Consider the following 57,671-nt stretch of genomic DNA (forward strand, 5'->3'; position numbering starts at 1 on the left):
ACAACATAAGTAAAAAATAGAGAGGAGAATCTCCTCTCTATTTTTTTTGCATAATAATTGAAAGGGATAGATTATACATTTAGCTTCCCTATTAAGGTGAAATCATATAATATAGTACGTAGGTGTAAAGTAAGCAAGGGGAGTGATCTTGGATGATTGAATGGTATTTTGAATATGAAATACATAAAAACCGACCTGGCTTGCTTGGTGACGTTTCTTCGTTAATCGGTATGCTTGGCATTAATATTGTCACAATTAATGGTGTAGATAATGCACGACGTGGATTACTCCTTATGTGTGATAATCAAGAGCAAATCTCTAGACTTGAATCAATTTTAAATACGATGGATAACATAACGGTAACGAAATATCGTCCGCCAAAGCTAAGAGATAAGCTAGCGGTTAGACATGGTAGGTACATACAACGAGATGCAGATGATAAGAAGACATTTCGGTTTGTGCGTGATGAATTAGGGTTACTTGTAGACTTTATGGCTGAAATAATGAAAAAAGAAGGTCATAAACTAATTGGTATACGAGGAATGCCTCGTGTCGGAAAAACAGAATCCATTGTTGCTGCAAGTGTTTGTGCAAATAAAAGGTGGTTATTTGTATCATCTACTCTTATTAAGCAAACTGTTCGTAGTCAATTAATTGAAGATGAGTATAGCGATGACAATATTTTCATCCTAGATGGAATTGTGTCAACGAAGCGTGCTAACGAAAGACATTGGCAGCTCGTTCGTGAAATTATGAGATTGCCTGCAACGAAAGTTGTAGAACATCCTGATGTATTTGTGAGTCAGTCAGAATACACATTGGATGATTTTGATTATATTATCGAGTTGCGTAACGATTATGATGAAGAAATTCAATATAATTTAGTAGATGAAATTGAGCAAGGTACGCAAAATAATTTCTCTATGTTTGACTTTTAAAGAAATATTGAGGTGTTAGTAGTGACGGAATTGGGACAAAAGCTGAAAGAAGCAAGAGAAGCGAAAGGCTTGTCTATTGATCAGCTGCATGAGATTACAAAAATTCAAAAACGCCATTTAGTGGCAATTGAAGAAGGCAATTATGATGTATTGCCAGGAGCTTTTTATGCGCGTGCATTCATTAAACAATACGCAGATGCGGTTGGATTAAATGGAGAGGAACTGCTTGTAGAACATCAGAGTACGATACCACAATCTGAAAGGCGTGAAGTTCCACAAGTATCAACGGGACAAAAAACACAAGAAACAATGCAAAAATCTTCATCATGGCCAATTGCAGATCACATGCCGAAAATCTTAGTTGCGCTGTTAGTAATCGCAGTTGGAGTGGTAATCTGGTTTGTGTTTCAAGCGTTAACTGGAAAAGATGATGAAAAAGTTCCAAGCGCTCAAAGTGAGAAAATTGAAGTTCAAAAAGCGAAAGATTCTCCGTTAGATACGAAGAAAGATGAAGCGAAAGCGGAAGAGCCAAAAAAAGAGGAACCAAAAAAAGAAGAACCAAAGAAAGAGGAGCAACCAGCACAACCAACTGGACAGCAAGAAGTGAAAGTAGTTGGAACAACTGGAAAGGTATCTACTTTGGAAATTCATAATAATAAAACATTAGAACTGGAATTATCGGGTAAAGGTGCGAGTTATGTAGATGTTAAAGATGATGCTGGGAATGTGATTCTAAACGCTACAGTACAAGAGGGCCAAATAGAAAAACGTGATGTATCAACATTAAAAGAAGTGCGACTTAATATTGGAAATGCAACGAATGTTGAAGTTAAACTGAATGGCCAAGTGGTCGCTTATCCATTGGATCCAGAAAAAGAACTTCACCAAAGATTGGTGATAAAAAACCAAGGGATAGAGCAACCTGCACAATAACAGTCATCGCTTCGATGACTTTTTTTCGATGAACAAATGTTTTTGATATGATGGAGGAATAGCTGTGAATTTACCAAATAAAATTACAATATCTAGAATCTTCTTAATTCCAATTTTTATGGTAATTATGTTAGCACCCTTTGATTGGGGTTCATATAAAATTGGTGATGTTAATTTGCCAATTCAACATTTAGTGGGGGCGCTTATCTTTATCATTGCTTCAGCTACAGATTGGATTGATGGACATTATGCAAGAAAGTATAATCTTGTAACGAATTTAGGGAAGTTTCTTGACCCGTTAGCTGATAAATTACTTGTTTCGGCAGCACTTATTACATTGGTAGAGATGCAATATGTACCGGCTTGGATTGTTATTGTAATTATCAGTCGTGAGTTTGCAGTAACTGGTTTACGTCTTGTACTTGCTGGAACAGGGGAAGTAGTTGCAGCAAACCAGCTAGGGAAAATTAAGACATGGACACAAATTATTGCGATTGCAGCATATTTATTACACGATGTACCTTTAAATTTAATCCATATTCCAGTTGCGGATATCTTCATATGGATTGCATTAATCTTTACTGTTATTTCAGGATGGGATTATTTCTGGAAAAATAGAGCTGCTTTTGTAAACTCAAAATAGAAGTTTATGGGGGAATTGGGATGAATGCTGAGATTATTGCGGTTGGAACTGAATTATTACTTGGACAAATTGCAAATACAAACGCCCAGTTTTTATCTGAAAAGTTAGCTTCAATCGGAATTAACGTGTACTATCATACTGTTGTTGGTGATAATAATAAGCGACTGCAAAAGGCGATTGAAGCTGCGGAAGAACGTGCTGATATACTTATTTTTACAGGTGGATTAGGACCGACAAAAGATGATTTAACGAAAGAAACGATAGCTACTAGTTTAGATGAAGAGCTTGTGTATGATGAAAAGGCATTAGCCTTAATAAGTAATTACTTTAAGCGTACAGGCCGTGAATTTACGGAGAATAATAAAAAGCAAGCGCTCGTTTTAAATGGAGCAACAGTATTTGCAAATGACCACGGTATGGCGCCAGGTATGGGGGTAAATAAGAACGGAAAAGTTTATATTTTATTACCAGGGCCGCCAAAAGAAATGAAACCAATGTATGTAAGTTACGTAGAGCCTTTTTTACGTAATTTTACAACAGGAGAAAACATTTATTCTCGTGTGCTTCGTTTCTTTGGTATTGGGGAGTCCCAATTAGAGGTGAAAGTTCAAGATTTAATTGATGGACAAACAAACCCAACAATTGCCCCGTTAGCAAATGATGGAGAAGTGACATTACGTTTAACCGCTAAGCATCAAAATGTTAGCGAAGCGGAGAAACTAATTCAACATGTGGAAGATTTGATTTTAGAAAGAGTAGGAGAATTTTTCTACGGATATGACCAAGAATTTTTGCATTATAAGGCAATCGAGTTATTGAAGAGAAAAGGGTTAACTTTAGCGTGTGCAGAAAGTTTAACAGGTGGTTTTTTTGGAAATCAAGTAACTGAAAACGCTGGTGTTTCTTCTGTATTTAAAGGCGGTGTCATTTGTTATCATAATGATGTGAAGCAACATGTTTTACGTGTGCCTGAAGAAGTATTGCATACTGATGGTGCAGTTAGTAAAGAATGTGCTCGTTATCTTGCTGAAAATGTTAAGGATGTATTAAAAGCGGATATCGGAATTAGTTTCACTGGGGTAGCAGGGCCAGATGCTTCAGAACAGAAAGAACCAGGAACAGTATTTGTTGGGCTTTCGATTAAGGATGAACCAACTGTAGTCTTTCCTCTTAATTTAAGCGGAAGTCGTCAACAAATTAGAGAACGAACAGCAAAATATGGATTTTATCATTTATATAAAAAGCTAGAAGAGATATAAGTTTCTTCTAGCTTTTTTTACGTTTAAATTTAGATATTATTTGATAGAAAATAAAAAAATCGAATAAATGTTCGATTTTGTTGGCAAATTGAATTGAAAATAGGTATAATAAGATTAGCAATTCAGTTAAGGAGGAATTTTGAATGAGTGATCGTCAAGCAGCGTTAGATATGGCGTTAAAACAAATAGAGAAGCAATTCGGTAAAGGTTCAATTATGAAATTAGGAGAACAAGCAGAGCGTAGAGTTTCTACGGTTTCTAGTGGTTCTTTAGCACTTGATGTGGCACTAGGAGTAGGCGGATATCCACGTGGCCGTATTATCGAAATTTACGGACCTGAAAGTTCAGGTAAAACGACAGTTTCATTACATGCAATTGCAGAAGTACAACGTCAAGGTGGACAAGCAGCATTCATCGATGCGGAGCACGCAATGGATCCTGTATATGCACAAAAATTAGGCGTTAACATAGATGAATTACTATTATCACAGCCTGATACAGGGGAGCAAGGATTAGAAATCGCGGAAGCACTTGTACGAAGTGGTGCGGTTGACATTATCGTAATTGACTCTGTAGCAGCTCTTGTACCGAAAGCAGAGATTGAAGGCGACATGGGTGACTCACATGTAGGCTTACAAGCACGTTTAATGTCACAAGCACTGCGTAAGCTTTCAGGAGCAATCAACAAATCAAAAACAATTGCAATCTTTATTAACCAAATTCGTGAAAAAGTTGGGGTTATGTTCGGAAACCCAGAAACAACTCCAGGTGGTCGTGCGTTGAAATTCTATTCAACTGTACGTCTTGAAGTGCGTCGTGCGGAGCAATTAAAGCAAGGTAACGACATCGTTGGTAATAAAACAAAAGTAAAAGTAGTGAAAAATAAAGTAGCACCACCATTCCGTGTTGCGGAAGTTGATATTATGTACGGAGAAGGTATTTCAAGAGAAGGTGAAATCTTGGATATGGCTTCTGAGCTTGATATCGTTCAAAAGAGCGGTGCTTGGTATTCTTATAATGAAGAACGCCTAGGACAAGGTCGTGAAAATTCGAAGCAGTTCTTAAAAGAAAATACAGATTTAAGAGAAGAAATTGCCTTCTTTATTCGTGAGCATCACGGAATTAGTGAAGATTCTGGTGCTGAGGGCGCAGAAGATTCAACTCTTCTTGATTAAAAAATAAAAGACACGGCCTCGTGTCTTTTATTTTTTTATCTACTATTAAGGAGCATAATACTATTGATAAAAATATTTTTTTACTTCAAATGGGTTGTGTAAAGAGGGATATTTAAATATTTTAAGGAAAAGAATTGGGAATTACTAAGGTTTTCCAGTATAGTAGGCTCCTTACTTTTTAAATTTACATCACATTCAAGGCTGAAGGTAAAGAAAGTAAAAGTAGACAACGCTTGACAATGAAAATTACGATAGATACAATGAGAATGTATATTTTTTCTTATATACGATATACTCTTCTCAAGAAGAGAAGTAATATTCGGAGTAAGGTTTAAATCTTACCGAAATAATAATATGACATTTTAATTGTGAAATGAAGAAAGTCCCTTAAAAAAGCGGGACGACGGTCTTTGCTGTATGTTGTAATTTAATGTACATGCCGACAGTCTTTTTTCATTCATAGCAAGGGGAGGTGAAATCATGAGTAGTACAGTTTGGATACTCATCTCCATTTTGCTTGCAACAACAGTCGGTGCAGTTGTTGGCTTTTTTGTTCGAAAGTCTATTGCTGAAGCGAAGATTAATGGTGCGGCTAATGAAGCGAAACGTATTCTAGACGAAGCGAATCGTGAGGCTGAAGCACTTAAGAAAGAAGCGCTTTTAGAAGCAAAGGATGAAATTCATACACTTCGTACAGAAGCTGAATTAGAAATTCGTGACCGTAGAAGCGAATTACAAAAACAAGAAAATCGTTTAATGCAAAAAGAAGAGAACCTTGATCGTAAAGACGAAACGCTCGATAAACGCGAGCAGCAGTTAGAGAAGAAAGAGGATTCTCTTGTAGCGAGACAACAACAGATTGAAGAGTTGGAAAGCAAAGTGGGAGAGTTAGTTCAAAAGCAACAAACGGAATTAGAGCGCATTTCCAATCTGACACGCGAACAAGCGAAAGCAATTATTCTTGGTAAAGTAGAAAATGAAGTTTCTCATGAAATCGCTGTTATGGTAAAAGAAAGTGAAGTTCGCGCGAAAGAAGAAGCGGATAAGAAAGCAAAAGAGATTTTATCTCTTGCAATGCAAAGATGTGCAGCTGATCATGTTGCTGAAACAACCGTTTCGGTTGTAAATCTTCCAAATGACGAAATGAAGGGACGTATTATCGGGCGTGAAGGTCGTAATATTCGTACGTTAGAAACGTTAACGGGTATTGACTTAATTATCGATGATACACCAGAGGCGGTAATCCTTTCTGGATTCGACCCAATTCGTCGTGAAACAGCTCGTATCGCTCTTGATAAACTAGTACAGGACGGACGTATTCACCCAGCGCGTATTGAAGAGATGGTCGAAAAATCAAGACGTGAAGTGGACGAGTATATTCGCGAAGTCGGAGAGCAAACAACGTTTGAAGTGGGTGTTCACGGATTACATCCAGATTTAATTAAAATTTTAGGCCGTTTAAAATACCGTACAAGTTATGGTCAAAACGTCTTAAAACACTCTATGGAAGTTGCATATTTAACTGGACTTATGGCGGCAGAGCTTGGCGAGGATGAAAAACTAGCAAGACGTGCTGGTCTATTACATGATATCGGAAAAGCGATTGACCATGAAGTAGAAGGTAGCCACGTTGAAATTGGTGTTGAACTCGCAACGAAATACAAAGAGCATCCTGTAGTTATAAACAGTATCGCATCTCACCATGGTGACACAGAACCAACTTCTATCATTGCAGTTTTAGTTGCAGCAGCAGATGCTTTATCAGCTGCAAGACCGGGAGCTCGTAGTGAAACACTTGAAAACTATATTCGTCGTCTTGAAAAGTTAGAAGAGATTTCAGAGTCTTATGAAGGCGTTGAAAAATCATTTGCAATTCAAGCAGGACGTGAAGTTCGTATTTTGGTAAAACCAGATACAATCGATGACTTAGAAGCTCATCGTTTAGCTCGTGATATCCGAAAACGTATTGAAAATGAACTGGATTACCCAGGACATATTAAAGTAACTGTTATTCGTGAAACGCGTGCAGTGGAATACGCAAAATAAAGTGGTGAAACACCACTTTATTTTTTTGTGTTGGAATTGGATAAAATAAAGACAGTTAGTTATATAGCATAAAAGTGAAACAAACTTATAATAAAGATATTATAAGGAATTTACTTGATGCTATAGCAATAAAAAATGCAGTACATAGAAAGGGTAAGACATATGAGAATATTATTTGTTGGGGATGTAGTAGGATCTCCTGGTAGAGGTATGATTCAACAATACGTACCGGCATTAAAGAAAAAATATACACCTACAGTAACAATCATTAATGGAGAAAACGCAGCAGGTGGCCGTGGGATTACAGAAAAAATATATCGAAACTTTTTAGAGTGTGGGGCGCAGGCAGTTACACTTGGAAACCACGCTTGGGATAATCGTGAAGTATTTGAATTCATCGATGATGCAAAATATCTTGCAAGACCAGCAAACTTCCCAGAAGGAACTCCAGGAAAAGGACTTATATTTGTGAACTGTAATGGAACAGAAGTTGCAGTTATTAACTTACAAGGACGTACTTTCCTTCCTCCAATTGATTGTCCATTCCGTAAAGTGGATGAATTAATTAATATTGCGAAAAAGCGTACGAATATTATATTTGTTGATTTCCATGCGGAGACTACAAGTGAAAAACAAGCGCTAGGTTGGTATGTAGATGGACGTGCTACAGCAGTAGTAGGTACGCATACGCATGTCCCTACAGCGGATAACCGTATTTTACCAAGCGGAACGGCATACATTACAGATGTTGGGATGACAGGGCCGTATGACGGAATATTAGGTATGGACAGAGAAGCAGTATTGAAGAAGTTTTTAACAAACTTACCAGTACGATTTGAAGTAACAAATGGTAGAACGCAATTAAGTGCAGTGTTAATTGATGTGGATCCAAATACAGGAAAAGCAAAGAAAATTGAACGTATTTTAATTAATGACGATCAACCATTTTTTGAGTAAATTTTCGTTAAATTTTAGATAAGTTATTATATTTTAATTTTTTAGAAAAATTACGAAAATTTAGCAGGAATACGCGCCATTCCTCGTGAATATAAGTTAAAGTGAAATAATTGCTAATACTTTTTAAAGAAACGAGGAGGAAACGCGGAATGGAAATATTAAAAGTTAAAGCAACGTCGGTCCCTAATTCTGTAGCTGGTGCACTTGCAGGTGTTATTCGCGAACGCGGAACAGCAGAAATTCAAGCTATTGGTGCAGGTGCATTGAACCAAGCTGTAAAGGCAGTAGCAATCGCAAGAGGATTTGTAGCGCCTAGTGGTTTGGACCTGATTTGTATCCCAGCGTTTACAGATATTATGATTGATGGCGAAGAGCGTACAGCAATAAAATTAATTGTAGAACCTCGTTAAGTTTAAACAACCTGTTTGCAGTATGCAAACAGGTTGTTTTTATAATGGAGGAATGAAAATGAAAATTTTTGATGCTCATTGTGACGTGCTTCTTCAGTTATGGAGTGCACAAGGGAAAAGGAATTTTAAAGATGATTCAAAATTACATATTACATTTGAACAGTTAAAGAGAAGAAAAGGAAGTATACAATGTTTTGCTATATATGTGCCAGAAACAGTGGCATATGAAAACCGATTTGAAGTAGCATTACAAATGGTGGATATTTTTTATAATGAAATTTTATCCCTACCAGGTGTAAAGTTTATTCAGACAAAAGATGATATTAACGGGTTAAAACAGGACGAGGTTGGAGCGATATTAACACTAGAAGGATGCGAAGCAATTGGAAAAGATGCAATGAAATTACGGTTGTTGTATCGCCTAGGAGTACGTTCTTTTGGACTGACATGGAACTATGCCAATTTCTTAGCTGATGGTGCGCTAGAGACGCGTGGGGCGGGTTTAACGACTTTTGGTAAACAAGTTGTACAAGAACTTAATACGTTACATGTATGGACTGATGTGTCTCATCTGAATGAAAGAAGCTTTTGGGATGTGATAGAAATTGTAAAAAATCCTATTGCCTCCCACTCAAATTGTATGAAACTTTGTGAGCACCCACGTAATTTGAATGATGAACAACTTAAAGCTCTTATAAAGAAAAATGGCATGATCGGTGTCACTTTTGTACCACAGTTCCTAACGAATGAAAATGAAGCAAATATAACAGATATAATAAAACATATCGAATATATTTGCTCGCTAGGTGGAGAAAACAATATAGGGTTTGGTTCAGATTTTGATGGGATTGTAGATACAGTTGTAAATGTATCAGCGTATCGAGATTATGAAAATGTAATGAACGAGCTTTGCAAACACTATGCTGCATCTACTGTAGAACGATTTTTATATGATAATTTTGTAGAACATATGAGTTTCTGAATTTTGACTTAAAATTCAGAAAAATTAAAATTAATTCATTTGATTTTATTGCTTTTTTTAAGACCTAATACTAGAATGAAAAACAAAATAGCTTTATACTAAAGATTCAGGGAAATCAGAAGAGGCATAATTTGCGTCCGTTGTAGTTTATTTGCATAAAAAATGCTAAACTATTACTGTAAAAAAATACACTACAATGAATGCAGCCAAAAGGGGTGTAGGAGATGATTAGTCAACTTTCATGGAAAGTTGGAGGCCAACAAGGTGAAGGAATTGAAAGTACAGGAGAAATCTTCTGTATTGCATTAAACCGATTAGGATATTACCTATACGGTTACCGCCACTTCTCATCACGTATAAAAGGCGGCCATACAAATAATAAAATTCGTGTAAGTACAACAGAAGTACGAGCGATCTCAGATGATTTAGATATTTTAATTGCTTTTGACCAAGAAACAATTGATTTTAATTTCCACGAACTACGTCCAGGTGGAATTGTAGTTGCGGATGCGAAATTTAATCCAACAATACCTGACAATACAGATGTAAATCTATATGTGATACCGTTTACAGATATTGCTTCGGAATTAGGCACATCATTAATGAAAAACATGGTTGCTGTTGGAGCATCAAGTGCAGTATTAGGATTAGATGAAACAGCTTATTTAGATGTTGTTGAAGAAATCTTTGGTCGTAAAGGAGAGCAAGTCGTTCAAAAGAATATGAACGCAATTAAACGTGGCTCTCAATATATGAAAGAATTACTAGGTGAGAAAGTAAACATGATGCAGCTTGAAAAAGCTGATGGTAAAAAACGCATGTTTATGATTGGAAACGATGCAATTGCATTTGGTGCGGTAGCTGGTGGTGCTCGTTTTATGTCAGCATACCCAATCACACCTGCATCAGAAATTATGGAATATTTAATTAAAAAATTACCGAAAGTCGGCGGAACAGTAATCCAAACTGAGGATGAAATCGCAGCTTGTACAATGGCAATCGGTGCAAACTATGCTGGTGTTCGTACATTAACGGCATCTGCTGGTCCTGGTCTTTCATTAATGATGGAAGCAATCGGTTTAGCAGGTATTACAGAAACCCCATTAGTAATTGTTGATACACAACGTGGCGGCCCAAGTACAGGATTACCAACGAAGCAAGAACAGTCTGACTTAATGGCGATGATTTACGGTACGCATGGTGAAATTCCAAAAATCGTAATGGCGCCAAGTACAGTTGAAGAAGCTTTCTATGACATTGTAGAAGCATTTAACTTATCTGAAGAATATCAAGTTCCTGTTATTTTCTTAACAGATTTACAGCTTTCGTTAGGAAAACAAACAGTAGAACCACTTAAATTAGATAAAGTGGAAATTCGTCGTGGTAAGCTTGATTTAGAAGCAGAATTACCAGAACGTGAAAATAAAGCATACTTCAAGCGTTATGAAGTAACAGAAGACGGCGTTTCACCGCGTGTTTTACCTGGTATGAAAAATGGTGTTCACCATGTTACAGGTGTAGAACATGATGAAACTGGAAAACCATCGGAATCAGCAATAAACCGTAAAGATCAAATGGACAAACGTTTCCGTAAAATGGAGAACTTGAAGTTTAATACCCCTGTTTATAAAAATGTTAAGCATGAAGAAGCAGACGTATTGCTTGTTGGATTTAACTCAACTCGTGGTGCAATCGAAGAGGCAATGACGCGTTTAGAACAAGAGGGTATGAAAGTAAACCATGCTCATGTGCGTTTAATTCACCCGTTCCCAACAGCTGAAATCGATCCACTTGTGAAAAAGGCGAAGCGTGTTGTAGTAGTAGAAAACAATGCAACAGGTCAGCTTGCTAACATTATGAAAATGAATCTTGGTAATGGTGAGAAAATTTCTAGTCTTTTAAAATATGATGGAAACCCATTCTTGCCGAAAGAGATTTACAACGAATGCAAAAAAGGGGTTGTATTAAATGGCAACATTTAAGGACTTTCGTAACAGTGTAAAGCCAAACTGGTGCCCAGGTTGCGGAGACTTCTCAGTGCAAGCTGCAATTCAACGTGCAGCAGCTAACGTTGGCTTAAATCCAGATGAACTTGCTGTTATTTCTGGTATCGGCTGTTCAGGCCGTATTTCAGGTTATATTAATTCATATGGTGTGCATAGTATTCATGGTCGTGCCCTTCCGATTGCACAAGGTGTGAAAATGGCAAATCGTGATTTAACAGTTATCGCTTCAGGTGGTGACGGTGATGGATTTGCGATTGGTATGGGACATACAATCCATTCTATTCGTCGTAATATCGACATTACGTACATCGTAATGGATAACCAAATTTACGGATTAACAAAAGGGCAAACTTCACCACGTAGTGAAGCTGGATTTAAAACGAAAAGCACACCACAAGGTTCAATTGAACCATCACTAAATGTAATGGAAATGGCTTTAACAGCTGGTGCGACATTTGTGGCGCAAAGCTTTTCGAGTGATTTAAAAGAATTAACACAAATTATTGAAGCTGGTATTAACCATAAAGGATTCTCATTAATTAACGTATTTAGCCCATGTGTTACTTACAATAAAGTAAATACTTACGATTGGTTTAAAGAGAACTTAACGAAACTAAGCACGGTAGAGGGATATGATCCATCTAATCGTATGATGGCTATGCAAACGTTAATGGAAAATAACGGTTTAGTAACAGGTTTAATTTATCAAAATACTAAGCAACCATCATATCAAGAACTTGTTAAAGGGTATAGTGAAGAGCCTTTAGTGAAATCTGATTTAAATATGGATCAGAAAATGTTTGATGAGCTTGTTGCTGAATTTATGTAATGTAAGAAGAGGAGGTTGCCAATTTGGCAACCTTTTTTATGCGCAAAAATATAGGATAGTCTTGTTTACTTAGAAAATTCAGAATGGTAAAATAATATATAAATCGTTGTATGAAAATAGCAAGTTCATTGCTTATGAAATGTAAGATAATAAAGGACCTCTTTATTGTTAAAATTGGCGAAATACATCATACTATGGTAATGTTTATAGGGATAAAGCAATATGCTTTGGGTAGGACAACAAGAAATGATAAAAAGGGAATGTCTATTTGCGTGGGGAAGACTTCATTCTTATGAATGATTAGATTGATTACTCAAGTTTCAAAGGACAAGTTATCTCTCAAGCTATCTAACCATTTTTGAGGTGAGTCTAGGCGCATTAAAATGGACTATAGAGTATGTATAGTTAAGGGTGAAAGGAGATTACCGATGAACGAGCAACAACGATTAGCAAGTCAACAAGCAAATTCCTCTACGAAAAAAGAAGAGAAAGATTATAGTAAATACTTTGAAAGTGTATATCAACCACCTTCCTTAAAGGATGCGAAAAAGCGGGGGAAAGAAGAAGTTAAAATTGAACGGGATTTTGGCTTACCTGAAGAGTTTCGCAATTTTGGTACAGGAAGAAAATTCTATATTCGTACATATGGTTGTCAAATGAATGAGCATGATACGGAAGTAATGGCAGGTATTTTCACAACGCTTGGATATGAACCAACTTTTTCAACTGAGGATGCAGATGTAGTTTTATTAAATACTTGTGCGATTCGTGAAAATGCTGAAAATAAAGTGTTTGGTGAACTAGGCCATTTAAAGTCACTCAAACGAAGAAATCCGGACCTTTTAATTGGTGTATGTGGTTGTATGTCTCAAGAAGAATCTGTTGTAAATAAAATTATGCAAAAAAATCAGCATGTAGATATGGTATTTGGAACGCATAATATTCATAGATTACCGTACATTCTAAAAGATGCGATGTTCTCGAAAGAGACGGTAGTTGAAGTATGGTCAAAAGAAGGTGACGTAATTGAAAACCTTCCGAAAGTACGTCGTGGTGACATTAAAGCTTGGGTAAATATTATGTATGGCTGTGATAAGTTCTGTACGTATTGTATTGTACCGTATACACGAGGAAAAGAGCGAAGCAGACGTCCAGAAGATATTATCCAAGAGATTCGTCATTTAGCTGCAAATGGTTATAAAGAAATTACGTTACTTGGACAAAACGTAAATGCATATGGTAAAGACTTTGAAGATATAGAATACGGTCTTGGCGATTTAATGGACGAGCTCCGTAAAGTTGATATTGCCCGTATTCGTTTTACAACGAGTCATCCACGTGATTTCGATGATCACTTAATTGAAGTGCTTGGCAAAGGTGGCAACCTAGTAGAACATATCCATTTACCAGTTCAATCTGGAAGTACAGATATGCTGAAAATTATGGCGCGTAAATATTCGCGTGAGCATTATTTAGAACTTGTAAGAAAAATTAAAGAAGCAATTCCAGATGCAGTATTAACGACAGATATTATCGTTGGTTTCCCAAATGAAACAGATGAGCAATTTGAAGAAACGATGTCGTTATATCGTGAAGTAGGATTTGATACTGCCTTTACATTTATTTATTCTCCTCGCGAAGGTACACCAGCTGCAAAAATGAAAGATAATGTACCGATGGAAGTGAAGAAAGAACGTCTTCAACGCTTAAATACACTAGTAAATACGTTGGCAATTGAAAAGAATAGTCGTTATAAAGGTCAAATTGTAGAAGTGTTAGTTGATGGGGAAAGTAAAAATAATCCGGAAGTACTTGCAGGTTATACTCGTACGAATAAACTTGTAAACTTCGTCGCTTCAAAATCTTTAATTGGTCAGCTTGTGAAAGTAAAAGTAACGGAAGCAAAAACTTGGTCTCTTAACGGGGAATTAGTTGAAGAGCCGATTGAGGTGAAATAATAGATGAAAGTATATTCGAAAGATGACATTGTTGAACAAGCGAAAGAATTAGCAAAAATGATTTCTGAAACAGAAGAAGTTGATTTTTTTAAGAAAGCAGAGGCGCAAATTCATAAAAATGAAAATGTAAAGCGCGCAATCGATGAAATTAAAGCACTGCAAAAACAAGCTGTAAACTTGCAACATTACGGGAAATGGGAAGCTTTAAAAAAGGTAGAAGCTGAAATTGATGCATTGCAAGATAAGTTAGACAGTATTCCAGTCGTACAACAATTTAAATCTTCACAAACATACGTAAATGACTTATTACAGTTAGTTGCTAGTACAATTTCTAACAACGTAACAGATGAAATATTAATTTCAACTGGTGGCGATGTACTAAAGGGTGAAACTGGCGCAGCGGTAGAAAGTAAAAAAGGAAATTGTGGTTGTTAAAGAGATGTCATATTGACATCTCTTTTTTTTGTGGATTAAACGTAAGTTCTTCTCAAAAAAAGAATGACACATTCCGCTATTGTCACGCATATGATTAAGTGAATAGTGATTGAGGAGGGTTACGAATGTCCGAATTTAGAGAGATTATTACAAAAGCAGTGGTTGGAAAAGGACGTAAGTATACAAAGTCAACGCATACATGTGAATCGAATAATGAACCAACAAGTATTTTAGGGTGCTGGGTAATTAACCACTCGTACGAAGCAAGAAAGAATGGAAAGCATGTGGAAATTGAAGGTTTCTATGATGTGAACACTTGGTATTCATTTGATGGAAATACAAAGACTGAAGTTGTAACAGAACGTGTGAACTACACGGACGAAGTAAGTATTGGTTATCGTGATAAAAACTTTTCTGGTGACGATTTAGAAATTATTGCTCGTGTTATTCAGCCGCCAAATTGTTTAGAAGCACTTGTATCACCAAATGGTAATAAAATTGTTGTAACTGTAGAACGTGAATTTGTAACAGAAGTAGTTGGAGAAACGAAAATTTGTGTAAGTGTAAATCCTGAAGGCTGCGTAGAATCAGATGATGATTTCCAAATTGCTGATGATGAATTTGAAGAATTAGATCCAAACTTTATCGTTGATGCAGAAGAAGAGTAATAGAAAGCTAGGGAGAAGTTCTTCCTAGCTTTTTACTTTACATAAGTGGCGCTGAATGAACATGATTCTTTATGAAATATGTTATAATGAAGAAAGACTCCTGAAATAGGAGATAAGAGTGTCCGTGAAATGCGACATATATGAAAATAGATTATCATGTAAGAATTATGGAGGAAAAGTATGACTCAATATACGCCTATGATACAGCAATATTTAAAGGTTAAGGCAGATTATCAAGATGCCTTTTTATTTTTTCGCTTAGGCGATTTTTATGAAATGTTCTTTGAGGATGCTGTAAAAGCAGCTCATGAACTTGAAATTACATTAACGAGCCGAGATGGCGGTAGTAGTGAACGTATACCAATGTGCGGTGTACCGTATCATGCGGCTAAAAACTATATTGAACAACTTGTTGAAAAAGGATATAAAGTAGCTGTTTGTGAGCAAGTAGAAGATCCGAAAACAGCTAAAGGTGTAGTACGTCGTGAAGTAGTACAATTAATTACGCCAGGAACGATGATGGAAGGGCGTACAATTGATGAGAAAGAAAACAACTTCTTAGCTGCATTAACACATTTTGAAGATGGATCATATGCATTAGCTTGTAACGACTTAACGACTGGACAAAATACAGTAACGTTATTGACTGGTTCAGTAGAAGATATTTTATTAGAAGTGTATGCAACTGGTTCGAAAGAAATTGTTGTTGATTCTTCATTTTCTAAAGATGAACTAAACAAGTTAACTGAAACATTGAAAATGACGATTTCGTATGAAGATGCAACGGCAATTCCGGAAGGATTAGAACATCTTGTGAAAAATGTTTCACAAGCAAAATTAATTAAAGCAGTTGGACGTTTATTTAACTATGTAATAAGAACGCAAAAACGTTCTTTAGATCATTTGCAACCAGTAGAAATTTATTATACGAATCAATTTATGAAAATTGATGTACATTCAAAGCGAAATTTAGAACTGACAGAAACACTTCGAACGAAAGAAAAAACAGGATCACTATTATGGTTATTGGATAAGACGAAAACAGCTATGGGTGGTCGTATGTTAAAACAGTGGATGGAACGTCCACTTATACAGAAAGAAAGAATTGAAGAGCGTTTAGAAATGGTTGAAACGTTTGTAAATGATTACTTCTTACGTGAAGATTTAAAAGAAAAGTTAAAAGAAGTATATGATTTAGAACGTTTAGCAGGAAAAGTTGCATTTGGTAACGTAAATGCAAGAGACTTATTACAATTAAGACGTTCATTACTTCAAGTACCAGCTATTTTAGAAGCAATTAGTTTGTTAGATAACGCTTATGCATCGAGATTAATTCAAGGTGCAGATCCATGTGAAAGCTTAACAGAATTACTAGGAAGAAGTATTCAAGAAAACCCACCGCTTTCGATTAAAGATGGAGATATTATTAAAGATGGTTATAATGACAAGCTTGATCAATATCGTTACGTTAGTAAAAACGGGAAAACGTGGATTGCCGAGCTTGAAAAAAGAGAACGTGATATTACTGGAATTAAATCGTTAAAAATCGGATACAACCGTATTTTCGGTTACTACATTGAAGTAACGAAAGCGAATCTTGCAGCACTTCCAGAAGGTCGCTATGAGCGTAAACAGACGCTTGCTAATGCTGAACGTTTCATTACAGATGAACTGAAAGAAAAAGAAACGTTAATTTTAGAAGCTGAAGAAAAGATTGTACAGCTAGAATACGATTTATTTACAGCACTTCGTGAAGAAGTAAAAGTATTTATTCCGAAATTACAACATTTAGCGAAAGTAATTAGTGAATTAGACGTACTGCAAAGTTTTGCGACAGTTAGTGAAGAAGAACAGTTTGTAAAACCTGTACTGACAACAAAGCGCGAAATCTTTATTAAAGATGGTCGTCATCCTGTCGTTGAAAAAGTATTGAACGGGAAATTGTATGTACCGAATGATTGTATTATGCCAGAGAATATGGATGTCTTTTTAATTACAGGGCCGAACATGTCTGGTAAAAGTACGTATATGAGACAATTAGCACTTGTAACGGTTATGTCGCAAATCGGTTGTTTCGTACCAGCAACAGAAGCAGTATTACCTGTATTTGACCAAATCTTTACGAGAATTGGTGCAGCAGATGATTTAATTTCAGGTCAAAGTACATTTATGGTCGAAATGTTAGAAGCGAAAAATGCAATTGCAAACGCATCTGAAAGAAGCTTAATTTTATTCGATGAAATTGGACGCGGTACATCTACGTATGATGGTATGGCACTTGCACAAGCGATTATTGAACATATTCATGACCAAATTGGTGCAAAAACGTTATTCTCTACGCATTATCACGAATTGACGGTGTTAGAAGAGAGTTTAGATCAACTGAAAAATGTACACGTTTCAGCAATTGAAGAGAATGGAAAAGTAGTATTCCTTCATAAAATTCAAGATGGAGCAGCTGATAAGAGTTACGGTATTCACGTTGCGCAACTTGCGGAGCTTCCAGATAGCTTAATCGCTCGTGCGAAAGAAGTGTTAGCACAACTAGAAGGACAGGAAGAAATTATTATTCCAAAGCGTACAGAAGTGAAAGTACAAGAAGTTACTCCAGATGCTGTAGTTGTAAAAGAAGAACCAGTAGAAATACAAGAGACGAAAGTAGAGGCTGAAGAAGAATCACAACTATCGTTCTTTGGCGCAGAGCAGTCTTCGAAAAAACAAGACAAGCCAGTTCTAGATGCAAAAGAAACGGCAGTACTTGCGCAAATTAAAAAAATTGATTTACTTGATATGACACCTTTAGAAGCGATGAACGAATTGTATCGCTTACAGAAAAAGTTAAAGAAAGGATGAGTAAGTAGATGGGGAAAATTCGCAAACTCGATGATCAACTCTCTAACCTAATTGCGGCAGGGGAAGTAGTAGAGCGCCCTGCTTCAGTCGTAAAAGAACTTGTGGAAAATTCTATCGATGCGAATAGTACATCTATTGAAATCCACTTAGAAGAAGCTGGGTTATCGAAAATTCGTATCATTGATAACGGTGATGGTATTGCAGAAGAAGACTGTATCGTCGCTTTTGAACGTCATGCAACGAGTAAAATTAAAGATGAAAACGATTTGTTCCGCATAAGAACACTCGGTTTCCGCGGTGAGGCATTGCCGAGTATTGCTTCAGTTAGTGAATTAGAATTAATTACTAGCACAGGTGATGCGCCTGGTACACACCTTATTATTAAAGGTGGAGACATTATAAAGCAAGAGAAGACTGCGAGCCGAAAAGGAACAGATATTACAGTACAAAACTTATTCTTTAATACTCCAGCACGTCTTAAATATATGAAAACCATTCATACAGAGCTCGGAAATATTACAGATATCGTGTATCGTATTGCAATGTCACATCCAGAAGTATCGTTAAAACTGTTTCATAATGAAAAGAAATTGCTTCATACGTCAGGTAACGGTGATGTAAGACAAGTACTTGCATCGATTTACAGTATTCAAGTTGCGAAGAAGCTTGTTCCAATTGAAGCCGAATCTTTAGACTTTACAATTAAAGGCTATGTAACATTACCAGAAGTAACGAGAGCATCTCGTAATTATATGTCAACAATTGTAAATGGTCGTTACGTTCGAAACTTTGTATTAATGAAAGCAATTCAGCAAGGGTACCATACATTACTGCCAGTTGGCCGGTATCCAATTGGCTTCTTATCGATTGAAATGGATCCAATGCTAGTTGATGTTAACGTACATCCAGCGAAATTAGAAGTTCGTTTTAGTAAAGAACAGGAATTACTAAAGCTGATCGAAGAAACATTGCAAGCGGCATTTAAAAAAATACAGCTTATTCCAGATGCAGGTGTAACAACGAAGAAAAAAGAAAAAGACGAAAGTGTGCAAGAACAGTTCCAGTTTGAGCATGCGAAGCCGAAAGAACCATCTATGCCGGACATCGTTTTACCGACTGGCATGGATGCAAAACAAGAAGAACCAGAGGCTGTAAAACAGCCAGCGCAGCTTTGGCAACCACCGAAGCAAGAATGGCAACCACCACAGTCACTCGTGAGAGAAGAACAAAGTTGGCAACCATCCACTAAACCGATAATTGAAGAGCCAATTCAAGAAAAGAAATCGTGGGACAGTAACGAAGAGGACTTTGAACTAGAGGAATTAGAAGAAGAAGTTCGGGAAATAAAAGAGATTGAAATGAACGGGAATGACTTACCACCGCTTTATCCAATTGGACAAATGCATGGAACATATATTTTCGCTCAAAATGATAAAGGCTTATATATGATTGACCAGCATGCCGCGCAGGAACGTATTAATTATGAATACTTTCGTGATAAAGTAGGAAGGGTAGCGCAAGAAGTACAAGAATTACTTGTACCGTACCGCATCGATTTATCTCTTACTGAATTTTTACGTGTCGAAGAGCAACTAGAAGAACTAAAAAAAGTTGGTCTATTCTTGGAGCAATTTGGCCATCAATCCTTTATCGTCCGCTCGCATCCAACGTGGTTCCCGAAAGGACAAGAAACAGAAATTATCGATGAAATGATGGAGCAAGTTGTTAAACTAAAAAAAGTTGATATTAAGAAGTTACGTGAAGAAGCAGCTATCATGATGAGCTGTAAAGCATCCATTAAAGCGAATCAATATTTAACGAACGATCAAATATTTGCTTTACTGGAAGAACTACGTACAACAACAAACCCGTACACATGCCCGCACGGAAGACCAATTCTTGTGCATCATTCTACTTATGAGTTGGAGAAGATGTTTAAGAGGGTTATGTAGAGTGAATAAAATTATATTTCAAAAGGGAGCAACATTTACTGTTGCTCCCTTTTCATATGTAGATTTAATTGTTAAACGAAAATATGGTGGAGTAATTTTACAGTTTATTTCTTGGTTGCGTTAGCTTAAATTTATCTATGTATAAAAAAGCGCTGTATACAGCACTTTTTAAAAGGTGCATGAATTGTCTAATAAAGATTTCTACATTACTAACCAAATAACTATGCATGGTTAAATGTTGCTTCTTATTTGGCTAATTGTTATAAGGGTCTATACAATTATTTATTTTTATTATTATTGATTTTTTCAGTGTATAGAACTTGCTCTTTATAATGCTTCTTAATTGGGAAAGTATGTGTACCAGAGCCGTTCTTGAATTTTTTATCAATGGGGTTCTTTAGAGGAACTGTTGTAGTTTCAGTAAATTCATATGGGTAGTTTATTTTAGATTTATCTTCAAACATGAAAATGCCTCCTTTTAGGATTTCCTAAATTCTTTACTATAACATGATATGCATATAGATTTTTTTTGGACTAGTTATTTATATAGGTTAATGGAATTTAATTACATAACTACTGAAACATTTTAAAGGAAAACAATTTGAGAAAGAAATGGTATGAATAGATGTTGGCTCCTATTGTTGTTTTTTTGTTTGACAGCACAGTGAATTATGCATATAAATTCGTTATAGATTGTTTTTATAATATGGTTTATATGGGGTTTTCCTGATAATATAATGTGGAATATTATAGTGTTATTAGGTTATTAGGAACATTTAATGCTGTTTCATAACTGAAAGGGAATTGAAAAAAAACTGAAATTTTTCTCATAAAAATTCAATCTAACTTGAAAAATGAAAGGAAAATGAAATTTTCCAAAAGATATTCTTTGTTAAGATAAAAAGCATACATACAAAAAGTACTGATATATCTTAAAAATGTATTTTCAAGATATAGTGGGGGAAAAGATGAGATTAGAAAAACAATTAATAAAAAAGATGTATTATGAGACATTCCTAATGGAGAATGAAACAAAGCCAACTCTTGACGTACTTGGACAAGCTTATGTAAACGAAGAAAAAAATGAGATTTCTGATGGGTCTTATATTCGTTTTGCGCAAGGTGAATTTTATTATCGTCATCAAGATTTTGAAGCAGCTATTTTTAAATGGGAGAAGGTTAGTAATGAATTAGCACCATGGGCACAAAAAAATATTGCGGATGCTTATTTTGAACTTAATCAGTTATCATTTGCTGAAAACATTTATACTTCTATTACTACTGATAATAAAATATTGATGACCGAAATTAGGCTACAATTACTTTCTCTTTACATTGAGCAAAATAATTTTGACTCAGCTTTCGGTGTTATTAAAGAAGCAGTTTCTTTAAATCCTGATTATCCGAATGTAACAAAAATTGCCCGTTCCTTTTATGAGGAACAACAAGATTTTGATAGTGCAGTAGAGCTTGCTGTGAATGAGTTAATTCGAATAGAATCGTATCCGTGGTTTGAGGTGTTAAAAGGATATATCGATAAAGGATTTACTAAACATATTTCACCAGATTATTTTTATGATGCATTAGTTACATTAAATAATGTAGATCAAGTACAATTTACGCAAATGGTTTCATCACTTTGGAACAGTTATAGAAATGAACAAAATTACTTATTATGGCTTAATACAATAAATGAATTTTTCTTACATATTGAAATACAATCGTCTGATATATGGAACAAAGTTTCTGCACTTTACGAAGAAACGTACTTTGCATTAATTCAAGGTCAATATACGCTTAGACAATTAAACGATATCATACCAAATCTGTTAGCAAACTGGTTAAAGGTAGTCAATCCATCTTATGCTGTATTTCCATCTGCAGCTGTATTGGCATGGGATGAGATTTTCCCTTCCAAAATAGATTCAGCAAATATAGAACATGCGGAAAACTTACTGTCACATTCTATTAATCATGTAAATGGCTTAGAGTACAGCTTACACCTTTTTGAATCTATTACACAGTGGGCACAAAAGCAGAATATAGAAATAGGTCACCGATTTAAATGGTTAGTTGACGAGCTCGCAGATTTAAGAACAAATCGTATTTTAGTAACAGGAACTTCAGGGAACGGAAAAACTACATTTATTAACTCTATATTAGGAGAAAATATATTAGAAAAATCAATTTCAAATGTAGTAGTTTTAAAAAATGATGCTCATACAGAAATTAATGCCATAACAGACTCTGCAATTACAACAACGGAAGATGTCTCTGATTACTATAATATGATGTCTCAACACCATCAAACATATAGAGATAGAGCATGTGTTGAATTTAAATTACCATGCAGATTTTTAAATGAAAATAAACTTACATTTGTAGTGACACCTGGCTTTAATAGGAATAACGACACTAGAGATGAAATATTCGAATATTTGAATTCTGTAGACGAATTACTATTCGTATTGAATGCGGATTCACCTTTTACTGACAAAGAACGTGACATTCTATTAAGCATTCAAGAACATACACCAAATTTACAAATTCATTTCTTATTAAATAAAATCGATAACATATACAGTGAAGCAGAAGTGAAAAGAGTATTATATGATACGCAAGCGAGAATAAACACATATTTCCCGCAAGCGAGAATTTTCCCTTACTCTTCGCTATATACAAGTAGTCAACAATTAAATGATTTAACTGAGTTTATTCATTTTAACTTTAATCATAAAAATATGGATGCAGAACGTACTGAAAAGCTATTGTTCTTCATTCGAAAAACAATTACATATCTTTTGGATAAACGCGTTGAGAAAGAAAATAATTTAGTGGATGCGATTAATTGGAATGAAGATATGCTAGTGAAACTAAACGGTAGCATTAATAACCTTACTACATTTGAGAGGGAAAAAATTCATTTCATTACACAATCATATCGTTCAATGAAGACTGAAATTACAAATGATCTTACCGAAAATATTCCGAAGATATTAAAGAGCTGTTCTAATTTAATTAGTGAAGAAAGTGATTTCGGACACATGGATACGGAACTAAATAAAGCAATGAATGAAAGAGTGCATAAATATTTAGAACAAACTGTATTACCTAATCTTGCTCTTTCTATGCAAAATTGGATTGCAACTTCTAATAATGAGCTTCTTCAAAGTCAAACGTATTTAGAAGAACTTAGTGAAGGGCTTAATTCACTATTTGGAGAAAATAAAATACAGTTAGAATGTGACTTTAAAGTGCTTGATGACTGGCGCAGAGATACTGACAGGATGACGACTAGAATACAAATGGATGAAGTAAATATTTTACGTCGATTTACGCCAGCACAATTTTTACTAAAAAGTGCCGGTAAATTATTTGGAGTTCTTCCTAAAAATAAATCTATGCTATATAACAAATATAAACAGTATGTAGAAAATGAAGATTATACTGAAGTAACGGCTTCTATTATGAAGAAATTTTTCTTGCAATTTGAGCTGTTTGAAAACACACAAGAGCGAGATATTAATATATTCTTTAGGAATTCATTTAACTCCTTAAAGCAAGCTGTAGAAAATACGCAATTAGAAATACAAGAAAAACAAGAGATGTTACATAAAATGAAATCAAATCCTGAAGTTTATCATGATTCTATCATGCTCTTTGAATTGAGATTGCGTCAATGTGAAGTAATTTTAAATATAGGTAATGATAATACCTATACAGATGTAGCTTTAGAAACAAGTGTAGAATAAAAGTAAAAGGGAGCAACTGTAATAAGTTGCTCCTTTTTCATATAGATTATTTTTCTGTTTCTTTAATTTTAGTTTGTACTTCGCCAGTTTTAATTTTATTGCTTTCTGAGAAACGTAATAAATCGCCTTCAATAATTTTGTCAGACATTCGTAATTCATTTTGTGCACGTTTAATGAGGGCTTGAGCTTCTTTTTTTGGTAAATCCACAATTTCACCCGTTATACGGTCGTAGAAAGTGTTGTTTTTGTATGCATACTTATCTGTAACGAAGCTACCATCACGTAAAACAACAAAGCCAGTATATTCATCTGAAAACATATCATGGCCAAAACGGATATCATTCGTAAAATCAACACCTAATAAATTTAGAATAGTAGGCTTCATATCGATTTGTCCCGTAGGCTTTGAAATAGTTTGACCTTCTGTTTGTCCAGGAATATGAATATATAAAGGTGTACGTTGTAAATTTAAAGTGTCAAATTCTGTTATTTGATCTTTTTCTAAAAACTGTGCCATTGCACGATTATGTTTTTCGGAAATGCCATAATGATCACCGTATAACACAATAATAGAATTATCGTAAAGCCCCTCGGCCTTTAGACGTTCAATAAATTTTTTTATGGATTCGTCTAAGTAACGTGCTGTTACGATGTAACGATCAAATACGCCATTACCAGAGTTGTATGGTTCAATGAATTTTGTATCTTCATCATACGTAAATGGATAATGGTTTGTTAAAGTAAGGAAACGAGCATAGAATGGTTGATTAACAGTTTTTAATATATCTACTGATTGATCAAAGTATTCGATATCTTTTAATCCCCAATTTAAATTTGTTTCTGGCGTGATTTTGTAATCAAGTTCATTATAGTAACGGTCATAACCAAGAGCGGAGTACATAATATTACGATTCCAAAATGTTGCGTTATTCGCATGAAATACAGAAGTGAAATAACCTTGCTGACGTAAAATTTCTGGAGTTGCAGTATAATCATTGTTACCGTGTGTAAAGAATACAGCTCCTCGATTTAATGGATACAACGACGTATCGATTAGAAATTCAGAATCAGATGTTTTCCCTTGACCAGTTTGATGGAAAAAGTTATCAAAGTAATAACTTTCATTTATGAATTCATTTAGGAATGGTGTAACTTCTTGCCCGTTCACTGATGCGCCTATTAAGAAGGTCTGCAAGGATTCAAGAGTGACGACAATTACGTTTTTTCCTTTCGCTGCACCAAACATATTAGGGTTTGGCTCGCTTTGGTTTGCTTTTACGTAGTTTTCAGTTTCTTGTAATTTACTACTATCAGCAAGTGCTTTTTGTGACCCAGCTTTTACTTGCAGTGTTAAGTCGTATACTTGGTGAGTATATAAGCCTAAATTTTTGACAAGCATGACTCGGTCGAATGATCTTGTTAATAATTCAGGGCGCTCTTTTTCTGCAAGATGTAGATTTGCAAAGAATACACCAATCGTTAAAAGAAAGTATAACAAGCGCGTAGAATGAGTTACACGTTCTGTTTTAAAGACCAATGATTTCTTTTTTAATAGAATAAAGAAGAAAACAATGTCTACGAATGCGAGTATAATTTTGTAGTTTAATATTTCTATAATACTGGCGCCTAATTGGCCAAAGTTTGAGGTTTGTCCAAGTACTGGTAATGTAACGAAATCACTATAAAAATCATAGAACATTACATTTCCAACAAGCACGATTGTTAATAAGAAATTAATACAGAGCGCTATATAATTTCGCTTTTCACCAGTTGCAAATAATGCTAATCCAATAAATGCTAATGATGCGGCTAGAGGGCTAATAAACAAAATGAGCTCTTGCGTTGAAGACTCGATTTTTAAATCAAAACTGAATCGCGTAATAAGATATGTTTTTAACCATACTGCTAAAGCCATTATTATAACAAAACTTATATTTTGCATTTGTAAATTTATTTTGTTATTCATTTTTACACCTTCTTTATATAATTTATTTAACTAAAGTTATATATTATGTTTTTATAACTATTAGAGTGTAATGAACCATTTAGACTTTGTTTTCTAAAGGGAATAATTTGAAGTATTCATATATATACAATGGGGATTTTTAAAGCGTAGTAGCATAAATATAACTCTTTTTGAGAAACGGGCAGAACAAGTCATAGTTGTAGTGAAATTGACTTATAGACATCCTACCATATTAAACACTATGATGATGTTACAAAATATCGAACAAATAAAGGTGAAAATGGATAGAGACTTTTAAAACTGTTGACATTCAATTTATTAGAATTGAATGCCAATCGTTTTAATTATACAGTTATATTACACATGTATTTTGTAAAATCCCGATTTTTTGTCGGTTAATCATTAGCCGGGAAGGATAGGGGGCTTATTAATATACTTTTACTATATGTAAGTAAAGTGTTTTGAAATTGAAAATATTTGACTGACATTTTAATGATAGAAATTAAATGTCAGATAAGTACTTTCCAACATACAGACCACTTGCAGCTGCTTGAGATAATGAATGCGTAACGCCTGAACAATCTCCAATTAAAAATAGCCCATGTATACTAGTTTCAAAATGATTATTAATTCTTATCGTAGGAGCATAGAACTTTCCATCAATTCCATATAGTAAAGTATGTTGATCGATAGGCTCTTGTATAAATTGTTCTAAACGGAATAAAAATTCTTTGAGCCCTTCAATATATAATTGAGGGATTTCTTGATTCAAATCTCCATAATCCCCCTGTAGTGTAGGCTGTATACGATTATGTTCCATGCTGTTTTCCACCGTAGGTTGTTTCTTTAGTAAGTCCTCTAAGCGCTGTATAACAATCCGATCTCGTCCTTGGTTAATGCCTTTAATAATTGAACTTGCGTATACATTTGCTTCTTTGAGAGTTGGAAAATAGCGAGGAATAAATAAAGTGAAATTTAGGTTAGAAGTGCCAGTTCCGTGTTCTCGAAAATTTTGACCGTCAGGCATAACTAAACCTTCTTCGTACTTTCGAATGATGCGTCCCTTTGGATTCATACAGTAAGTAGTTGCTGTGAAATGCTCACCTTGATAAGAAAGTTTTGTTTCAAAAGTATCTTTTAATATAGAACGTAATTGATGTTCTTTCATTTCTACTCTAATTCCTAAATCTACACGTGTTTGCTTCTGAGAAATATTTAGGGAACTGCACATTTCTTTTAACCAATCGGCCCCAGAGCGCCCAGTTGCAAATACTAGTTGCTTAGTTTGAACTGTTCCTTGATTTGTCTCTATTGTAAAATAATCTTCCTGTTTCAGAATATGTTGTACATCTATATGAAATTGGATCTTTATTTTCGTAAGTAAAAAGTCATAGAGCTGCTGAAAAATATTACTGGAAAGTGTAGTACCAAGATGTCTTACTTCTGTTGTTAGTATTTGTAAACCACACGCTTCAGCTCTCTTAGTGAGACTTGAATTTTCAGTAGAATATTTTGAAACCGAACTTCCACCAAACTGACATAGAATTTCATCTACTTCAGCCATGAGTTGTATAAAGCCCTCTTTACCGACTTTTTGCTCAAGTTCTCCGCCAAATCCGTTTGTATAATTAAATTTCCCTTCAGATTTTCCTAAACCACCAAACCCGAAATATTTATCACATGTAGTACAATTACACGCCTTTCCTTCGTCTAACGGACAATGGCGTTCTTCTAGCGCTTTACCTTTATCAAGAATTAAAACTTTTTTGTTACTTTTAGCTAGTGAATAAGCCATAAAAATGCTACTTACTCCAGCGCCGATAATCGTAACATCATACATATTCTTCCACCTGCTAACGAATAGTTTGTTTTTTATTTTTCTAGTGTATAACAATTTTATGAAGTTAAGAAATAGCTTTTATTAATAAAGTGAGAGTTTTTGAACTTGATGCTTTATTAATTTCTACGAGTGGTGGAGTAAATACAAAAATTTTTATTTGAAAGAAGAAACAGTTTAAAAAATAACTATGTCATATGATTAATAACATTTTACATAGAAAAAAACAGACCTTTTAAGTGAAGAGGTCTGTTAATGATTTTAAATCTTATTTAGCAAAAACATGGTTACCGATTACTGCTACTGTTTGACGTGTCGTAATCCACTTGTCTGTTGATGTTTTTGGATTGTAGAAATAAAGCCAGTCAGAATGTACTCCATTTGTGGAGATAGCCTCTTCTACAGCCATTTTTGCTTCTGCGCTTGCAGGCTGATTAATTCTTCCATCTGTAACAGGAGTAAATGCATATCCGTATTTAATAGGTTCATAAATAACGCCTGTTATTGTATTTGGAAAACCTTTTGCATTCACACGATTTAGTATAACTTTCGCTACTGCTACTTTTCCTTTATAGGATTCGCCACCTGCTTCAGCGGTAACTAAGCGTGCCATTAAGTCTTTTTCTTTTTGTGAAATGCTTGAGTTGATTTTTAAATGTTGTCCTGTATAAAGCTTATTTCCGACTGTATTGTTAATTTGTTTTATAGATTGGACAGTGACATTGTAACGCTTTGCTATCGATTCTAATGAATCTCCCGGTTGTACTTGATAAATAATTTGTCCAGAAATGTTCGCAGGCTTGGCGTTTTGAGGAACAGTGATTTCATTTGATTTCACGGACCCTGGAATATGTAACTGTTCGCCAATAAATGTTTGATCGTTTCCTTTATTATTAGCCTGTTTAATGGATTGTATTGAAACTCCGTATTGTTTGCTAATGCCCCAAAGTGTATCGTTCTTTTTTACTGTATGAATGGTAGAAGCTTCAGCTGTACTTTGACTACATACGAATGTAATTGCAGCCGCAGATAAAGGGATTATATGTTTGATTTTTAGTAATTTCATTGTAAATCCTCCTAAGAAAAAATTAAGGTGAAACTATTAAGTAATGTAGTTTGGAATGTATATATGCGTAATATATTAATGTAAGTATATTAGCACATATAAAATAAATAATCACTATAAGTTTCATATGCGTGTAGTGTAGAGTCCGAATATGAAATATTGCATATGAAAATACATTGAAGTTCATATTTCTGATTACTATAATCTATTTAGTAGAAAAGAAATACGTTATAGAAATAAAATCATTATATATTAATATAATGATTAATTATTATTAATAGGAGGATTAATGTAATGAAGATATTTCAAAAAGTGTGTGCGTCAACTGTAATCATTACAACACTTTTAGGAACAGGAGGTACTATCAATAGTGTACATGCTGATTCTATAGAACAGCAGATTAAATCAGGGATAGAACAAGAAACAGATAAGCAAATCATTGTGAAATTTAAAGCGGATTTGGATTTGCCATATGAAGATAGTATTGAAAAACAAATACAATCTCAAACGAATGATAAAGTAATAAAAGATCTTTTGACAGAATATCCAGATGTAACATTTACTCGTTTATTCACATCTGTAAGCCCGGAACAAATACAAAACCTTGAAGTGAAAGCACCTAATCATGTATCTACAAGTTTATTAAACTACTATATTCTTCAAAATCAAAATAGTGGGTATGAAGAAGAAATAGTAGATAAGTTAAAGGCATCTTCTTTAATAGAAGATGCGTATATGAAGAAACAAGAGAAAATAATGCCACCTGAAGTGCAATCATCAAGTGTAGCTCTTAATCCTAATAACAATCCTAGATTTAAAAAACAAGGTTATCTTGAAGCGGCCCCATACGGTATTAATGCGCCTTTCGCCTGGGGAATTCAAGGTGGTAATGGAAATGGTATCACTTTTGTTGATATGGAATACGGATGGTTATTAAATCATGAGGATTTATTACATCAAAAAATTGAATTAATGTCTGGAAGAAATATAGATCAGCATGTCGGTCATGGGACGTCTGTACTAGGAATTGTATCCTCTGAGGACAATGAAGTTGGGAATATTGGTATTGCGCCAAAAGCGAAAGCAAAGGTTATCTCTCAAATAAGAGATAACGGACAGTATAATACGGCTGATGGAATATTAAGCGCTGTAAATCAGTTAGAAGCTGGGGATGTTTTATTGTTAGAGGCGCAAGCATCTTTCGATGGATATGGTGATAAATATTTACCTGTTGAAGTACAGCCAGATATCTTTGATGCAATTCGTGCTGGTACAGATAAGGGGATTGTAATTATAGAGGCTGGAGCAAATGGGTGGAATGATTTAGACCAGTTCAAAGATAGAAAAGGTAAGCAAGTCTTAAATCGTAATAGTAAAGATTTTAAAGATTCGGGTGCAATTATGGTAGGAGCTGGCTCTTCATCTTTCCCTCATGAACGTATGTGGTTTTCGAATTATGGAAGCCGTATTGATGTGTACGGATGGGGAGAAAATGTAGATACAACTACAGCCGAGCAAAGTAGAAGTGCTGTAAATCTTTATACTTCAAGCTTTAGCGGAACATCTAGTGCTTCGCCAATTATTGCTGGGGCAGCGACTTTAGTACAAAGTATTGCTAAAGAAAATTTAGGACAACCATATAGACCTAGTGAACTAAGAGCAATATTAAGCAACCAGAGCACTGGAACAAAATCTAAAGATCCATATGCAGATAAAATTGGTGTTTTACCAGATTTGAAGTCTATACTAGTAAACTTAGGCTATGAACAAAGAAAACCAAACGGTGGGAATGAATTACAAGTAACAGAAAATGAACCAAATAATGAGCCTAGACAGGCAAATAAAGTTAACTTTCATACACCGGTGAAAGGAACGCTACATAATAGTGATAGAGTAGATGTTTTTACTTTCCAAATTGAATCGCCGGAAAATATTAATATTTCTCTACTAAATGAACAAAATATCGGAATGACATGGGTACTTCATCATGAATCAGATTTAAATAACTATGTAGCATATGGTGAAAATGAAGGAAATGTAGTTAAAGGAACTTATAATGCAAAGCCAGGTAAATATTATTTATACGTCTATAAATATGAGAATAAAGATGGTTCATACGTATTGAACATAAAATAAGTAAAAGGAACTTCAGATGAAGTTCCTTTAAATTTTTCTAATTTAGTATATGTGAATGATTTTTTAACTTTACTTCTATGCAATATTTCATATTGATGAAATGTTATTTATTTTTTATGAACTAGCTTATATTATATTCAATAAGTTTGATATAAAAACAGAAAAAGAGAGGGATAATAATGAGCAATAAAAAGTTAATTTTGAAATTATTCATATGTAGTACAATATTTATCACATTTGTATTTGTTTTACATGATAAGAGAGTAGTTGCAGCTAGCTCTGTTAATGAGCTTGAAAATTGGTCAAAATGGATGCAACCTATACCTGATAATATCCCGTTATCACGAATTTCAATTCCAGGAACACACGATAGTGGAACGTTCAAGTTGCAAAATCCGATTAAGCAAGTATGGGGAATGACGCAAGAATATGATTTTCGCTATCAAATGGACCATGGAGCTCGCATTTTTGATATAAGAGGACGTTTAACAGATGATAATACGATAGTTCTTCATCATGGGCCATTATATCTTTATGTAACACTGCATGAATTCATAAACGAAGCGAAACAATTTTTAAAAGATAACCCGAGTGAAACGATTATTATGTCTTTAAAAAAAGAGTATGAGGATATGAAAGGGGCAGAAGGTCCATTTAGTAGTACGTTTGAAAAAAATTATTTTGTTGATCCTATCTTTTTAAAAACAGAAGGAAATATAAAACTTGGAGATGCTCGTGGGAAAATTGTACTACTAAAAAGATATAGTGGTAGTAATGAATCTGGAGGATATAATAATTTTTATTGGCCAGATAATGAGACGTTTACCACAACTGTAAATCAAAATGTAAATGTAACAGTACAAGATAAATATAAAGTGAGTTATGATGAGAAAGTAAAATCTATTAAAGATACGATGAATGAAACGATGAATAATAGCGAGGATTCAAATCATCTATATATTAATTTTACAAGCTTGTCTTCTGGTGGTACAGCATGGAACAGTCCATATTATTATGCGTCTTATATAAATCCCGAGATCGCGGCATATATTAAACAAGAGAATCCAAAAAGAGTTGGTTGGGTTATCCAAGATTATGTTAGTGATAAGTGGTCACCGATTCTCTATCAAGAAGTTATAAGAACTAATAAGTCGCTTTAATTTTTATCATAATTTCATAGAAACAATATAACTCTATTAAAAGTCTTGTGGGATTCCTATAAGACTTTTTAGTATTTGATAGTATGAGAATCAAGTTCTTCGAATATAATTATAAGATTAATAAAAAAATGTCGATAAATGTCGATTGTTGTTGTAATATAAAACAAGTAAAATATAATATATAGATGGAGTGATTTTGTTGTCTTTTATTAAAAATAGTAAAATTGGAACGAAATTAAATGTGTTAGTCATTATATCGAGTTTGGCTTGTATTATGTTATCTTCACTCGGGTTTTTAGGGCTTCAAAAAGGTGAAAATGCATCTTCTAGTATGTATGAAGAAAGACTATTACCAATTGAATGGATAGGAATTGTAGAATCAAATTTTTACCATGTTAATATGAATTTTATGGAGATTATGATATCGAAAGATGAAAAAAGAATGAAAGAACTCATAATAGAAATGGATAAGACTAGAAAAGAAAATGATGAGCTGTTAAAACAATTTGAAACTAGAATTAGTTCTCATAAAGAAAAAGATTTGTATAATGCGTTTCAAAGTCAATTTAAAGATTTAAGAGTACAAATGAAAAAAGCACAGGATTTGGGACTGACTAATAATGAAGAAGCCTATAGCTATTATTTAAAAGAAATTGACCCTAATATGGAAAAAACAATTCAGTCTATTCGCGAACTTATTTTATATAATAATAATGCTGCTGAACAGCTACAAAAAGAGAATGTTAATAGTGTGAAAAATACAATCATAACATTTGTAATTATTTCATTTGTTGGAATCATAATAATCATTTTTATTGGTTTTATAACAAAAAATGCTATAAAAAAACCAATTGTATTATTACAAAAAGATATGGAACGAGTATCTGCTGGAGATTTAACAATTCGAACTTCTTATAAATCCGAGAACGAATTAGGCCATATTGTACAATCCTTTAATAGTATGTTAGATAACTTGCAACAATTAGTCGGTCAGGTGAAGGTTACGGCGAAAGAAGTGATTGTTTCAACTGAAAATATGCTACAAGAGACGAAAACGGCAGCACATATATCAAACGAGGTTGTTCGAACTACTTCTGAAATAAATAAAGAAATAGAGGGACAAGTGACTAGTATTCAAGAAAGTTCAACTTCAATGGAAGAAATTGCAACTGGTGTTCAAACAGTAGCTGAATCTTCAGCGATGGTTGCTGAAGTTGCTGTTGCAACAATAGACCAAGCAAATTCTGGTAGTGAAGTTATAAAACAATCTATTCATCAAATGAATAGCGTGAATGAAGTTGTCGAAGAAACTTCTAAGGTCATTGATAGACTTGTTACGCGTACACAACAAATTGAAGAAGCGTTAGATGTTATTACTAATATTGCGGAACAAACGAATTTACTTGCTTTAAATGCTGCAATTGAGGCAGCACGTGCTGGAGAAAATGGAAAAGGATTTGCAGTAGTTGCAGCTGAAGTAAGAGGTCTAGCTGAGAAATCTAAAACATCTGTAAATGATATAAATAATTTAATACGTTTTATACATCAAGATACAGAGGATACAGTTCATGTAATGAAAAAAGGTCAACAACAGGCTAGTGGTGGTAAAGAAGCAGCGCATAAGGCAGAACTCGCATTTTCATCTATTATGCAAGATATTAATAGAATAACGACCCAAATTCAAGAAGTGTCTGCTGCCACAGAAGAAATGTCTGCTGGGACAGAAGAAGTAAATGCCTCTTTGTCAATAGTTTCTGAAACTGCAACACAAGTCGCACAAGAAACGAATCGAACGGTACAATCAATTCAAGCACAAGCCACATTGATTCAAGAAATAACGACGAAATCTAATGAAATGAAAAAGAAAGTTGAAAATTTAGAAATGCTAATTTCACAATTCATTATTGAAGAATAAGTCTATTAACATTTATCCCGCTATTTGCCGGGCAGTAAGACCCCTACCTCAAAATTCAGAGGAAGCAAAGAAGTTAGGTAGGAGCCTGCTGCCCGTAAAAGCCCGATTGGTGAGGGCTGATTAAAGTTTCACTTTATCATTAGTATAAAATTTAAGATACTCAACATAGTGCTGTGTTGTACAATTCAAAAAAGGACCTTCATAGGTTCTTTTTTGTAAATGGTGTGAACGATACTTTTCATTATGAAAAAATCAAACTTTTAAATCGGATTAATTTCAAGTGAAAAATGAATATAATTAACCTTGCGAAAAAGCAATTGGTCTTAAGTGATCAGTTGCTTTTTATTTTTAAAGTGGATGAGCAAAAAAACGCGAAAGTGGTTGGTCCGATTTTTACAAACATCTATTATGATAAGAGAAGAAAGGTAGTATGTTATCAACGTTTTAAAGAGGAAGGTTTTTATGTAAGTTCTTTAATTAAAATAGATGGGTCTTAGAGAGGTGAAAAGACAATGAGTTTTGCAATTTCACTAGTCGTTATTATTGTAATTGTATCGCTATTTGGGACTGTACTAGTTGCAAGAAACGTGGAGGATAATTATGGAAAGTCTACAAAGAGAAATGTGAAAAACTTATCTGCAATCTATATTCTTCTTCTTTTTGTTCTACTGGTTGGGGTAACATGGTATGTGGTAATGATTTGATAGTTTGTGAAAGAACTGAAATGAGAGTATGAAGTTGGAATTTCAGAAGCTATCGAGTAATCAGAAAGAGAACTATTTTGGATATATCCATTTACGGATAAGAAAATGTGACTAATTAATACTATTTTTACGGTGAATACTGTTAGTAAAAAATGAGGATAGTTCGTTTTGAAAGGAGGGAACTAGATGGAATGGAAACCAAATCGTGCAGATAAGACACCTGTATATAAACAAATTGCTGATTATATTGAAAGAGGCATTTCTTCAGGTGAATTTCCTTCTGATAGTAAGTTACCTTCTGAGCGTATGTTAGCAAAGGAATTACAGGTGAACCGGAGTACAATAGTAGCTGCGTATGAAGAATTAAAATCACTTGGAGTAGTAGAACGGCAAAAGGGAAGCGGAACACGGGTCAATACAGACATATGGGGTGTCTCACATAAACGAATACCGAACTGGGGTAGGTACGTGGAGGACGGATCATTCTTACCTAACGTACCACTCGTTCAACAAATTCGAACGGAAACACAAAAAGATGATTTAATTAATTTAGCAAGTGGTGAACTGTCACCAGAATTAATTCCAAGTGATAGATTTCGAACAATTTTGTCAGAGAAAACATTTATGGAAAACCTCGGTTATGACCATCCACTTGGAAATGAGATGTTGAGAAAAACAATTTCAGCACATGTTCAGCAATATAAACAAATTGAAGCAGATTCAAGCTCTATTCTTATTACGTCTGGAGCACAACAGGCGCTTAATCTTATCGTTCAATGTTTATTAAAACCTGGCGATGCGATCGCGATTGAAGATCCTTCGTATTGTTTTTCGCTTCCAATGTTTAAATCGGCCGGTTTAAACATATTTCATTTACCTGTTGATGAGCATGGAATGAATCCAGATGACTTAATCGATTTGCACAAAAAGCATCGCATTCGTATGGTGTTTTTGAATCCAGATTATCAAAATCCAACTGGAACTGTGCTTTCATTAGCGAGACGTAAAAAGATTTTAGAACTGTCTTCTGAATTTGGTATACCTATTGTAGAAGATGATCCGTATAGTTTAACTTCATTTAATGGAGAAGTGAATCCGACATTAAAATCAATGGATCAAAATGGGAATGTTCTTTATATAAGTTCATTATCAAAAATTGTTGCATCAGGATTACGTATTGGCTGGGTAATTGGTCCTACGCGCGTAATTGAGCGTTTAGCAGATGCAAAGCAACAAGTTGATTTTGGCCATAGTGTATTTACGCAGTGGGTAGCAAATCAGTTTTTAGAATCAAAGGATTTCCATACACACATTACGATACTTCGTGGACAATTGAAGCAAAGAAGAGATGAATTAATTGCAGAGCTTGAAGGAACATTGGGAGACCGAGTTGAATGTTTCGTGCCAGAGGGTGGAATACATGTATGGTGTAAAGTGAAAGGAAAGTTTGATGAATATAACTTATTAGGTAAATTTATACGGAATGGTGTCGCATTTGTTCCGGGCAGTGTTTTAGGTTCGAAAAATGAATATATACGATTTACGTTTGGTAGAGCGAATATAGAACAAATTCAAATTGGAATTAAACGGTTTGCCGACACGCTAAATGAGATTTCATAATATGGATATGTGATTGTAACTGGCATACTCATTAGTATACTAATACCGTATGGAACGAAATTTATTTTTTAAATGTAATGGAGATGATAACAATGACAACATGGTTTATAGTTACATTATTTGTTTTTGGAGCTATTAAAGTATTAGTTTCTAGCATGCCCACTTCTGTTGTAGAATCAATTATTAGTAAATTTGAATTGCATCAAAAGCTTGAGGCGGAAAATACTTCTATATCGATAGATGGAAAAAATATAGAGGGAGAAATGAAACTACAAGTTATTCATGAATTTAATGAGGCTTTGTTTTTAGATAAACATTATTTCCCACCGCACGGAGAAGGGATACCAATAGTCATTGATACGAAGAAAGGGAATAAAGAGATTAGATTTTCTCTATATAGCTATGAGGAACATGTTGATGTCATTAAGCAATATAAGAAGAAAGTCGTTGCCTATCGTTTACGCTCTAAAAGCCTTCAAACATTGGCACCATTAGCAATAACGGAAGAGTATGCTTAAGAAGGGACCTATAATGGTCTCTTTATTTTTTTATCCAATTATATACGTTCCAAATAAAAGAATGAAAAATCATATAACCAAATAAAGAATATGTATGGTTCCAATTCGCACTATGTACAAATAAACCTAAACTTTCAGCAATCTGCTCAAAAAGGCTAGCACAAATACCGATTGAAATAATAAATAAAATTCTAGAAACCTTAGATAATTTTTTTGAAATGTGTATAAAGATAACTGTTAAAATCGGCAGTACGAACAATGTAAAAGCTATATTAACCGAAAATGTGGATGAGAAGGGCCTAGCCGGAAAGGAATATATTTGTTTATTAACAAAAAAGGCATCTAAGCAAGTTCCAATAATAGAAGAGAGAAAGGTTGTAACTACTAATGCTAGAAACTCATTCTTCTTCTCGGAGGAGGACATTTTTCTTTGCGAGAATGGCGAGTTCAATTTTTTCGAGTGTTTTGCAGTAGTCTTCTGTAATTTGTCCATTTATATTTTCCTCCTTATCAACTAAGTAATTTACAACTTGCCAATCAGTAAACCAATCTTTATTGTCAACTTCTTCATGCTTCATATCTCGCCATGAATAGATGAGTGCAGGGCTGTATATGCGATAAGCATCATTTCGTAACTGGCATTTCTTTATTCGGCGCTTATAAAACTCACGGGAAAAAGATTCATTTACACTCGAAAATAAATGGGGCCAGTAATCTTTCCTAGATCCTGTATGCGGATGGTGTTGAGCCCAGCTTATTATTTGAGATAAAATATGTGTATCTCGAAATAATAATGAGTACAATCTTTTTCCAATTAATATCCGTTCATGTAAGGAAGTGAAATGTTTCATTGTATCACCAAATAGTAATACTTTTTGTTTCTTATCATTTTCGTAGAATGGGAAAAGGATATGATTAAACTGAAAGAAATCAAAGAGTTTAAATCCAATACTATTTAGTACAGTCTTTTTAAATTGTCCATTTTGAATCACTCTTTTTTCTAAGTAGTTTTGTTCATTAATAATAGTTGCAATCGCTAAAGTTTTTTTGTTACCTGTTTTCCAAAAATGGTTCCACATCGTTTCCATAAATGTAGAAACATTTAGGTGAGAAAGAAGGTGAAATAACTTTTGTGATCTCTTTACACTTTGTTCGTAAAGTAAAAATTGAGGATATACATCTTGGAAAATAAGCCAATTCCCTCTTTCTAAAAAAGAAAAAAATATGAATTGATCTTTTTCTGATAAAATTCTCGTATATAAATCGCCCTTTAAATCAGTCATATTCCAACCGCCGTTACGTGATACCATATGTCCAAGCAGTGCCCAATGTATTTCTGGATATTGAATGTAAAATTGGTAGTATGCGCGTGTTCTTGTAACATTATTTTTATTTAGTTGTTCTGTTTGTATTTTTATTTTGTTGATGATGAGTTGTTCTTCTTTCGTTAATTTATACATGGTGTCAGAAGGAATAAGCTTGCTTTTTTGTTTTAATTCATTTTTTACGTCGAATAGGGAGAGGGGCAGTGCTTTGGAAGGTCCGTTATATGTATGATTTGAATTGCTTAGATCCATTCCGTTACCTCCCTTTTTCATAAATTTAAACATGATTATTGGCTATGAATCATTCTATTTATTTTATTACGAGTATAAGAAATAAATGAGCGGTGTTTTTTACAAGGAATTTATTTATCATGAAAACCGTATAAAAAATCTTACTGTTGTGAGATGAAATGAAAAACAGAAACTATGTTTAATAGTTTCTGTTTTTTTATTTTGTCAATTAAATGTAACAAACGACGATTATGATTTGAATCAATTGAAAATAATTCAATAAATATTATTTAAATTGAGATGTTTCGTAGGAGGAAAAAGAATGTTAAATAAAATAATTTTAATTACTGGTGGGACAGGTTCGTGGGGGCATGAACTTATAAAACAACTATTAGAAAAATCACCGAAAGAAATTAGAGTTTTTTCAAGAAATGAAACGGTTCAGTTTGAAATGCAGCAACAGTTTATAAATGATGATAGGTTAAAATTTATTATTGGAGATATTCGTGATAAAGATCAACTAGTCTATGCTTGCCAAGATGTACATTATGTGTTCCATCTTGCAGCTTTAAAACATGTTCCAGTATGTGAGTATTATCCTTATGAAGCTATAAAAACCAATATACATGGTACGCAAAATGTAATTGAAGCCTCTATACAGATGCAAGTTGAAAAAGTTATATATGTTTCAACGGATAAAGCAGCTGATCCATCAAATACGTATGGGATGACAAAAGCAATTGGTGAAAAATTAATGGTTCATGCGAATATACAAACGAAGAAAACAAAATTCATTTGTATTCGTGGTGGAAATGTTTTAGGAACGAGTGGAAGTGTAGTACCACTTTTTAAACAACAAATTAAAAAATCTTCACAAGTAGGGATTACCGATGCCAATATGACTAGATTTTTCTTAACAGTTGAAGATGCTGTTGGGTTGTTATTTAAAGCCGTATCTCAAGGTAGAGGCGGGGAAATCTTTGTTATGAAAATGCCGGCATGTAAAATAACAGATTTAGCAGAATTATTAATTGAAGATTCGGGAAAAGAAAACATTAAGGTAAAAGAGGTAGGGATAAGACCGGGTGAAAAATTAAGTGAAATGCTTCTATCTGAGGTAGAGAGTAAAACAAGTATAAGTTTTGATCAAAATTATTTTGTGGTACTACCGACTATTCCTATAGAAGGACTTCAAGAATATTATTCTAGCTATCCTCTAGTGGATGTGAAGAGTTTTAGTTCTCAACAAGACTTACTTGAAAAACATGAGGTGAAACAAATGCTATTAAAAGGAGGATTTTTGCGATGAAAAAAAATGCGAGCCTTTTGATAACTGGTGCAAATGGTTTCACAGGACGCCATGCTTGCCACTATTTTTTAGAGCAGGGCTTTCATGTAATTCCTATGTTTCAAAATCGTGCACATAGAGAAAAAATTAGAAATGGTATTACTTGTAATTTAACTAATAAGAGCGAAGTAATGAAGGTGATGAAACAAATAAAGCCAGACTACGTATTGCATTTAGCAGGAAGGAATTCGGTCATAGAATCTTGGACAGCTGCCCTTGAATATATAGAGATTAATGTAATAGGAACGTTATATTTATTAGAAGCAATTAAGCAAGAAGCCTCGCATTGTAGAACATTAGTTATAGGATCTGCTTTGCAAGCAAATAGTATGAACGAAATAAAAATTTCAAATCCATATAGTTTAAGTAAAACGATGCAAGTCATTATTGCAGAGGCTTGGGGAGGATTAATGGATTCAAATATTATCATTGCAAAGCCCTCAAATTTAATTGGTCCAGGAGTATCGAATGGTATTTGTTCGATTCTTGCAAAGAAAATGATAGAGATAGAATCAGGTACAAGTAAAGCTATTATCGAAGTAAACAGTTTGAAAGATAGTAGAGATTTTGTAGATGTACGTGATGCGGTCAAAGCGTATCATGTGTTATTACGAGATGGAATAAATGGAAAACAATATAATATCGGATCAGGAGTAAAACGGTCTTTATTAGATGTACTAGAACAATATAAAGAATTAACACAGCTAAATTTTTTTATAGAGGAAACAGAGAAAAAAGGGAGCGACTCAAATGAGAGTTTAGCAATAGAGGAAATAAAAAAGTTAGGTTGGATCCCAGAAATTGAATTTCATCAATCATTAAAAGATGTACTTGAGTATGCGAAATGTAGTGACATCTACATGCAATGAAAAACAAAAAAGGATGTAAGAAATATATGAATGGTTATGAAGTAATAGATAATCAAAATACGCTATATCTTTCAATTGTTGATACGCAGGACTGGAGAGATGAAAAAGCGCATGTATTGCTTATTTATGAGGCAATACATAAATATCAAGCGTATGTAGAAGAAAAAAGGGTTAATCGAATAAAGTCAGCATTAGAGACGGAAACTAGGTATGTGATTCAAATCTTTGCTCAATACGAGTGTAGTGAGTATGGAAATGATTTTTATGAACTCATTAACGATCTTTTACAAGATATAGAGGTGGAGTTAAGGATTTATATAAAAAATAATAAGTTTATTTACATTTAAAAGGTAAAGAGAAAGCTAGATTTTTAATAATAAAGGTGGGTATAAGTTATGAGCAAAACGATTCTTTTTACTGGGGGCGGTACAGCCGGACACGTTATGATTAATATTGTATTAATTCCTAAATTTATAGAGAAAGGATGGAGAGTCGAGTATATTGGATCCAAAAATGGAATTGAAAAATCATTAGTGCAAAATGTTAAATACAATAGTGTTTCAACGGGCAAGCTTAGGAGATATTGGGATTGGGAGAATTTTAAAGATCCTTTTAAAATTATACGCGGTTGTTTACAAAGTTATAATTTAATTAAGAAAACAAAACCTGACGTTATCTTTTCAGCAGGAGGATTTGTTTCAGTTCCTGTAGCTATAGGAGCATGGTTAAATCGTGTGCCTATAATTATACGTGAACCAGATAGCACATTAGGGCTTGCCAACAAAATAGCATTACCTTTTGCTACAAAGCTATGCACAACATTTCCTCAGACAGGAGAAAATGTAAATAATGAGAAGAAGGTTTATGTAGGACCAATTGTAAGGGAAGAAATTGAGAAGGGTAATGTATTACGAGGAAGAAGATATTGTGAATTTCAGCAAGATAAACCAGTATTATTAATTATGGGTGGGAGTCAAGGTGCTAAGTGGATAAATGATATGGTAAGGGAATGTTTAGATACAATACTATTAAACTTTAATATTATTCATATATGTGGTAAAGGGAAGATAGACCCATCTATTGGCACGGAGGGGTATATGCAATTTGAATATATAGGCGATGAGTTGCCGCATATACTAAATATGGCAAGTGTTGTAGTTTCAAGAGCGGGTTCTACTGCTATTTCTGAATTGTTATTTTTGAAGAAACCGATGTTGCTTATCCCGTTAACTAACAGTTCCAGTAGAGGAGATCAAGTTTTAAATGCTGAATATTTTTCACGGCAAGGATATGCGGAAGTTATACTCCAAGACAAAGTAAGTACGAATACATTTATACATGCAGTAAATAAGTTGTATACAAATAAGGATAAATATATTCAAAACATGAATGGATATAAGAAAACAAATGATGAGGGGATTCATCATTTAATAGATATAATAAATGAAGTGGTGAAGTAATAGAAATGTAAATAGGAAAACAAAAGGAAAGAAGGTATCTTCTTTCCTTTTTACTATATTTGTTCAAATTCATTATTATTTATTTCAATTGGCTATGTACTATGGGTGAATGCCGTTTTCTAATAGCTCAGTAAATGCATGAATATGAATAGGTTTACTGTAATAATAACCTTGAATAAACTGACATTTATTTTTTTGAAGGAAATTTACGTGCTCTTTCGTTTCTACACCTTCAGCAATGACAGACATTCCTAATGTATTTGCTAATGTGATGATTGTTTTAATAATTTCCATTCCATCATCACATGTTTCAGACATTGTAATAAATTCTCTCGGGATTTTTAACGTATCAATTGGATATAAAGGTAAGTAGGCTAGCGAAGAATAACCTGTACCAAAATCGTCGATTGAAATGTGAATCCCTAAACTTTTTAGTGTACGCAGTTTTATCAATGTTTCTCGCTCATCCATCATTGCAATTCGCTCTGTTAATTCAAGATCAAGAGAGCTTGCTGGTAAACCAGTATTTGTTAAAGTAGAAGAAATAGATTTTACAAAATCCTCTTGTTCAAATTCTTTAGCAGATAAATTTACACCTATTTTTAAATGTGAATATCCGAGTGCGTGCCAACGTTTCATTTGCTTACAAGCCTGCTCTAATGTCCATTTTCCTATTGAAATAATTTGTAGTGTTTCTTCTGCAATCGGAATAAATTCGTATGGAGAAATAATACCTAATTCAGGATGATTCCACCTAATTAAAGCTTCTGCACCGATAATTTTATTAGATTCACTATCAACTTGAGGTTGATACAAAAGGAACAATTCTTCATTTTGTAGAGCGTTTGGTAAATCTTTTTCTAATCGTAATCGTCTTTCAATTTTTTTAGCGATTACATCGTCATAAATAGAGACAGAGTTAAACTCTTTTGCTTTTGCATCATACATTGCAACATTAGCGTTTTTCAGAAGTGTAGCGGTATCGATTCCGGAATGTGGATAAATAGCGAGGCCGATACTCAGTGATAAAGTTAATTTATGCTCATGTATGATAAATGACTTTTTCATGCATTTAAATAATTGGTTACATAATTGGAATAAGTAATCTTCGTCAGTATAGTTTTCAATTATGATTGTAAATTCATCACCACCGATTCTTGAAAGATGAGCATGTGATGGAAGACATGATTCGAATCGCTTTGCTACTTCTTCTAATATGTAATCTCCTGACGAATGTCCAAGTGTATCGTTAATTGCTTTAAAGCGATCTAAATCTAAATATAATAATGCAAACTCGCTTTCTGTTATTTTAGCATTTTTTATAACTCTCTTTAATTTCTTATGGAAAAAGGCACGGTTCCCAATTTTCGTTACAGTGTCATGGAATGCTAAATATTTTATTTCTTCTTGCTGTTTTTTTAGTGCAGTAATATCTTTCACCATAATATAGCTTCCTGAAATTTGTCCGTCTATTATAATAGGAATGATTGTAACGTATAAAAAATAAGTAAAGCCATCTTTATATTGAGAACTAAGTTGTAAGAATGCTGATTCTTGTTGTTTCACTTTTTCTAATGCCAATGCTAGCTTATGCTTATCTTCATCTAAAATGATCGAAAAACAAGTTTCACCTAATAACTCATCCGTTGGTGCCCCAAGTAGTACACTCCCAGCTTTATTTACATTTAAGAATATTCCATTTAAATCAATGGTGAAGATAGGGTCAGGATGATATTCATATAATGATTTAAACTTTTGCTGTTTTTGAGAAAGAGCCTCTGATTTATGAACTAAATCAGACGTCCGTAAAGTAACTTTTTCTTCTAGTTGGGCATTAAATGCCTGCAAACGTTTTGTTAAGGAATTGTTTTGCATACGTACGATAGAATGACGAATGAGTACGAAAATAAAAGTAATACAATTTCCTGTAATGAGAGTTGAAGATGATGTTTGTTCTTTTAATGTAAACCCGATTAGTATTGCAACAGCAAGATAGGGAAATACAACTAAAGCTTTTTTTCCTATTATAGGGTTTACAAGGAAATAATTTTTATGGCTATTATGATCTTCTGAAATAGAGCCAGCTATTGCAATAAGTAATATAGGTATTCTATATAAAAGACGTAATAATATTATCGTTTCAGTTGATAAGTGGTTATTTAAGTAAAAATAAATATAGTTAAAAGTTGCAGAACTTATTAATACAAAAATAAAGATATAAATTTTCCGTTTGGAATTAAAAATTGTTGGACGGAAAAAGAGACTAACACCTAGCAGTAGAAATAATAAATCTGCAATTGGGTATAAAAATGAAAGGAAAACATCTCCTAGTGAAAGAGCGAATATATTTAAATTTGGTTGATTAAATAAATACCATTCTAATGTAAATATGGAAGTAAGCACTATGCATATATCACAAATAAAGAACGCTTTTTCCCATTTATTGCATTCCTTTAAGATTTTATAGCAGAAAGCGATAAGACAGAAAAATAGAAAAAACATATAAAATACATCAGAAACCGTAAAACGATGTATTGGAATTTCGAAGAAGCTATCTTGATATGTATATACTATTTTCCCTAATAAAAAACTACCAATTGCTATTGTAATACATATCCAAAACGGATTTGAACTGACTTTTTTAGAATATATAGAGTAAATCAGTGATACAAATGTAATGGCTTCAATGACAAGTGAAGCGAAGCGTACATCTGAATTTGAAAAATGAGTAGGGAACAGATAGAAAAACATAAAATAGATTGAATAGCATATTAATGTTCCGATTAATATACATAATTGTAAATTTTTATTTAATTTCAATGAAATCACCTTCTTTAATTATGCACTATGTTCGTTATATCTATACATAATAATATTATTTAAGAATTGTATCAGATTTCCTTATAAAAATCATGTTTATAAGGAAAGTGTTAAAGAGTGTAAGTATTCTTAAGGTTTAAAAAATATTGCGGTTGATAGTATAGACTGCATCAAGACTTTAAATAGAAATTGTATATTTAGTCATCCTTTGAATTGTAAAGTTTTTTTAGTGATTTGTAAGTGGAGATGCAAAATTGCATATAAAATGATGAGTATCTTTTTTTGGGGAGCTTTTTATTTTTAATCTGAAAATTAACATTTGTGAAAATGTTGAGAAAGGATATAAAATAAGAACGTGTATTCTTACAGAGTGGAATAGTATTACCACTAAATAGGGAGGTTTTTTATGATATATCGAATTAAAGATGCAGAAATATACTATGAAGTTGTGGGAGAGGGTAAACCGGTCATTATCATACATGGCTGCGCCCCTGACCATAGGTTAATGATGAAATGTATGGAATCAGTATTTCAGAAATATGAAGGTTATAAGCGAATATATATTGATTTACCTGGAATGGGAAAATCGAATGCTCCAAATTGGATAAATAGTTCAGATCGTATAATAGAAGTGCTTATCACATTTATTGAGGAAATCATTTCTACTGAAAAATTTTTATTGGTAGGAGAATCATATGGAGGCTATTTAGCCAAAGGTATACTTGCAAAGATGTTTGAGAGAGTTAGCGGATTACTATTAGTATGTCCTGTTGTTGTGGCGGAGCCAGAAAAAAGGATTCTTCCAGATAAACAGGTAATTGTACAAGATGAGGAATTTTTAAATACGCTCACTTCCACAGAAAGAGAGGAATTTTGTGAGTTAGCTGTAATAGCAAATGAATATACATATAAGCGATTTAAAGAAGAAATTAAGCCTGGGTTAGATGTTGCTAATGATGAATTTATTGAAAGGTTGCAAAAGAATTACTCTCTTACTATGGATTTTCAGCGTGAAAAATATGAAAATCCCGTTCTTTTACTGACTGGAAGACAAGATATATCAGTAGGTTATCAAAATATTATAGAAATTATTGAAGAATATCCAAGGGCAACATTAGCAGTGTTAGATATGGCAGGGCATAATTTGCAAATTGAGCAGCCTGAATTATTTGAGAGTTTAGTAGGAGAATGGATTAGACGAACAAATCAGCACAGTTTATAAAGTATTTTAGTATTACGCCTAAGTGTTGAAATGGGATAAATGAACGTGATTTATTAACTTATCTCGCTATTTTCCTGTAAAAGCCCGATTAGTGAGGGCTAATTAAAGTTTCACTTTATAAAAAATTTTAAGGAGAAATTATGAGCACATATATTTATATGGTTAGACATGGTGAGTCACCAAAACTAGAAGGAAATGAAAGAATGCGCGGGTTAACTGAGAGGGGACATATGGATGCCCGTACAGTAACTGACATATTAAAAGCGGAGAGGATTGATACTTTTATTTCCAGTCCTTATAATCGGGCTATGTTAACGATAGAGGAGTCAGCTAATTTCCATGAAAAAGAAATAGTAGTATATGAAAATCTTAAAGAGTGTATGTTTTCAAGTGAGGATCAGGTTATATCAGACAAAGAGGTGTACCCACTTGTACAGAAGATGTTCTCTAATCCGGACTTTGCACGAATGGAAGGAGAGTCATATGCACATTGCCAGAGAAGAGTAGTGAAAGTATTAAAAGAAATCTTATTGGATTTTCAAGGACGCAAAATTGTAATTGGTACACATGGGCTTGTCATGACATTAATGATAAATTATTTTGATAAACAATATGGTTTTGAATTTTTAATGAATACGTCAAAACCAGATATATATAAGATGGAGTTTAAAGAAGAACAATTAATGAATGTGGAGAGATTATGGAAAGAGGAATAAAATTAGTTGCATGGATTTTGTTGTAAAAGTTACTTTATAGCAAAATCTTTTTTTGAATAGAAAGTATCTTTATCAACTATTTTTAGAATGTTAAATCAATAAGTAATTATTCAGTATTTGAATAAAGTATGAGGAAATTGGTTTAGGGAAACAATTTTAAATGTGTCAAAACTCCAAACGTTGGATTTATATTCAATATGAGAAAAAGATGTAGAATTTTGTCTTACTGTCTCCGTTTACTTTTCATTTCATTACATATAGGCTTTGTGGTGTAAGGGGGACATCACCTTTACGCAAAATCTATAAGGAGGTCATTGTAATGAAACAGATTAAAAAGTTTGCGGGAGTTGCTTTAGCGGGGACGATTGGATTAAGTGGACTACTGTTTTTAGAACCAAGTGTAAGCGTTGCGGAAGCACAGCAAGTGAAAGAGGAGAATTTCAATGTAATTGATGTATCAATGAATCTAAATGAATTATATGTATTAAGTGGCAGAAGCATTGATGTTCTTTCTGGAGATAAAGAAGCAATTCAGCTAAATAAATACACAATTAGTTTTAGTAAACCCGGGAAGTACGTTATAAGGGTAAATGGCTGTATTTATGACGATGTATATACTTTTATTGTGAATGAGTAGTATATATTCTAAAATTATGAGATAAAAAAACACCTTATTTGCGGTGAGAATCGTAAATAGGGTGTTTGATTTGTATTAAGTTGTAATTTAAATATGTTTACTAACTTTATCTTTGTTTTGTAAAGTATGTAAAAGTGTTTGAAATACCTTAAATGATTGCTGAAAGATTGGACTTTGAATAAAAGTGTATAGAAAAGTTACGATAAAAACAGGGCCACCGAGCATAAATCCAATAACTAGTACAATACATTCTACTATGATTCTAGCACGGCTAATAGATAGTCCTGTTTTGTCGGAAATAGTAAGCATGAATCCATCACGAGGTCCAGCGCCAATTCCAGCAGCAACATACATACCTCCCCCAATACCCGTAATGGCGATACCAGAAAATAAAATGAGTAAGTTTAACCATAAATAATCACTAGCGTTTGGAAGAATATTTGATTGTAAGAAAAAGTCCATAATCGGACCGATAAGTAGTGCATTTAAAAATGTTCCCACATTTATATATTTTCGATCTACTAGTAAAGAAATGAGAACGAGACATAACCCACATATGACACTCCACGTACCAATCGTCCATCCAAACTTTTGGTAGAGAGCCATATTTAAAACTTCCCAAGGATGTAAACCGAGAAATTTTACTTTGACTGCAAGAGCATTTCCAAGGCCAAAGAAAATTAATCCTAAGAAAAAAAGAAAATAGCGAAAGAGAGTTAGCCTCATCTTTAAAACCTCCCATATTTTATAATTATGTATGTTACCTGTTACGGTTTTAATGTACAAATATTATGTCTTTTTATCATTCGTTTAAAAATGTTAACAATGTAAATTAAATATACATCTTCACAGTCAAAAAAGTTAAAATATTTCGTTTTAAGGATTATAATGGAGGGAGAAACATAAAAGGGAGTGAATGAACTTGAAACAAGAACTTATTGAAAGATTTACGAGATATGTAAAAATTGATACGCAATCAAATGAAGAAAGCCATACAGTACCAACAACACCAGGACAAATTGAGTTTGGTAAGTTATTAGTGGAAGAGCTAAAAGAAATTGGGTTAACAGAAGTAACGATGGACGATAACGGGTATGTAATGGCAACACTTCCGGCTAATACCGATAAGGATGTTCCTGTAATCGGCTTTTTAGCACATTTAGATACAGCAACAGATTTTACAGGGGAAAATGTAAAACCACAAATTCATGAAAACTTTGACGGAAACGCAATTACGTTAAATGAAGAGCTAAATGTTGTGTTAACACCAGAACAATTTCCAGAGTTACCATCTTATAAAGGCCATACAATTATTACAACTGATGGTACGACACTTCTTGGAGCAGATGATAAAGCTGGTCTTACAGAAATTATGGTTGCAATGAACCATTTAATACATAATCCGCAAATTAAGCACGGGAAAATAAGAGTAGCATTTACACCGGATGAAGAAATTGGTCGTGGGCCAGCGCATTTTGATGTAGAGGCGTTTGGTGCATCATTTGCTTATACGATGGATGGAGGCCCATTAGGTGGTTTAGAGTATGAAAGTTTTAATGCTGCAGGTGCTAAGTTAACGTTTAACGGAACGAATACACATCCTGGAACAGCGAAAAATAAAATGCGCAATGCTACTAAACTGGCTATGGAGTTTAACGGGTATTTACCAGTAGAAGAGGCGCCAGAATATACAGAAGGCTATGAAGGATTCTATCATTTACTTTCTTTAAGTGGTGATGTTGAGCAAAGTAAAGCGTATTATATTATTCGAGACTTTGATCGTGAAAATTTTGAGGCGCGTAAAAATAACGTTGAAAATATTGTGAAGACTATGCAAGAAAAGTATGGCGAAGATGCAGTCGTTTTAGAAATGAATGATCAATACTATAACATGCTTGAAAAAATTGAACCGGTAAGAGAAATTGTTGATATTGCATATGAAGCAATGAAAAGTTTAGACATTGAACCGAATATTCATCCGATTCGCGGAGGCACAGATGGATCACAATTATCATATATGGGATTACCGACGCCGAATATTTTCACTGGTGGTGAAAATTATCACGGTAAATTTGAGTATGTTTCGGTAGATACTATGGAAAAAGCCGTTCAAGTTATTGTGGAAATTGCAAGACGTTTTGAGGAGCAAGCTTAAAAAAGAACCAAGTAGTACGAATGTGCTACTTGGGTTCTTTTAATATAGTACTCGCCACAAATAAAAAGTCGCATAAGACTCCCAATTAGCCCAGTTTGCCGCGAAATCTTTTATTTCATTTTTAGTCGGTTTATTTTCGGAACCTGTTATAAATTTAATTGCATTATGCAGACCAACATCATCAATTGGAAAAGCTGAAGGAAATCTTAAACAACGCATTAAAACGTAGTTGGCAGTCCATGGGCCTATACCATGGATAGCAGTTAATTGTTTCTCAGCAACTTTTACATCTTGTGTTTGCAGTAAATCCTCTTTTGATAGTTTTCTCTCTGTAATAAGCTTCGCAATACCGATTAAATATTCACATTTTCTAGTCGTCAGTTTTAGTTGTTGAAGATCTTCTACATGTAGATTTGCAATTGTTTCAGGTGATGGGAATATCCAATGTTTTCTACCGTCCCATTCTACATAACTTCCAAATTGCTCAACTAATCTTCTTTTTAGCGTATAAGCATATGTTAGGTTAATTTGTTGACCGATAATTCCCCAGGAAAGTGCCTCAAATAAGTCTGGAATACCTAAAGTACGAAGGCCATAATATTGTTCAATTGGTCCTTGAAGGAGTAAATCATGTTTAGCTAATGTATAAAAGGGGGTTAAATCAGTAGTTAAATCAAACCATTCTTTTACATAGTTAGCTACAGCTTCACGTATCGATTTTTCAGATGTATATGATTCTTCTAAACAACGCATTTGAATATTTCCATCTGTATTCACACTAATTTCAACTAAAGGATTTACATCTTGAACAGGGATAACTTTATAAATTTTGTTATCTTCAATATGGAACATACATTCATTATTAGAACGTGATAGATAACGTAAATTTTCTTGGAAACAAAATTCTTTTGGAACTGCTATAGATAATGCGCTATTATATTCTGCTGTCATATGAATTCCACCTGCAACTTTTCTAATGTAAGCAATTTTTTCTTCATTTCTAATCCGCCCCTAAATCCGGTTAGTTTCCCATTCTTCCCAATAACGCGGTGACAAGGAATGGTAATAAGAAGAGGGTTAGCAGCAATAGCAGAAGCAACGGCGCGCACAGCTTTAGGTTTTTGAATTCTTTCAGCAATTTCTGTATAAGAATAGGTCTTTCCATAAGGAATTTCACGTACCGCATTCCAAACAGATAATTGAAAATTAGTTCCATAAGCATCGATAGGAAATGTAAAAGTTTCTCGCTTGTTTTCTAAATACTCGATAACTTCTTGTTTATATATTTGCAAGTAATCTGGAGTATGAATCAATATATGTTGGGGCATATTTTTTCTAGCCCATATATTTAATTCTTCAAAGTTTTCGTCTTGTGATCCAATAAAACATAGTCCATTTTCAGTTGCAGCAATATGAAATCGCCAATTTTTATGTGTAAGTAGCGTCCAATATATATAATTATTTTTGTAGGAATTCATTATCGTATCCCTCTTTCATTTCGTTCTTTTTTCGATATTCAGTAGGAGTAAATCCGGTTTTCTTTTTAAATAAAGTTGCGAAATACTCTGGGTTTTCTATCCCGACAGCAGTACTAATTTCTTTAATAGATTGATTTGTGTGTAAAAGGTATTCGGTTGCTTTAAGAACCCTGAATTGTTGTATATATTCTATAGGAGTTAGCCCTATTATTCTTTTGAAAGTACGCTGTAAATGAAAAGGGCTACCGTGACACATTTCCGCAAGCATGTCGAGAGTTAAGGATTCGTCATAATGCTTTTCGATATAGTCTTTAATTTGTTCTACCCACTCTTCATTAGGTAAAGTGATCCCATTTGGCTTACAACGTTTGCACGGGCGAAAGTTTTCACTTAATGCTTGCTCTGCATGATGAAAAATTCGTACATTGTTTCTATTCGGTATTCTTGATTTGCATGATGGTCTGCAAAAGATTCCAGTTGATTTCACAGCATAAAAGAATTTGCTATCATAGGAAGAATCATTATGAATAATTGCTTGCCAATACTCATTTGTTAATGTAACTCCTTCATTGTGCAAAGAACATCACCTCTGAAATTAGTATAACCTGAATAAAGTCCGTATGTATGTATTCATAAATGTAAGAGCAAGATTACAAAGATGAAAATATGATTGTTTTTCTATTTTGTGATAGCATGAAATTTGGAAATAAACATCAAGAGGAGGGCTAAAAGTGAAGTTAATTTCATGGAATGTAAATGGTTTGCGAGCAGTTATCGCAAAAGGTGGATTTTTGGAATATCTCGAGGAATCAAGTGCTGATATATTTTGTCTACAAGAGATTAAATTACAAGAAGGGCAAATTGATTTAAATCTAGAGGGATATTATACATACTGGAATTATGCTGTGAAAAAAGGATATTCAGGAACGGCTATTTTTTCGAAGAAAGAACCGCTTTCAGTTACATATGGTTTAGACATTGAAGAGCATGATCAAGAAGGGCGACTTATTACTTTAGAATTCGAAGATTTTTATATGATAACGTTATATACACCAAATTCAAAACGTGGATTAGAACGATTAGATTACAGAATGAAATGGGAAGATGATTTCAGGTCCTATATCAAACGATTAGATGAGAAAAAACCAGTTATTTTTTGTGGAGACTTAAATGTTGCTCATAAAGAAATCGATTTGAAAAATCCAAAAAGTAATCGTAAAAACCCTGGATTCTCTGATGAGGAACGAGAGAAATTTTCATGTATTTTAGAAGAAGGATTTATTGATACGTATCGTTACCTTTATCCTGATCAAGAAGATGCATACTCGTGGTGGTCGTATCGTATGGGCGCGAGAGCGAAAAATATCGGATGGCGTTTAGATTATTTTGTTGTTTCGGAAAGAATGAAAGACCAAATAACAGAAGCGAAAATTAATAGTGAAGTAATGGGATCAGACCATTGTCCAGTTGAATTACATATCAATTTCTAAAAAAAGAAGTATCTCCCTAATATTAGGGGAATACTTCTTTTTTTAATTCAGTTTGTTAAAATTTTTCAAATCATTCTTGAAATAATTGCATATTAAATATATACTTAGTAACGATAATCATTATCAATGAAAAGCGTTATCAATGGATGAGGTATAAAAGAATTATAGCTTAGGGGAAGTGAACGAGAATGAGTTCTGGATAGAATTATTAATCTAATGAAATATATATGTAAGACAAGATTCATATAGTTGAATTTTATTGAGAATATAGTTTGAAAATTCGAGAGGAGACATATAAAGATGAACAAGAAATTATTTACTTTAGGGATGGTTACAGTTTTAAGTGTAGGTTTAGCGGCATGTAATAGTGCGGATAAAACTTCAGGTGAGCAAAAACAACAGACAAAAGCTACGGAAACGAAAAAAGATGAAAAACGAAAAATTACATATTTAGGTAAAGAGTATACAGTGCCAGCAAAAGTAGATAAAATTGCGACAGCTAGTTTAGAGTCAATGGAAGATGCGGCAGTACTTGGAATTAAACCAGTTGGTGCCATTACTGTAGGTGGTAAATTACCAAAATATCTTGAAAAAGAGTTAGAAGGTGCTAAATCTGTTGGTGAGAAAATGCAACCAAATTTCGAAACATTACTACAATTAAAACCAGATGTTATTACATCGAGTACGAAATTCCCAGCAGAAACAGCTGAAAAGTTTACAAAAGTAGCTCCTACATTCCCGGTATCACACGTTTCAACAAATTGGGAAGATAACTTAAAGTTAATGGGAGAATTAACTGGTAAAAAAGATAAAGCAGAAAAAATTATTAAGGATTACAATTCGGATGCTGAAAAAGCAAAAGCAAAACTAGGAGATAAGTTAAAAGATAAAAAAGTACTTGTCATAAGACTAAGAGCAAATGAATTATTCCTATATCCAGAAGGAGTATACTTCAACCCTGTAATTTATAAAGATCTTGGACTAACTGCTCCAGAACAATTGAAAACTGTAAAAGCACAAGAGAAAATTTCATTTGAAAAACTTGCTGAACTTAACCCGGATTATATTTTCTTACAATATGAGGCAAGTGAAAATAAAAACCCGAAAGTGTTAGAAGAAATTGAAAGCAATCCAATTTGGCAAAGTATGAATGCTGCGAAGGAAAAGAAAGTATTTGTAAATGTCGTAGATCCAATGGCACAAGGTGGTACTGCTTGGAGTAAAACAGCATTCTTAAAAGAAGCAGTGAAAAATTTATCTAAATAATACAATAAGTAAGGTGCGTTGAATGATATGCAGAAAACAAATGCAGTACCAGTAACTATATTATGTATAGCACCCATACTCATCTTATTTACAGTTATACTTTCGATTTTGTATGGGGCGAAAAGTATTGATGCTGAAACAGTGTGGAACGCATTATTTCATTTTGATTCAAGTGATGTAAATCATAATATTATTATTACTTCACGTTTACCAAGGGTAGTTGCAGCTCTTTTAGTCGGAGCATTTCTAGCCATATCAGGAGCACTTATGCAGGGGATGACAAGAAACTATCTTGCATCCCCTTCTATTATGGGTGTGACGGATGGTGCTGCCTTTGTTATTACGCTTAGCATGATTTTTCTTCCGGGAATGTCATCAATTGGTATGGTTGTATGTTCAATGATTGGTTCTGCACTAGGAGCTGGTATCGTGTTTGGTTTTGGTTCGCTCCTTCAAAATGGCTTATCACCAGTTAGGTTAGCGATTATAGGAACAGTTATTGGAACATTTTTAAGCAGTGTATCGGCTGCCATGGCTTCGTATTTTCAAATTTCTCAAAATGTTAGTTTTTGGTTTAATGCAAAGTTAGATCAAGTAGATCCTAATATAATTAAAATCACGATACCGTTTGGGATAATTGGAATAATTTTAGCGTTGTTAATATCAAAATCTATTACCATTCTTTCATTAGGCGAAGAGGTTTCTATTAATTTAGGACAGCGTACAAAACTAGTTAAAGCGATGGCAATTTTATCAGTTATCTTTTTAACAGGAACAGCAGTTGCTTTAGTGGGGAAAGTTGGTTTTGTAGGTTTAATTATTCCGCACATTACCCGCTTTATAATTGGGGTAGATTATAAGTGGATTTTGCCATGTGCAGGCATTATTGGCGGCGTTTTCTTAGCTTTATGTGATGTTTTAAGTAGGTTTGTAAATTATCCATTTGAAACGCCAATTGGAGTCGTAACATCTTTAATTGGAATTCCTTTCTTCCTTTATTTAATTCGTACAAGAGGAGGAGAGAGACATGCTTAAAAGTTCAAGTCAACGTTTCGGGATGACGATGGGGATTATTGTATTTTTAATACTATGTGCCATTTACATTAGTTTAACGAATGGTACGTTTGATATTACGATTACAGATGTATTTAAAACACTTTTTAGAATTGAACCAGTACCAGAACATGATTTAGTTATTTTTGAGTTTCGTCTTCCGCGTATTGTAATTGCTGGATTAGTAGGATTAGGCCTTGGTGTTGCAGGTGCCGTTATTCAAGGGATTACGAGAAATGGATTGGCAGACCCAGGTATTTTAGGAGTAAATGCCGGAGCAGGAACAGCGATCGTCATTTTTATGTTTTTCTTTCAAGGGCAATTAAAAAGCACAGACTGGGTTTCTATTATGATGATGCCAATGTTTGGTTTAGTAGGCGGATTAGGTGCAGCTATCATCATTTATCTGTTTTCTTGGAAAAACGGTAAGTTGGATTCGCAGCGACTTTTATTAACAGGCATTGCAATTGGGACAGGATTTGGAGCCTTTTCTATGTACTTATCACTCAAAATGAAGTCAACTGATTTCGAGATGGCTGCAGTGTGGGTGTCTGGAAGCATATATAGTGCGAACTGGAAGTATATTGTAGCTATGTTACCGTGGCTTATTATCTTAATTCCACTGATACAAAAGAAAGCTTATTTATTAGATTTATTTCAATTGGAAGAAACGAGTATTACAAGTTTAGGTGTTTCAGTAGAACGAGAGAAATCAATTTTACTATTAAGTAGTATCGGACTTGTGAGTGCATGTGTTGCTGTTTCAGGGAGTATCGGTTTTATTGGTTTAATGGCACCGCATATAGCGAAAAGGCTTGTCGGTATTCAGCATAAGCATATCATTCCTACGTGCGGCGTAATCGGAATGTTTCTTGTAATTGCTTCAGACTTTATTGCGAAAACAGTTTTCACACCTGTAGAGCTACCAGTTGGAATCGTTATTTCTATTGTCGGTGTACCGTATTTCTTATATTTACTTTATAAGGCGAAAGCGTAAGAGGAGGAATAAAATTGAGTATTTTAAGTGCAAAAAATTTAGAAACAAGTTATGAAAAGCTTACAGTGTTTCGCGATTTAAATGTGGAAATACAAGAAGGAAAAGTAACGACAATTATAGGTCCAAACGGTTGCGGTAAATCGACATTGTTAAAAACAATGGGAAGAATTTTAAAACAAAAAAGCGGAAAAGTATATTTGCAAGGACAAGATTTACATACAATTCCAACGAAAGAAATTGCGAAGCAGTTAGCTTTACTCCCGCAAACTCCAATTGCGCCAGGTGAACTTAAAGTGGAAGAATTAATTTCTTATGGACGCTATCCACATCGAAATAACGTGAATAAGTTAACGACAAAAGATAAAGAAATGATTGATTGGGCATTAAATATAACGAAAACTTCTGAATTTCGAACGAGACAAATTGCAAATTTATCAGGAGGCCAAAGACAAAAGGTATGGCTAGCGATGGCATTAGCACAAGAAACAGAAGTGTTGCTATTAGACGAGCCAACAACATACCTTGATATGTCTCATCAATTAGATGTATTACAAATTGTGGAGAGATTAAATAAAGAACATAATTGTACGGTCGTAATGGTACTACACGATATTAACCATGCAGCAAGGTTTTCAGATGAGATTATTGCAATGAAGGAAGGGGAAATCGTTACAACTGGTATCCCAGAAGAAATCATTACAAATGAAGTGTTAAAAGAAGTATTTCATATTGATGCGCGTGTCATGATTGATCCGTATAATGGGTCTCCTGTTTGTTTTGGGTACGATAGCGTTGGACTTAAAGAAGAGAAAGTTGAAATATATGTAACGAGTTAAAAAGGGGGGATATAAGATGAATACTACGATTGAAAAACAGCAGATTATAACATCTAATACGGAACAGTGGAAAATGTATTCGAAAATAGAAGGTAAGGAATATCAAATTCATATTTCAAAACCGAGGCAGCCAGCACCAGAGTCGGGCTATCCTGTTATATACGTATTAGATGGCAATGCCTTTTTTCAAACATTCCATGAAGCGGTTAAAATACAATCAGTTAGAGCAGAGAAAACAGGTGTTTCACCAGCCATTATAGTAGGTATTGGTTATCCGATTGAAGGGGCATTTTCAGGTGAAGAAAGATGCTATGATTTTACGCCTAGCGTAATTTCAAAAGATGCGCCTTTAAAACCAGACGGTAAACCGTGGCCAAAAACAGGAGGAGCACATAATTTCTTTACTTTTATCGAAGAAGAATTAAAGCCGCAGATTGAAAAGAATTACGAGATTGATAAAAGAAAACAAACGTTATTTGGGCATTCACTAGGTGGTTTATTTGCTTTACATATACTATTCACAAACGCAAATGCTTTTCAAAATTATTTTATTAGTAGTCCATCTATTTGGTGGAATAACCAATCTGTTCTTGAAAAAGAAGAGAATCTTATAAATGAATTAAACAGTGCCAAGTTTGAAACGGGAGTGTTCCTTACAGTTGGGTCACTAGAACGAGAGCATATGGTTGTAGGGGCAAACGAATTATCAGATCGCCTTTTCCAAGTAAAACACGATCAGTTTAGATTTACGTTTTATGAAGCTGAAGGGGAGAATCACGCATCTGTTGTGCCGACTTCTTTAAGTAAAGGGTTAAGATTTATTAGTCACGTATAATTTGGAATGATTGTCTAATAAAATGCAAACGAAAGGCTATGGAGAAATTCTCCATAGCCTTTCGTTTGTTCAAGTAGAATTGTCCTTTTTGAAAGTTTTGTTTCAACTTTTCGTCTAAAGAGACAAAAAGTTGTCACAATTCGTTCACAATTAGCATAAACATAAAATAGACGAAATGAACTTATTTCCAAAAAGGCTTAGTTCATTCCATTTAT

General features: G+C 33.9%; 49 protein-coding genes (1 of these 49 only partly in view). 38 read left to right on the top strand and 11 right to left on the bottom strand.

All coding sequences use genetic code 11. The features are described 5' to 3' along the window. From MR143_RS22455 to mutL, 17 genes are all read left to right on the top strand, one after another. Window positions 1–13, top strand: partial view of a DUF3243 domain-containing protein gene (locus MR143_RS22455; protein WP_000114454.1) — the end only. It extends 236 nt beyond the left edge of the window; 13 of the gene's 249 nt are visible here — the last part of the coding sequence; the start codon falls outside the window, past its left edge; its stop codon occupies window positions 11–13. A 139-nt stretch (window positions 14–152) separates the two neighbouring features. Continuing rightward, window positions 153–938 (top strand): DUF3388 domain-containing protein, encoded by a 786-nt coding sequence (locus tag MR143_RS22460; RefSeq protein WP_000574107.1) that lies wholly within the window; start codon window positions 153–155, stop codon window positions 936–938. 21 nt (window positions 939–959) lie between these two features. Further along, the gene (locus tag MR143_RS22465) at window positions 960–1,871 is read left to right on the top strand and encodes a helix-turn-helix domain-containing protein (RefSeq protein ID WP_000137463.1); all 912 of its coding nucleotides are present in this window, start codon (window positions 960–962) and stop codon (window positions 1,869–1,871) included. A gap of 64 nt (window positions 1,872–1,935) precedes the next feature. Further along, entirely contained in the window at window positions 1,936–2,514 is a 579-nt protein-coding gene (gene pgsA / locus MR143_RS22470; RefSeq protein ID WP_001052968.1) for a CDP-diacylglycerol--glycerol-3-phosphate 3-phosphatidyltransferase, read from the top strand. 20 nt (window positions 2,515–2,534) lie between these two features. Next, window positions 2,535–3,773 carry a competence/damage-inducible protein CinA gene (gene cinA, locus MR143_RS22475; RefSeq protein ID WP_000990698.1) on the top strand — a complete coding sequence of 413 codons (1,239 nt, stop codon included), beginning with the start codon at window positions 2,535–2,537 and terminating at the stop codon, window positions 3,771–3,773. Window positions 3,774–3,916: 143 nt separating this feature from the next. Then, complete coding sequence (recA, locus tag MR143_RS22480) at window positions 3,917–4,948, top strand: recombinase RecA (RefSeq protein WP_001283860.1); 1,032 nt, start codon at window positions 3,917–3,919, stop codon at window positions 4,946–4,948. A 480-nt stretch (window positions 4,949–5,428) separates the two neighbouring features. Then, window positions 5,429–6,994, top strand: a complete 1,566-nt coding sequence (gene rny, locus MR143_RS22485) for a ribonuclease Y (protein ID WP_000099769.1) — start codon at window positions 5,429–5,431, stop codon at window positions 6,992–6,994. A gap of 162 nt (window positions 6,995–7,156) precedes the next feature. Further along, complete coding sequence (locus MR143_RS22490) at window positions 7,157–7,951, top strand: TIGR00282 family metallophosphoesterase (RefSeq protein ID WP_001221095.1); 795 nt, start codon at window positions 7,157–7,159, stop codon at window positions 7,949–7,951. A gap of 149 nt (window positions 7,952–8,100) precedes the next feature. Further along, the gene (gene spoVS / locus MR143_RS22495; protein WP_000404341.1) at window positions 8,101–8,361 is read left to right on the top strand and encodes a stage V sporulation protein SpoVS; all 261 of its coding nucleotides are present in this window, start codon (window positions 8,101–8,103) and stop codon (window positions 8,359–8,361) included. A 58-nt stretch (window positions 8,362–8,419) separates the two neighbouring features. Further along, window positions 8,420–9,343: a dipeptidase gene (locus MR143_RS22500; RefSeq protein ID WP_000688039.1), complete on the top strand. Its 924-nt coding sequence runs from the start codon at window positions 8,420–8,422 to the stop codon at window positions 9,341–9,343. A gap of 224 nt (window positions 9,344–9,567) precedes the next feature. Continuing rightward, entirely contained in the window at window positions 9,568–11,325 is a 1,758-nt protein-coding gene (locus MR143_RS22505) for a 2-oxoacid:acceptor oxidoreductase subunit alpha (protein ID WP_000625429.1), read from the top strand. Next, a complete protein-coding gene (locus MR143_RS22510; RefSeq protein ID WP_000190155.1) occupies window positions 11,312–12,178 on the top strand; it encodes a 2-oxoacid:ferredoxin oxidoreductase subunit beta in 867 nt (288 codons plus the stop codon). The genes MR143_RS22505 and MR143_RS22510 overlap by 14 nt, the downstream gene beginning before the upstream one ends. Window positions 12,179–12,606: 428 nt before the next feature. Further along, the gene (miaB, locus tag MR143_RS22515; protein ID WP_001005391.1) at window positions 12,607–14,136 is read left to right on the top strand and encodes a tRNA (N6-isopentenyl adenosine(37)-C2)-methylthiotransferase MiaB; all 1,530 of its coding nucleotides are present in this window, start codon (window positions 12,607–12,609) and stop codon (window positions 14,134–14,136) included. Between the two features lie 3 nt (window positions 14,137–14,139). Beyond that, window positions 14,140–14,571 (top strand): YlbF/YmcA family competence regulator, encoded by a 432-nt coding sequence (locus MR143_RS22520; protein ID WP_000870461.1) that lies wholly within the window; start codon window positions 14,140–14,142, stop codon window positions 14,569–14,571. 125 nt (window positions 14,572–14,696) lie between these two features. Then, window positions 14,697–15,239: an outer spore coat protein CotE gene (gene cotE / locus MR143_RS22525; RefSeq protein WP_001288799.1), complete on the top strand. Its 543-nt coding sequence runs from the start codon at window positions 14,697–14,699 to the stop codon at window positions 15,237–15,239. 180 nt (window positions 15,240–15,419) lie between these two features. Then, the gene (gene mutS, locus MR143_RS22530; RefSeq protein ID WP_000196024.1) at window positions 15,420–18,092 is read left to right on the top strand and encodes a DNA mismatch repair protein MutS; all 2,673 of its coding nucleotides are present in this window, start codon (window positions 15,420–15,422) and stop codon (window positions 18,090–18,092) included. An 8-nt stretch (window positions 18,093–18,100) separates the two neighbouring features. After that, a complete protein-coding gene (gene mutL, locus MR143_RS22535; protein ID WP_000516462.1) occupies window positions 18,101–20,044 on the top strand; it encodes a DNA mismatch repair endonuclease MutL in 1,944 nt (647 codons plus the stop codon). 278 nt (window positions 20,045–20,322) lie between these two features. Here mutL and MR143_RS22540 read toward each other — a convergent pair whose 3' ends face one another. Beyond that, window positions 20,323–20,508, bottom strand: a complete 186-nt coding sequence (locus tag MR143_RS22540; RefSeq protein ID WP_000461135.1) for a hypothetical protein — start codon at window positions 20,506–20,508, stop codon at window positions 20,323–20,325. A gap of 504 nt (window positions 20,509–21,012) precedes the next feature. Between MR143_RS22540 and MR143_RS22545 the strand changes: the two genes are divergently transcribed. Next, window positions 21,013–23,796 (top strand): dynamin family protein, encoded by a 2,784-nt coding sequence (locus tag MR143_RS22545; protein WP_001235315.1) that lies wholly within the window; start codon window positions 21,013–21,015, stop codon window positions 23,794–23,796. 46 nt (window positions 23,797–23,842) lie between these two features. Here the strand turns inward: MR143_RS22545 and MR143_RS22550 are convergent, their stop codons facing one another. The 3 genes from MR143_RS22550 to MR143_RS22560 all read right to left on the bottom strand — a co-directional run bounded on the left by MR143_RS22550 (window position 23,843) and on the right by MR143_RS22560 (window position 28,665). Then, the gene (locus MR143_RS22550; protein WP_001060334.1) at window positions 23,843–25,762 is read right to left on the bottom strand and encodes an LTA synthase family protein; all 1,920 of its coding nucleotides are present in this window, start codon (window positions 25,760–25,762) and stop codon (window positions 23,843–23,845) included. Window positions 25,763–26,264: 502 nt separating this feature from the next. Then, a complete protein-coding gene (locus tag MR143_RS22555) occupies window positions 26,265–27,602 on the bottom strand; it encodes an NAD(P)/FAD-dependent oxidoreductase (protein WP_000272415.1) in 1,338 nt (445 codons plus the stop codon). A 265-nt stretch (window positions 27,603–27,867) separates the two neighbouring features. Next, window positions 27,868–28,665, bottom strand: coding sequence for a cell wall hydrolase (locus MR143_RS22560; protein ID WP_000771012.1), 798 nt, complete (start codon window positions 28,663–28,665; stop codon window positions 27,868–27,870). 294 nt (window positions 28,666–28,959) lie between these two features. On the opposite strand from MR143_RS22560, the gene MR143_RS22565 reads away from it, so the two are divergent. The 6 genes from MR143_RS22565 (at window position 28,960) to MR143_RS22590 (ending at window position 36,718) form a co-directional block, all read left to right on the top strand. After that, window positions 28,960–30,801 (top strand): S8 family peptidase, encoded by a 1,842-nt coding sequence (locus MR143_RS22565; RefSeq protein ID WP_242280990.1) that lies wholly within the window; start codon window positions 28,960–28,962, stop codon window positions 30,799–30,801. A 179-nt stretch (window positions 30,802–30,980) separates the two neighbouring features. Continuing rightward, window positions 30,981–31,961 carry a phosphatidylinositol diacylglycerol-lyase gene (gene plcA / locus MR143_RS22570; protein ID WP_000066300.1) on the top strand — a complete coding sequence of 327 codons (981 nt, stop codon included), beginning with the start codon at window positions 30,981–30,983 and terminating at the stop codon, window positions 31,959–31,961. A 199-nt stretch (window positions 31,962–32,160) separates the two neighbouring features. Next, complete coding sequence (locus tag MR143_RS22575; protein ID WP_000008148.1) at window positions 32,161–33,876, top strand: methyl-accepting chemotaxis protein; 1,716 nt, start codon at window positions 32,161–32,163, stop codon at window positions 33,874–33,876. A 512-nt stretch (window positions 33,877–34,388) separates the two neighbouring features. Continuing rightward, a complete protein-coding gene (locus tag MR143_RS22580; protein ID WP_000006453.1) occupies window positions 34,389–34,580 on the top strand; it encodes a hypothetical protein in 192 nt (63 codons plus the stop codon). A gap of 186 nt (window positions 34,581–34,766) precedes the next feature. Next, window positions 34,767–36,200: a MocR-like pyridoxine biosynthesis transcription factor PdxR gene (pdxR, locus tag MR143_RS22585; protein WP_000454971.1), complete on the top strand. Its 1,434-nt coding sequence runs from the start codon at window positions 34,767–34,769 to the stop codon at window positions 36,198–36,200. Between the two features lie 92 nt (window positions 36,201–36,292). Beyond that, window positions 36,293–36,718, top strand: a complete 426-nt coding sequence (locus tag MR143_RS22590; RefSeq protein WP_000214631.1) for a YfmQ family protein — start codon at window positions 36,293–36,295, stop codon at window positions 36,716–36,718. Between the two features lie 22 nt (window positions 36,719–36,740). On the opposite strand, the gene MR143_RS22595 is transcribed toward MR143_RS22590, so the two are convergent. Together MR143_RS22595 and MR143_RS22600 are read right to left on the bottom strand one after the other, a co-directional pair. Continuing rightward, window positions 36,741–37,142, bottom strand: coding sequence for a CBO0543 family protein (locus MR143_RS22595; protein WP_033672769.1), 402 nt, complete (start codon window positions 37,140–37,142; stop codon window positions 36,741–36,743). After that, window positions 37,117–38,295 (bottom strand): DUF2515 domain-containing protein, encoded by a 1,179-nt coding sequence (locus MR143_RS22600; RefSeq protein WP_242280991.1) that lies wholly within the window; start codon window positions 38,293–38,295, stop codon window positions 37,117–37,119. The genes MR143_RS22595 and MR143_RS22600 overlap by 26 nt, the downstream gene beginning before the upstream one ends. Window positions 38,296–38,596: 301 nt before the next feature. On the opposite strand from MR143_RS22600, the gene MR143_RS22605 reads away from it, so the two are divergent. From MR143_RS22605 to MR143_RS22620, 4 genes are read left to right on the top strand one after another with little or no spacing between them, the layout of a single operon-like run. Next, window positions 38,597–39,583 (top strand): UDP-N-acetylglucosamine 4,6-dehydratase family protein, encoded by a 987-nt coding sequence (locus MR143_RS22605; protein WP_000932600.1) that lies wholly within the window; start codon window positions 38,597–38,599, stop codon window positions 39,581–39,583. Further along, window positions 39,580–40,491 (top strand): SDR family oxidoreductase, encoded by a 912-nt coding sequence (locus tag MR143_RS22610; RefSeq protein WP_000739081.1) that lies wholly within the window; start codon window positions 39,580–39,582, stop codon window positions 40,489–40,491. Before MR143_RS22605 ends, MR143_RS22610 begins: the two co-directional genes overlap by 4 nt. Continuing rightward, window positions 40,488–40,838, top strand: coding sequence for a DUF6572 domain-containing protein (locus tag MR143_RS22615; RefSeq protein WP_074593605.1), 351 nt, complete (start codon window positions 40,488–40,490; stop codon window positions 40,836–40,838). The genes MR143_RS22610 and MR143_RS22615 overlap by 4 nt, the downstream gene beginning before the upstream one ends. A 48-nt stretch (window positions 40,839–40,886) precedes the next feature. After that, complete coding sequence (locus MR143_RS22620) at window positions 40,887–41,951, top strand: undecaprenyldiphospho-muramoylpentapeptide beta-N-acetylglucosaminyltransferase (protein ID WP_000047557.1); 1,065 nt, start codon at window positions 40,887–40,889, stop codon at window positions 41,949–41,951. Between the two features lie 99 nt (window positions 41,952–42,050). Here the strand turns inward: MR143_RS22620 and MR143_RS22625 are convergent, their stop codons facing one another. Beyond that, window positions 42,051–44,771: a putative bifunctional diguanylate cyclase/phosphodiesterase gene (locus MR143_RS22625; protein WP_000773553.1), complete on the bottom strand. Its 2,721-nt coding sequence runs from the start codon at window positions 44,769–44,771 to the stop codon at window positions 42,051–42,053. Between the two features lie 406 nt (window positions 44,772–45,177). Here MR143_RS22625 and MR143_RS22630 point away from each other — a divergent pair, with 406 nt between their 5' ends. The 3 genes from MR143_RS22630 to MR143_RS22640 all read left to right on the top strand — a co-directional run bounded on the left by MR143_RS22630 (window position 45,178) and on the right by MR143_RS22640 (window position 47,346). Further along, a complete protein-coding gene (locus MR143_RS22630) occupies window positions 45,178–45,993 on the top strand; it encodes an alpha/beta fold hydrolase (RefSeq protein WP_000640344.1) in 816 nt (271 codons plus the stop codon). A 140-nt stretch (window positions 45,994–46,133) separates the two neighbouring features. Continuing rightward, the gene (locus MR143_RS22635; RefSeq protein WP_000109185.1) at window positions 46,134–46,709 is read left to right on the top strand and encodes a histidine phosphatase family protein; all 576 of its coding nucleotides are present in this window, start codon (window positions 46,134–46,136) and stop codon (window positions 46,707–46,709) included. 319 nt (window positions 46,710–47,028) lie between these two features. Next, on the top strand, window positions 47,029–47,346 hold the full coding sequence (locus MR143_RS22640) for a hypothetical protein (RefSeq protein ID WP_000809491.1): 318 nt from the start codon (window positions 47,029–47,031) through the stop codon (window positions 47,344–47,346). 87 nt (window positions 47,347–47,433) lie between these two features. Here the strand turns inward: MR143_RS22640 and MR143_RS22645 are convergent, their stop codons facing one another. After that, on the bottom strand, window positions 47,434–48,072 hold the full coding sequence (locus tag MR143_RS22645) for a YczE/YyaS/YitT family protein (RefSeq protein ID WP_001241254.1): 639 nt from the start codon (window positions 48,070–48,072) through the stop codon (window positions 47,434–47,436). 196 nt (window positions 48,073–48,268) lie between these two features. On the opposite strand from MR143_RS22645, the gene pepT reads away from it, so the two are divergent. Then, the gene (pepT, locus tag MR143_RS22650) at window positions 48,269–49,501 is read left to right on the top strand and encodes a peptidase T (protein ID WP_000807004.1); all 1,233 of its coding nucleotides are present in this window, start codon (window positions 48,269–48,271) and stop codon (window positions 49,499–49,501) included. A gap of 39 nt (window positions 49,502–49,540) precedes the next feature. Here the strand turns inward: pepT and MR143_RS22655 are convergent, their stop codons facing one another. The 3 genes from MR143_RS22655 to MR143_RS22665 are packed head-to-tail and all read right to left on the bottom strand — an operon-like array spanning window position 49,541 to window position 51,556. After that, window positions 49,541–50,452 (bottom strand): DNA-3-methyladenine glycosylase 2, encoded by a 912-nt coding sequence (locus MR143_RS22655; RefSeq protein WP_199717661.1) that lies wholly within the window; start codon window positions 50,450–50,452, stop codon window positions 49,541–49,543. Beyond that, entirely contained in the window at window positions 50,449–50,979 is a 531-nt protein-coding gene (locus MR143_RS22660; protein ID WP_001089844.1) for a methylated-DNA--[protein]-cysteine S-methyltransferase, read from the bottom strand. The genes MR143_RS22655 and MR143_RS22660 overlap by 4 nt, the downstream gene beginning before the upstream one ends. Beyond that, on the bottom strand, window positions 50,960–51,556 hold the full coding sequence (locus MR143_RS22665; RefSeq protein ID WP_000551322.1) for a bifunctional transcriptional activator/DNA repair enzyme AdaA: 597 nt from the start codon (window positions 51,554–51,556) through the stop codon (window positions 50,960–50,962). Before MR143_RS22665 ends, MR143_RS22660 begins: the two co-directional genes overlap by 20 nt. 154 nt (window positions 51,557–51,710) lie before the next feature. Here MR143_RS22665 and MR143_RS22670 point away from each other — a divergent pair, with 154 nt between their 5' ends. The 6 genes from MR143_RS22670 (at window position 51,711) to MR143_RS22695 (ending at window position 57,456) form a co-directional block, all read left to right on the top strand. Then, on the top strand, window positions 51,711–52,469 hold the full coding sequence (locus tag MR143_RS22670) for an exodeoxyribonuclease III (RefSeq protein WP_000767615.1): 759 nt from the start codon (window positions 51,711–51,713) through the stop codon (window positions 52,467–52,469). 300 nt (window positions 52,470–52,769) lie between these two features. Continuing rightward, window positions 52,770–53,735, top strand: a complete 966-nt coding sequence (locus MR143_RS22675; protein WP_001035506.1) for an iron-hydroxamate ABC transporter substrate-binding protein — start codon at window positions 52,770–52,772, stop codon at window positions 53,733–53,735. Between the two features lie 27 nt (window positions 53,736–53,762). Beyond that, window positions 53,763–54,770, top strand: a complete 1,008-nt coding sequence (locus tag MR143_RS22680; RefSeq protein ID WP_001173065.1) for a FecCD family ABC transporter permease — start codon at window positions 53,763–53,765, stop codon at window positions 54,768–54,770. Further along, on the top strand, window positions 54,763–55,785 hold the full coding sequence (locus tag MR143_RS22685) for a FecCD family ABC transporter permease (RefSeq protein ID WP_000920457.1): 1,023 nt from the start codon (window positions 54,763–54,765) through the stop codon (window positions 55,783–55,785). Before MR143_RS22680 ends, MR143_RS22685 begins: the two co-directional genes overlap by 8 nt. Window positions 55,786–55,799: 14 nt before the next feature. Beyond that, window positions 55,800–56,621 carry an ABC transporter ATP-binding protein gene (locus MR143_RS22690; RefSeq protein WP_000025767.1) on the top strand — a complete coding sequence of 274 codons (822 nt, stop codon included), beginning with the start codon at window positions 55,800–55,802 and terminating at the stop codon, window positions 56,619–56,621. A gap of 16 nt (window positions 56,622–56,637) precedes the next feature. Then, window positions 56,638–57,456 (top strand): alpha/beta hydrolase, encoded by an 819-nt coding sequence (locus MR143_RS22695; protein ID WP_061884500.1) that lies wholly within the window; start codon window positions 56,638–56,640, stop codon window positions 57,454–57,456. Window positions 57,457–57,671 lie beyond the last annotated feature (215 nt).

The organism is Bacillus cereus group sp. BfR-BA-01347, assembly GCF_022663835.1.
Classification (GTDB): Bacteria; Bacillota; Bacilli; order Bacillales; family Bacillaceae_G; genus Bacillus_A; species Bacillus_A thuringiensis_K.

What these genes read in the sequence shown, in the direction of transcription:
- MR143_RS22600 (WP_242280991.1), bottom strand. Translation starts at nt 38,295, where the DNA reads ATGGATCTAAGCAATTCAAATCATACATATAACGGACCTTCCAAAGCA.
- MR143_RS22580 (WP_000006453.1), top strand. Translation starts at nt 34,389, where the DNA reads ATGAGTTTTGCAATTTCACTAGTCGTTATTATTGTAATTGTATCGCTA.
- MR143_RS22505 (WP_000625429.1), top strand. Translation starts at nt 9,568, where the DNA reads ATGATTAGTCAACTTTCATGGAAAGTTGGAGGCCAACAAGGTGAAGGA.
- MR143_RS22685 (WP_000920457.1), top strand. Translation starts at nt 54,763, where the DNA reads ATGCTTAAAAGTTCAAGTCAACGTTTCGGGATGACGATGGGGATTATT.
- cotE (WP_001288799.1), top strand. Translation starts at nt 14,697, where the DNA reads ATGTCCGAATTTAGAGAGATTATTACAAAAGCAGTGGTTGGAAAAGGA.
- MR143_RS22680 (WP_001173065.1), top strand. Translation starts at nt 53,763, where the DNA reads ATGCAGAAAACAAATGCAGTACCAGTAACTATATTATGTATAGCACCC.
- mutL (WP_000516462.1), top strand. Translation starts at nt 18,101, where the DNA reads ATGGGGAAAATTCGCAAACTCGATGATCAACTCTCTAACCTAATTGCG.
- MR143_RS22695 (WP_061884500.1), top strand. Translation starts at nt 56,638, where the DNA reads ATGAATACTACGATTGAAAAACAGCAGATTATAACATCTAATACGGAA.
- MR143_RS22460 (WP_000574107.1), top strand. Translation starts at nt 153, where the DNA reads ATGATTGAATGGTATTTTGAATATGAAATACATAAAAACCGACCTGGC.
- MR143_RS22595 (WP_033672769.1), bottom strand. Translation starts at nt 37,142, where the DNA reads ATGTCCTCCTCCGAGAAGAAGAATGAGTTTCTAGCATTAGTAGTTACA.
- MR143_RS22555 (WP_000272415.1), bottom strand. Translation starts at nt 27,602, where the DNA reads ATGTATGATGTTACGATTATCGGCGCTGGAGTAAGTAGCATTTTTATG.
- MR143_RS22500 (WP_000688039.1), top strand. Translation starts at nt 8,420, where the DNA reads ATGAAAATTTTTGATGCTCATTGTGACGTGCTTCTTCAGTTATGGAGT.
- MR143_RS22605 (WP_000932600.1), top strand. Translation starts at nt 38,597, where the DNA reads ATGTTAAATAAAATAATTTTAATTACTGGTGGGACAGGTTCGTGGGGG.
- MR143_RS22660 (WP_001089844.1), bottom strand. Translation starts at nt 50,979, where the DNA reads ATGAATTCCTACAAAAATAATTATATATATTGGACGCTACTTACACAT.
- MR143_RS22540 (WP_000461135.1), bottom strand. Translation starts at nt 20,508, where the DNA reads ATGTTTGAAGATAAATCTAAAATAAACTACCCATATGAATTTACTGAA.
- plcA (WP_000066300.1), top strand. Translation starts at nt 30,981, where the DNA reads ATGAGCAATAAAAAGTTAATTTTGAAATTATTCATATGTAGTACAATA.
- MR143_RS22590 (WP_000214631.1), top strand. Translation starts at nt 36,293, where the DNA reads ATGACAACATGGTTTATAGTTACATTATTTGTTTTTGGAGCTATTAAA.
- MR143_RS22510 (WP_000190155.1), top strand. Translation starts at nt 11,312, where the DNA reads ATGGCAACATTTAAGGACTTTCGTAACAGTGTAAAGCCAAACTGGTGC.
- MR143_RS22615 (WP_074593605.1), top strand. Translation starts at nt 40,488, where the DNA reads ATGAAAAACAAAAAAGGATGTAAGAAATATATGAATGGTTATGAAGTA.
- MR143_RS22655 (WP_199717661.1), bottom strand. Translation starts at nt 50,452, where the DNA reads ATGACAGCAGAATATAATAGCGCATTATCTATAGCAGTTCCAAAAGAA.
- MR143_RS22635 (WP_000109185.1), top strand. Translation starts at nt 46,134, where the DNA reads ATGAGCACATATATTTATATGGTTAGACATGGTGAGTCACCAAAACTA.
- MR143_RS22560 (WP_000771012.1), bottom strand. Translation starts at nt 28,665, where the DNA reads ATGAAATTACTAAAAATCAAACATATAATCCCTTTATCTGCGGCTGCA.
- MR143_RS22620 (WP_000047557.1), top strand. Translation starts at nt 40,887, where the DNA reads ATGAGCAAAACGATTCTTTTTACTGGGGGCGGTACAGCCGGACACGTT.
- MR143_RS22610 (WP_000739081.1), top strand. Translation starts at nt 39,580, where the DNA reads ATGAAAAAAAATGCGAGCCTTTTGATAACTGGTGCAAATGGTTTCACA.
- spoVS (WP_000404341.1), top strand. Translation starts at nt 8,101, where the DNA reads ATGGAAATATTAAAAGTTAAAGCAACGTCGGTCCCTAATTCTGTAGCT.
- MR143_RS22550 (WP_001060334.1), bottom strand. Translation starts at nt 25,762, where the DNA reads ATGAATAACAAAATAAATTTACAAATGCAAAATATAAGTTTTGTTATA.
- MR143_RS22675 (WP_001035506.1), top strand. Translation starts at nt 52,770, where the DNA reads ATGAACAAGAAATTATTTACTTTAGGGATGGTTACAGTTTTAAGTGTA.
- mutS (WP_000196024.1), top strand. Translation starts at nt 15,420, where the DNA reads ATGACTCAATATACGCCTATGATACAGCAATATTTAAAGGTTAAGGCA.
- MR143_RS22630 (WP_000640344.1), top strand. Translation starts at nt 45,178, where the DNA reads ATGATATATCGAATTAAAGATGCAGAAATATACTATGAAGTTGTGGGA.
- miaB (WP_001005391.1), top strand. Translation starts at nt 12,607, where the DNA reads ATGAACGAGCAACAACGATTAGCAAGTCAACAAGCAAATTCCTCTACG.
- MR143_RS22490 (WP_001221095.1), top strand. Translation starts at nt 7,157, where the DNA reads ATGAGAATATTATTTGTTGGGGATGTAGTAGGATCTCCTGGTAGAGGT.
- MR143_RS22640 (WP_000809491.1), top strand. Translation starts at nt 47,029, where the DNA reads ATGAAACAGATTAAAAAGTTTGCGGGAGTTGCTTTAGCGGGGACGATT.
- cinA (WP_000990698.1), top strand. Translation starts at nt 2,535, where the DNA reads ATGAATGCTGAGATTATTGCGGTTGGAACTGAATTATTACTTGGACAA.
- pdxR (WP_000454971.1), top strand. Translation starts at nt 34,767, where the DNA reads ATGGAATGGAAACCAAATCGTGCAGATAAGACACCTGTATATAAACAA.
- rny (WP_000099769.1), top strand. Translation starts at nt 5,429, where the DNA reads ATGAGTAGTACAGTTTGGATACTCATCTCCATTTTGCTTGCAACAACA.
- MR143_RS22545 (WP_001235315.1), top strand. Translation starts at nt 21,013, where the DNA reads ATGAGATTAGAAAAACAATTAATAAAAAAGATGTATTATGAGACATTC.
- MR143_RS22520 (WP_000870461.1), top strand. Translation starts at nt 14,140, where the DNA reads ATGAAAGTATATTCGAAAGATGACATTGTTGAACAAGCGAAAGAATTA.
- MR143_RS22645 (WP_001241254.1), bottom strand. Translation starts at nt 48,072, where the DNA reads ATGAGGCTAACTCTCTTTCGCTATTTTCTTTTTTTCTTAGGATTAATT.
- recA (WP_001283860.1), top strand. Translation starts at nt 3,917, where the DNA reads ATGAGTGATCGTCAAGCAGCGTTAGATATGGCGTTAAAACAAATAGAG.
- MR143_RS22565 (WP_242280990.1), top strand. Translation starts at nt 28,960, where the DNA reads ATGAAGATATTTCAAAAAGTGTGTGCGTCAACTGTAATCATTACAACA.